General features: G+C 68.8%; 45 protein-coding genes and 6 pseudogenes (1 of these 51 running past the window's edge). 24 read left to right on the top strand and 27 right to left on the bottom strand.

Annotated features, from left to right (window positions below; genetic code table 11):
- The 9 genes from amcB to ABZY11_RS11575 form a co-directional block, all read right to left on the bottom strand.
- Window positions 1-398, bottom strand: partial view of a cyclophane-forming radical SAM peptide maturase AmcB gene (gene amcB / locus ABZY11_RS11615; RefSeq protein WP_356478947.1) — the 5' portion only. Its footprint begins 790 nt before the window's first position; the window shows 398 of its 1188 coding nt (coding positions 1-398); it begins with the start codon at window positions 396-398; the stop codon falls past the left edge of the window.
- 205 nt (window positions 399-603) lie between these two features.
- Entirely contained in the window at window positions 604-1005 is a 402-nt protein-coding gene (locus tag ABZY11_RS11610; RefSeq protein WP_356478946.1) for a hypothetical protein, read from the bottom strand.
- A 209-nt stretch (window positions 1006-1214) separates the two neighbouring features.
- A complete protein-coding gene (locus ABZY11_RS11605) occupies window positions 1215-1763 on the bottom strand; it encodes a GNAT family N-acetyltransferase (protein WP_356478945.1) in 549 nt (182 codons plus the stop codon).
- A gap of 452 nt (window positions 1764-2215) precedes the next feature.
- Window positions 2216-2776: an isochorismatase family cysteine hydrolase gene (locus tag ABZY11_RS11600; RefSeq protein WP_356478944.1), complete on the bottom strand. Its 561-nt coding sequence runs from the start codon at window positions 2774-2776 to the stop codon at window positions 2216-2218.
- A complete protein-coding gene (locus ABZY11_RS11595) occupies window positions 2773-3219 on the bottom strand; it encodes a hypothetical protein (protein WP_356478943.1) in 447 nt (148 codons plus the stop codon). The genes ABZY11_RS11600 and ABZY11_RS11595 overlap by 4 nt, the downstream gene beginning before the upstream one ends.
- 208 nt (window positions 3220-3427) lie before the next feature.
- Complete coding sequence (locus ABZY11_RS11590; RefSeq protein ID WP_356478942.1) at window positions 3428-4777, bottom strand: amino acid permease; 1350 nt, start codon at window positions 4775-4777, stop codon at window positions 3428-3430.
- 146 nt (window positions 4778-4923) lie between these two features.
- Window positions 4924-6177, bottom strand: a complete 1254-nt coding sequence (alr, locus tag ABZY11_RS11585; protein WP_356478941.1) for an alanine racemase — start codon at window positions 6175-6177, stop codon at window positions 4924-4926.
- Window positions 6178-6306: 129 nt separating this feature from the next.
- Window positions 6307-7923 (bottom strand): helix-turn-helix domain-containing protein, encoded by a 1617-nt coding sequence (locus ABZY11_RS11580; protein ID WP_356478940.1) that lies wholly within the window; start codon window positions 7921-7923, stop codon window positions 6307-6309.
- Window positions 7924-8242: 319 nt separating this feature from the next.
- Window positions 8243-9403, bottom strand: coding sequence for an alanine racemase (locus ABZY11_RS11575; RefSeq protein WP_356478939.1), 1161 nt, complete (start codon window positions 9401-9403; stop codon window positions 8243-8245).
- A gap of 175 nt (window positions 9404-9578) precedes the next feature.
- Between ABZY11_RS11575 and ABZY11_RS11570 the strand changes: the two genes are divergently transcribed.
- A complete protein-coding gene (locus ABZY11_RS11570) occupies window positions 9579-10205 on the top strand; it encodes a cupin domain-containing protein (protein WP_356478938.1) in 627 nt (208 codons plus the stop codon).
- 201 nt (window positions 10206-10406) lie between these two features.
- Here the strand turns inward: ABZY11_RS11570 and ABZY11_RS11565 are convergent, their stop codons facing one another.
- Window positions 10407-11120 (bottom strand): GntR family transcriptional regulator, encoded by a 714-nt coding sequence (locus ABZY11_RS11565; protein ID WP_356478937.1) that lies wholly within the window; start codon window positions 11118-11120, stop codon window positions 10407-10409.
- 317 nt (window positions 11121-11437) lie between these two features.
- Between ABZY11_RS11565 and ABZY11_RS11560 the strand changes: the two genes are divergently transcribed.
- The 7 genes and pseudogenes from ABZY11_RS11560 (at window position 11438) to ABZY11_RS11530 (ending at window position 18197) form a co-directional block, all read left to right on the top strand.
- Window positions 11438-12532 (top strand): extracellular solute-binding protein, encoded by a 1095-nt coding sequence (locus tag ABZY11_RS11560; RefSeq protein ID WP_356478954.1) that lies wholly within the window; start codon window positions 11438-11440, stop codon window positions 12530-12532.
- 85 nt (window positions 12533-12617) lie between these two features.
- Window positions 12618-13466 carry an ABC transporter permease subunit gene (locus tag ABZY11_RS11555; protein ID WP_356478936.1) on the top strand — a complete coding sequence of 283 codons (849 nt, stop codon included), beginning with the start codon at window positions 12618-12620 and terminating at the stop codon, window positions 13464-13466.
- A pseudogene (locus ABZY11_RS11550) lies at window positions 13454-14280 on the top strand (ABC transporter permease subunit). The gene ABZY11_RS11555 and the pseudogene ABZY11_RS11550 overlap by 13 nt, the downstream one beginning before the upstream one ends.
- Window positions 14277-15413 carry an ABC transporter ATP-binding protein gene (locus tag ABZY11_RS11545; RefSeq protein ID WP_356478935.1) on the top strand — a complete coding sequence of 379 codons (1137 nt, stop codon included), beginning with the start codon at window positions 14277-14279 and terminating at the stop codon, window positions 15411-15413. The pseudogene ABZY11_RS11550 and the gene ABZY11_RS11545 overlap by 4 nt, the downstream one beginning before the upstream one ends.
- Before the next feature lie 159 nt (window positions 15414-15572).
- Entirely contained in the window at window positions 15573-16262 is a 690-nt protein-coding gene (locus ABZY11_RS11540) for an HAD family phosphatase (RefSeq protein WP_356478934.1), read from the top strand.
- A 4-nt stretch (window positions 16263-16266) separates the two neighbouring features.
- A pseudogene (locus ABZY11_RS11535) lies at window positions 16267-17634 on the top strand (phosphocholine-specific phospholipase C); the annotation flags it as partial.
- Window positions 17592-18197, top strand: coding sequence for a phospholipase domain-containing protein (locus tag ABZY11_RS11530; RefSeq protein WP_356478933.1), 606 nt, complete (start codon window positions 17592-17594; stop codon window positions 18195-18197). The pseudogene ABZY11_RS11535 and the gene ABZY11_RS11530, both read left to right, overlap by 43 nt.
- Before the next feature lie 59 nt (window positions 18198-18256).
- On the opposite strand, the pseudogene ABZY11_RS11525 reads toward ABZY11_RS11530, so the two are convergent.
- Window positions 18257-19126, bottom strand: a pseudogene (locus ABZY11_RS11525) (carboxylesterase family protein); the annotation flags it as partial.
- Between the two features lie 879 nt (window positions 19127-20005).
- On the opposite strand from ABZY11_RS11525, the gene ABZY11_RS11520 reads away from it, so the two are divergent.
- The 5 genes from ABZY11_RS11520 to ABZY11_RS11500 all read left to right on the top strand — a co-directional run bounded on the left by ABZY11_RS11520 (window position 20006) and on the right by ABZY11_RS11500 (window position 31965).
- Window positions 20006-20167 carry a hypothetical protein gene (locus ABZY11_RS11520; RefSeq protein ID WP_356478932.1) on the top strand — a complete coding sequence of 54 codons (162 nt, stop codon included), beginning with the start codon at window positions 20006-20008 and terminating at the stop codon, window positions 20165-20167.
- Between the two features lie 706 nt (window positions 20168-20873).
- Entirely contained in the window at window positions 20874-21368 is a 495-nt protein-coding gene (locus ABZY11_RS11515; RefSeq protein ID WP_356478931.1) for an ATP-binding protein, read from the top strand.
- A 2428-nt stretch (window positions 21369-23796) separates the two neighbouring features.
- Window positions 23797-24006, top strand: a complete 210-nt coding sequence (locus ABZY11_RS11510) for a DUF5988 family protein (protein WP_356478930.1) — start codon at window positions 23797-23799, stop codon at window positions 24004-24006.
- Between the two features lie 127 nt (window positions 24007-24133).
- Entirely contained in the window at window positions 24134-25468 is a 1335-nt protein-coding gene (locus ABZY11_RS11505; protein WP_356478929.1) for a beta-ketoacyl synthase N-terminal-like domain-containing protein, read from the top strand.
- Between the two features lie 137 nt (window positions 25469-25605).
- Entirely contained in the window at window positions 25606-31965 is a 6360-nt protein-coding gene (locus tag ABZY11_RS11500; protein ID WP_356478928.1) for a type I polyketide synthase, read from the top strand.
- 491 nt (window positions 31966-32456) lie between these two features.
- Here the strand turns inward: ABZY11_RS11500 and ABZY11_RS11495 are convergent.
- Both ABZY11_RS11495 and ABZY11_RS11490 read right to left on the bottom strand, forming a co-directional pair.
- A pseudogene (locus ABZY11_RS11495) lies at window positions 32457-32603 on the bottom strand (Ku protein); the annotation flags it as partial.
- A 239-nt stretch (window positions 32604-32842) separates the two neighbouring features.
- Window positions 32843-33115: a hypothetical protein gene (locus ABZY11_RS11490; protein ID WP_356478927.1), complete on the bottom strand. Its 273-nt coding sequence runs from the start codon at window positions 33113-33115 to the stop codon at window positions 32843-32845.
- Between the two features lie 707 nt (window positions 33116-33822).
- On the opposite strand from ABZY11_RS11490, the gene ABZY11_RS11485 reads away from it, so the two are divergent.
- Window positions 33823-34878 carry an AI-2E family transporter gene (locus ABZY11_RS11485; protein WP_356478953.1) on the top strand — a complete coding sequence of 352 codons (1056 nt, stop codon included), beginning with the start codon at window positions 33823-33825 and terminating at the stop codon, window positions 34876-34878.
- A 204-nt stretch (window positions 34879-35082) separates the two neighbouring features.
- Here ABZY11_RS11485 and ABZY11_RS11480 read toward each other — a convergent pair whose 3' ends face one another.
- The gene (locus tag ABZY11_RS11480) at window positions 35083-35325 is read right to left on the bottom strand and encodes a hypothetical protein (protein WP_356478926.1); all 243 of its coding nucleotides are present in this window, start codon (window positions 35323-35325) and stop codon (window positions 35083-35085) included.
- Between the two features lie 1229 nt (window positions 35326-36554).
- On the opposite strand from ABZY11_RS11480, the gene ltrA reads away from it, so the two are divergent.
- The gene (ltrA, locus tag ABZY11_RS11475; protein WP_356478925.1) at window positions 36555-37568 is read left to right on the top strand and encodes a group II intron reverse transcriptase/maturase; all 1014 of its coding nucleotides are present in this window, start codon (window positions 36555-36557) and stop codon (window positions 37566-37568) included.
- Between the two features lie 108 nt (window positions 37569-37676).
- Here the strand turns inward: ltrA and ABZY11_RS11470 are convergent, their stop codons facing one another.
- Entirely contained in the window at window positions 37677-38642 is a 966-nt protein-coding gene (locus ABZY11_RS11470) for an ATP-binding protein (protein WP_356478924.1), read from the bottom strand.
- 122 nt (window positions 38643-38764) lie between these two features.
- Between ABZY11_RS11470 and ABZY11_RS11465 the strand changes: the two genes are divergently transcribed.
- From ABZY11_RS11465 to ABZY11_RS11445, 5 genes and pseudogenes are all read left to right on the top strand, one after another.
- Window positions 38765-39484: an IS6 family transposase gene (locus ABZY11_RS11465; protein WP_356478923.1), complete on the top strand. Its 720-nt coding sequence runs from the start codon at window positions 38765-38767 to the stop codon at window positions 39482-39484.
- A 220-nt stretch (window positions 39485-39704) separates the two neighbouring features.
- Window positions 39705-40445, top strand: coding sequence for an FCD domain-containing protein (locus ABZY11_RS11460; protein ID WP_356478922.1), 741 nt, complete (start codon window positions 39705-39707; stop codon window positions 40443-40445).
- Window positions 40445-41671 (top strand): MFS transporter, encoded by a 1227-nt coding sequence (locus ABZY11_RS11455; RefSeq protein WP_356478921.1) that lies wholly within the window; start codon window positions 40445-40447, stop codon window positions 41669-41671. Before ABZY11_RS11460 ends, ABZY11_RS11455 begins: the two co-directional genes overlap by 1 nt.
- A gap of 5 nt (window positions 41672-41676) precedes the next feature.
- On the top strand, window positions 41677-42786 hold the full coding sequence (locus ABZY11_RS11450) for a hypothetical protein (RefSeq protein ID WP_329834436.1): 1110 nt from the start codon (window positions 41677-41679) through the stop codon (window positions 42784-42786).
- A 59-nt stretch (window positions 42787-42845) separates the two neighbouring features.
- Window positions 42846-43022, top strand: a pseudogene (locus ABZY11_RS11445) (recombinase family protein); the annotation flags it as partial.
- A gap of 119 nt (window positions 43023-43141) precedes the next feature.
- Here ABZY11_RS11445 and ABZY11_RS11440 read toward each other — a convergent pair.
- A complete protein-coding gene (locus ABZY11_RS11440) occupies window positions 43142-43684 on the bottom strand; it encodes a hypothetical protein (protein ID WP_356478955.1) in 543 nt (180 codons plus the stop codon).
- Window positions 43685-43731: 47 nt separating this feature from the next.
- Entirely contained in the window at window positions 43732-44184 is a 453-nt protein-coding gene (locus ABZY11_RS11435; protein WP_356478920.1) for a hypothetical protein, read from the bottom strand.
- Between ABZY11_RS11435 and ABZY11_RS11430 the strand changes: the two genes are divergently transcribed.
- Window positions 44168-44368, top strand: a complete 201-nt coding sequence (locus ABZY11_RS11430; RefSeq protein ID WP_356478919.1) for a hypothetical protein — start codon at window positions 44168-44170, stop codon at window positions 44366-44368. The genes ABZY11_RS11435 and ABZY11_RS11430 overlap by 17 nt on opposite strands.
- Window positions 44369-44616: 248 nt before the next feature.
- Here ABZY11_RS11430 and ABZY11_RS11425 read toward each other — a convergent pair whose 3' ends face one another.
- On the bottom strand, window positions 44617-45960 hold the full coding sequence (locus ABZY11_RS11425) for an endonuclease domain-containing protein (protein WP_356478918.1): 1344 nt from the start codon (window positions 45958-45960) through the stop codon (window positions 44617-44619).
- Between the two features lie 280 nt (window positions 45961-46240).
- A complete protein-coding gene (locus ABZY11_RS11420; protein WP_356478917.1) occupies window positions 46241-47845 on the bottom strand; it encodes a protein kinase in 1605 nt (534 codons plus the stop codon).
- Between ABZY11_RS11420 and ABZY11_RS11415 the strand changes: the two genes are divergently transcribed.
- Together ABZY11_RS11415 and ABZY11_RS11410 are read left to right on the top strand one after the other, a co-directional pair.
- Window positions 47840-48154: a hypothetical protein gene (locus ABZY11_RS11415; RefSeq protein WP_356478916.1), complete on the top strand. Its 315-nt coding sequence runs from the start codon at window positions 47840-47842 to the stop codon at window positions 48152-48154. The genes ABZY11_RS11420 and ABZY11_RS11415 overlap by 6 nt on opposite strands.
- A 42-nt stretch (window positions 48155-48196) precedes the next feature.
- On the top strand, window positions 48197-48598 hold the full coding sequence (locus ABZY11_RS11410; protein WP_356478915.1) for a hypothetical protein: 402 nt from the start codon (window positions 48197-48199) through the stop codon (window positions 48596-48598).
- A 12-nt stretch (window positions 48599-48610) separates the two neighbouring features.
- Here the strand turns inward: ABZY11_RS11410 and ABZY11_RS11405 are convergent, their stop codons facing one another.
- The 4 genes from ABZY11_RS11405 to ABZY11_RS11390 form a co-directional block, all read right to left on the bottom strand.
- Window positions 48611-48907, bottom strand: a complete 297-nt coding sequence (locus ABZY11_RS11405; protein WP_356478914.1) for a hypothetical protein — start codon at window positions 48905-48907, stop codon at window positions 48611-48613.
- Window positions 48908-49028: 121 nt separating this feature from the next.
- On the bottom strand, window positions 49029-49349 hold the full coding sequence (locus tag ABZY11_RS11400; RefSeq protein WP_356478952.1) for a DUF6355 family natural product biosynthesis protein: 321 nt from the start codon (window positions 49347-49349) through the stop codon (window positions 49029-49031).
- A gap of 462 nt (window positions 49350-49811) precedes the next feature.
- Window positions 49812-51046 (bottom strand): IS3 family transposase gene (locus ABZY11_RS11395; protein WP_356478913.1). Its coding sequence is split into 2 segments (ribosomal slippage): window positions 49812-50767 and window positions 50767-51046, totalling 1236 coding nucleotides; the frame shifts between segments, so codons are not numbered across the junction.
- 60 nt (window positions 51047-51106) lie between these two features.
- The gene (locus tag ABZY11_RS11390; protein WP_356478912.1) at window positions 51107-52156 is read right to left on the bottom strand and encodes an IS110 family transposase; all 1050 of its coding nucleotides are present in this window, start codon (window positions 52154-52156) and stop codon (window positions 51107-51109) included.
- Window positions 52157-52497: 341 nt separating this feature from the next.
- On the opposite strand from ABZY11_RS11390, the gene ABZY11_RS11385 reads away from it, so the two are divergent.
- Window positions 52498-53340: an IS5 family transposase gene (locus ABZY11_RS11385; RefSeq protein WP_356478911.1), complete on the top strand. Its 843-nt coding sequence runs from the start codon at window positions 52498-52500 to the stop codon at window positions 53338-53340.
- A 46-nt stretch (window positions 53341-53386) separates the two neighbouring features.
- On the opposite strand, the gene ABZY11_RS11380 is transcribed toward ABZY11_RS11385, so the two are convergent.
- The 4 genes and pseudogenes from ABZY11_RS11380 to ABZY11_RS11365 form a co-directional block, all read right to left on the bottom strand.
- Window positions 53387-54598 carry a WD40 repeat domain-containing protein gene (locus tag ABZY11_RS11380; RefSeq protein ID WP_356478910.1) on the bottom strand — a complete coding sequence of 404 codons (1212 nt, stop codon included), beginning with the start codon at window positions 54596-54598 and terminating at the stop codon, window positions 53387-53389.
- Between the two features lie 67 nt (window positions 54599-54665).
- Window positions 54666-56126 carry an NF041680 family putative transposase gene (locus ABZY11_RS11375; RefSeq protein WP_356478909.1) on the bottom strand — a complete coding sequence of 487 codons (1461 nt, stop codon included), beginning with the start codon at window positions 56124-56126 and terminating at the stop codon, window positions 54666-54668.
- A gap of 102 nt (window positions 56127-56228) precedes the next feature.
- Entirely contained in the window at window positions 56229-57164 is a 936-nt protein-coding gene (locus ABZY11_RS11370; protein ID WP_356478908.1) for a WD40 repeat domain-containing protein, read from the bottom strand.
- 216 nt (window positions 57165-57380) lie between these two features.
- Window positions 57381-57671 (bottom strand): annotated as a pseudogene (locus tag ABZY11_RS11365) (transposase); the annotation flags it as partial.

Below are 57671 nucleotides of genomic sequence, written 5' to 3'. Positions count from 1 at the left end.
CACGCGTCGTTGATGCGGGTGGCGTTCGTCGTCACCTTATGAACCACCGAGGGACTCTGCCCCGGACCGAAGGGCGCCAGCAGGGAACGGAAGTGGGCCGGGTCCACCGCCAGCGGCTCTCCGCCGTGCCACGCCACGGTCACCGGATGCTGCCTGGACCACTCCCGGGCGCCGGTTGCCACGGCCTCGGCGACCTCCACACTCATACGCCGCGCTACCTTCCGGTCGGGCAGGTAGCAGTAGGAGCAATCGAGATTGCACAGAGTGGTCGGCTGCATCAGCACGGTCGATGCCGACCTCGCCAGCCGTACCCGGCCCGTTGCCCGACCCGTTTGCATGGCCCCCGCGTCACCTGGATCCACCCGACGATCCGTCATGCGCGAAAGAGTCATGGCCATGCCTCCACCGTTTCGGTATGCATCACGTTTTCCGCGCTTCGTCCCTCCTGCGCGGCACTCGGGGCGATTCACGCCTGCCTAACGCCGAGTCCCCGAATCGGGTCACGGGTGGTGGTCAGGACGACGCGGGGCCGGGCGTACCCCCGCAGACGCATGCGGAAGCCGCCGCTGCACGCGTAGGTGTTCCACACGTGGAACCGGGTTCTCACGTCAGCCGGTCAGGGGCTGCCATCGGTGTTCCGTTACGGGGTCGAGACTGCTGCCTCACACCAGTGCCCCTCTGACCAGGCCGGGCCTGTCCCACGTGGCCAGGGCCGGGGCTTCGAGCAGGTCGGCGGGCGTCTGCGGTGGGCTCGGCGGAGGCGAGCAGGCTCACGTACCGGATCTCGATCCGGTCGGGCTCGCGGATGCGTCCGATGTCAAGGACGGGGCAGTCCTCGAACAGGTCGCCGTCGACCGTCACGGTGAGGATGCCGGGCAGGCCCGAGGACCGACCCATGTCCGGGTCGTCGGCCAACCGGCCGGCCAGGACCTTCAGGGCGCAGGGGACGCCGGCCCCGAGCCGGATGGCAGTGTCACGTATATGCGGGAAGATCTCGACGTTCACGGCCTGGTACTCCGTGCCGGTCGGATGGAGGGCAGTGCCCGCATACGGTAGGAAGACGCGCTCACCGCAGGACCAGGCAAGAGGCTCGCGGGACGGTGGCAGCGCCGGAGGTGTTTCGTTCCCCTTCGACGTGCTCCACGAGGTCAAGCGGCGCGCCGAGGCCGACGACCGATCGGTGGCATCGTGGATCCGCGCTGTCGAGCGCGGGCTCAACCGGATGGCGTGACCGAGGACCACACGCCGAACCACTGCTCGGCGCCGTACTCCTCGAACCGCTCCACCTCGGTGAACCCCAGCTTCGCCGCGAGGCGCATTGCGCGGTCGTTGGCGGTCTGGGTACAGAGCACCACCGGCTCGCCGGGAAGCGCGTCGGCGAACCAGTCGAGTGCCGCTGCGCACGCTTCGGCGGCGTACCCGCATCCCCACGCCTCCGGCAGGAACATGTAGCCGAGCTCGGCCTCCCCGGCATCCGGACGGACGTGACCCGGACGCTTCGCGTCGCGCCGATCGAGCGTGATCATGCCGATCATCGCGCCGTCGAGATCGATCACGAAAAGGCCAGGGCGCCGCCCGGGCACCTCAGGCATCACGTGCTCGAGCTCATCTCGCGGTCGAGGGCCACCGATGTAGGTGCCCACCTCCGGCGAGGCGAACAGCTCGATGAACGCCGCACGGTCCCGGGCCTCGGGCTCGCGGAGCACGAGCCGTTCGGTCCTGATCGGGGCAGGTGGCCAGGCGACGGGTCCGAGCTCAGTCATGGCGGGCAACCTATCGCACGCCCGCCGGGCACGAGTCTCGGACGACCGACAGCCCGAGCGGGGCCAACGCCCTGTCCCAGATGCTCGGCACCTGCGACACCTGACCCCGCCAGGCGGCATCAACCGGACACTTCGCCCGGTGAACCGCCACCGGGCAGCGGTGTCGGTCTGGCCGACGAACACCGACGGGGCCGCGACGTCCGGGCGCGCGGCTCAGCCCGGCGGACAAGCTCGTCCTGGGGCAGAGACAGCGGGGCACCAGCCAGCCGGCTCGCACGCTGCGAAGAGCGCCCTTCCGGCCGACGCGGCTGCCCCGCCCGGCTCGTTGAAGGCGGCATCGCTGCCCACGTGGATTCTCGCATGCCGTGACGGAGCGTCATGGCACGGTCATGCGCGAAGCAGCAGCGATGTGCCGACGCGCGCCACCACACCAGCCTCTCCCTGGTCTGCTGCTAACGGGGTGTGGCGGCATTGAGCCAGTCGTCGACGGTGAGGACGTCCGCCCACTGCGGGAACAGCTTCTCGGTGAGGAACCGGTGAACCTCGGCGTCGGTGTCCAGGCAGGCGTCGGCGAGGACGGTGAGATCGAAGTCCAGGTCGTTGGCCTGGCACAAGGTGTGCAGCACCACGGCGCTGGTGGCGATGCCGGTGAGGACGAGGCTGTCGATGCCGTGCGCCCTGAGCACCACGTCGAGGTCGCTGCCCGAGAACGCGCTCGCGCGTCTTTTGGTGACCACTATCTCGCCCGGCCGGGGCGCGACATCGGGGTGGATTTCGGTGCCGGGGTCGCCTTCGACATGGAGCCCGGCTCGCGCGACGGCGGTGAGTGCCCTGTTGTGCGGGCCGACTTCCGGAAAGCCCGGGCGTAATGCGATGACCACGTAGATGACAGGAATGTCTGCCGCCCGGGCACCATCGATCGCCCTGCGCAGGCGCGGCAGGTATCCGGAGCCGTCGTCGGCAATGTCCACGATGGCTCGCTGGACGTCCATCACGAGAAGTGCGCTGTTCATAAGGTCTCCAGGAACGACGTCGGTTCGGCGCCGAAGCGGGCCGGGCTCTCCATGCTCGGGTGGTGCGCGGCCGCCGGCACCGTGGCAGTGTGCCCGCCGGGGACGAGCTTCGCCAGGCGGCCGGCCATGGCGAGGTGGTCCGGTGCGTTCAGGGCGCCGTTTATCGCGCACACGGGGACGGCGACTCCGGGCGCGCGCTCCCAGGTGGTGGTGGCTGGTACTTGATGGTCCGCTTCGCCGGGCGCGTGGTTGTCGAGTGTGCCGAGTGCCATCTCCCGTACTCGTCGCATCAGGCCGGCTTCCATATCAGCCAGTTTGCGGTGCGGGCCGGCGGTGAACCGCTGGAACGCGTCGACCCAGCCGACCTCGTCGCCCGCCGCGCCGACGCCGTACTGCCGGGCGCCTCGGTGGCCGAGGTGAGGGCCGAGGGCGCGAGCACTCACCCCGGCATGCTGGGTCGGTTCGCCGGCCTCGCGGCCGGACTGCCGACCGAAGGCTGACGACGCACACCGCTCCGACGAACAACAGCGGCGATGTGGAACGAACCGGTAGGGCCCGCCCCCGCAGGAGGGATGGAGCGATGGCCGTGGTCCTGAACCACGCGCCATCGCTCCCCACGGGCGGTCTCGGGCCTTGTCCCGAGGCGCGCGGTCAGGAGTCGCGCAGCGAGCGGCCGGGCTGGGGGGAGCGCGTATCCGCCGGTCGGCCACGGCGGGCGATGCGGTAGCCGACTGTGAGGACGGCCGCCCAGCACGGGGCCACGTACCACGCGATCCTCTGATCGGCGTCAAAGGCGAGCAGGACGGCCACGAAGGCGAGAAAGATGAGGACGAAGTAGTTCGAGGCGGGCGCCAGCGGCATGCGGAAGGCGACCGGTCGCAGTCGCCCGGCGCGTACGGCCGCCCGGAACCGCAGGTGGGCGCAGACGATGACGCCCCAGGTGAAGAGGGCGGCGATGGTGGCCACGCTGGTGATGTACGCGAAGGCCTTGTCCGGAACAACGTAGTTGGCGGCAACGCCGATGAGCATGACGGCCATCGAAGCGAGGATTCCGGGAGCGGGCACTCCTTGGCGGCTGACCTTCACGAACACGGTCGGTGCGTGCCGGTCGCCGGCCAGGGTGAACAGCATCCGGCCGGTGGAGAAGATCCCGCTGTTGCAGGAGGACAGGGCTGCCGTCAGGACGACCACATTGACGACACCGGCCGCCGCAGGGATGCCGATCTTGGCGAAGACAAGTACGAACGGGCTTGTGTGGGGGTCGAGTTGGTTCCATGGGACCAAGGCCATGATGGCGATGAGCGCGCCCAGGTAGAACAGGGCGATCCGCCAGATCACCCGCCGTACGGCCGAGGGAAGAGTCTTTTGGGGGTCCTGGCTCTCGCCGGCGGTGACACCGAGAAGCTCGACACCGACGAAGGCGAAGACGACGACCTGGAGGGCCAGCAGCGGCCCTGCCGTACCGTGCGGGAAGAAGCCACCGTGCGTCCAGATGTTGCTGAGTGACGCGGTGTCGCCGAGGGGGCCGAATCCAAAGATCAGGATGGCGGCTGCTATCACCAGCAGCGCCAGAATGGTCAGGACTTTGATCAGGGCGAACCAGAACTCGAATTCGCCGAACATGCGCACCGCGGCGAGGTTGACCAGGCCCAGAACGGCCAGGGCGACGAGCCCCGGCAGCCACTGGGGCACATCGGGCCACCAGTAGCGGACGTAGATGCCCGCGGCGGTCAGCTCGGCGGTACCGGTGACGACCCACATCAACCAGTAGCTCCAGCCGGTGGCGAAGCCGGCCCAGTCGCCGAGGAACTCCTCCGCGTATGTCGCGAATGAACCGGACACGGGCCGGTACACCAGCAGTTCGCCCAGGGCGCGCATCACGAAGAAGACGGCCAGACCCGCGGTGGCGTAGGTGACCAGCAGGCCTGGCCCGGCCTCGTGGATCGCTCGGGCCGAGCCGAGGAACAGCCCGACGCCGATCGTTCCGCCGATGGCGATCATCTGGATATGGCGGGGCCGCAGGCCGCGATGCAGGTCTCCCGGCGGCGAGGAAGCGGATGCCTCTCGCACGGGGGATTGGGGGGAATGCGGTACGGGTCGGTGAGACATGCAGGTGCTTTCTGATGGGGAACGGTGACGTGGTGACGTCAGCGTTCGGTCTGGCTCGAACCGTCGGTGTACGTGCGCGGCACCCGGGCGCCGATGCGGGTGACGATCTCGTACGAGAGGGTCCCGGCGGCACGTGCCCAGTCCTCGGCGCCGGGCTCTCCGCGGTCGCCGGGACCGAAGAGGACGACCTCGTCGCCGACCGCCGCGGTGTCGTCGCAGAGGTCAAGGACGAATTGGTCCATACAGACCGTTCCTGCCACCGTGCGCCATCGGCCGGCGGCGAGCACCGGTCCGGTACCGGAGGCATGCCTGGGTATGCCGTCGCCGTAGCCGAGAGGAACCAGGCCGAGTGTCGTCTCGCGGGATGTGCGATAGCGGTGACCGTAGGAGACTCCGTGCCCGGCGGGGACGCGCTTGACGGAGGCGAGCCGTGCCGTGAGCGTCATCGCCGGCCGCAGCCCCAGGGCCGTAGGACCGGCCGACCCGGGTATCGGGCTGAGCCCGAAAACCGCGAGCCCGGGGCGCACAAGGTCGAAGTGGGTCTGCGGAAGGGTCAGCGTGGCGGCCGAGTTGGCCAGGTGCACCACCTCAGGGCGCAGCCCGGCCTTCCGCGCCAGCGCGACTGCCTCGCGGAAGGTCTCCAGTTGCTTGTCGGACTCGGGGTGGCCGGGGGAGTCGGCATCGGTGAGGTGGGACCAGACACCGACGACCCGGACGTGCCCGGATGCCTCCGCGCGGGCCGCGGCGTCCAGCACCTCGGGCCAGTGGGCGCAGGAGGCGCCTCCGCGCCCGAGACCCGTGTCGATCTTCAGGTGCAGCAGGGCGGGGCGGCCTGCGGTATCAGCCGCACGGGCCGCCGCCTCCACGGCCCACGTGGCGCCGGCCGACAGGTCGATCCCCGAGGCTATGGCTGAGATCCAGTCGTCACCGGGGGACAGCAGCCAGGCCAGGATCCGGCTGTCGATGCCCGCCGCGCGCAGTGCCAACGCCTCGTGCAGGCGCGCGACGCCGATCCACGTGGCGCCGCCGGCCAGTGCGGCCCGGGCGCAGGGCACCATGCCGTGCCCGTAACCGTCGGCCTTGACCACGGCCATCACTTCGGCGGCGCCTGCCGCATCGTGCAGCCTGGCCGTGTTGGCGCGGATAGCCGCGAGATCGATCCGCGCTTGTGCGAGCGGCGTGTGCTGCTGCTCCGGGTCCGCGCGGTCGCCGACCTCGTGGGGAATGCCGATCTTCACGCCGTTGTCCTCCCATGGAATTTCACCGATGCCCGGCTTTGCGGGTGGAGCCATGGTGGCGACGAGGGGAACACGCCGTCATCGTGTGGACGGCACCGTCCTGCGACGACGGGGAGTGCTGCTGGAACAACGGGGGCGGAGCGCTGACTCGCCCGAATGGAGGTGGGGCCCTGACGGGCTGCGTCAAGCGCCGTACCGCGCCTCGGGACGCGGGACACCGTCCGGTCCATACCGGCGGGCGGTGAGCTGCAGCAGCAGTGCGGAACGGACCTCGGGGCAGTCGAGCCGCAGATCCACGGTGTCCTGCAGACGGCGCATCCGGTGGCGGAGTGTGTTCGGGTGGATGTGCAGCCGGGCGGCGGTGGCCCTTGGGTCGCCCATCTCCTCCAGCCACGTCTCCAGCGTCGGCACATAGCTCGTGCCGCACTGGTGATCGTGGTCGACCAGTTGTCGCAGTGGTCCGGTGCCCATGGCCCGGGCAGCCGAGGCGGCCATCGCCACTCGCCGGAGGACCGCCTTGGCCCACACATCGTCGTGGACGGCCTCGGTGCCCGTGACCAGGCCCGCCGCGAGCAGCCCGAGGGTGTCATCGGCCTGCTCCCGGGAGGCGGCCAGTCCGTGAACCGTGGCGGCGAGCCCGCCCACGGCGACCAGTGGCATCGCCCGGCCGGCCGTGTCGCCGAGTGCGCGCAGCCACTCACAACGGCTTCCGGAGGCGGAACTCACCACCTTGGCGTGGACGATGCCGTAGACGACATCGCCGATCACGGCGGCGGGCGAACGCAGACGCGATCCAGGGAACCGGGAGAGCCGTTCGCGTACCGTCAGGCGCTTCCTCTCGGCCTCGTCGGTGTCCTCGCACTGCACGCCCACGGCGATCACGCGCCATGGGCCGGACGTCAGGCCGAGGAGGCGGGCCGCGTCAGCGGCTCCGTCCTTCCCGTGCAGGACACGTGCCACCATGTCCGTCAGGGCGAGGCGCTCCCGGTCGGCCTCCGCGCGCCGACGCAGCAGGTGCAGCGCCACGGCGTCGGCGGCGTCCGCGAATGCCGCTGCCCGGTCGTCCGGGACCGGACCCGACACGATCGCCCAGATCGAGCCGAGGACGTCCCCTCCGGCGTGGACCGGCAGCACGAGCCGGGGCTTGGTCCCCTCCACGACGGCGGGAACGTAGATCGGTCTGGTGTCCTGGGCGATCCTGCGGAAGACTCCCTGCCGCCGGAAGTGCGCGTTCACCTCCTCCGGGACGTGCCGGCCCATGATGGTTGCCACCCGTGCCTCGTCGCCGCGCTCCTGGCGGGTCGAGTAGGCCAGTACGTGGGAGTTGTGGTCCTCGATGGTGACGGGGGCGTCGATGATGCCGGAGATCGCGTCGGCCACACCGAACAGGTCTCCGGCCTCGGTCGCTCCCAGGCTCGCGGCGGACTCGGCGAGCCCCTTGCTGTCGAGCGCTGCGCGCAGCAGCGACACCACCTGCGTCCAGCCTGCCTGCTGCGAGACCTGCACCAGTGCGACGCCCGCGGCGCTTGCCGCCGCGATCACCTCCGCGTCGGCCGCCGCCGGGGTTTTGAGGAGCACTGCGCCCGCGGACCGCCGGGCACACCGCGACACCAGCCGCAGGACTGCCTTTCGGTCGATCACGTTCACGCCCAGAACGAGATCGCCCGCGCGCAACTCCAGTTCACCGTCCGGTTCCGCGATCACCACGTCGCCCACGGGAACCGATGTGCCCACGGGAACGCACACTGCTGACAGCACGGCCGACCCGACGGTGTCGAGAATGCGCTGCAGACCGATCATGAGCCACCACCTGTACACCGAACAGTCCACCAATCGTGCACCGCGCCAACGAGCCGTGGCCGTCGGGGGACTGCTCGGCTCGGCCTGCTGGAACTGGATTCCTCGCACTGAACCCCGCGAGTTTGCGGATCCCGGCGTGCCGGCCCGCATCGAGCACGGCAACCAACAGGAGCAGTCACTGGGAGACCGCGCAGGAAGCCGGCGTCACGCAAGCTCAGCCTGCTGTGTTGTCCGACCATGCAGATCATCGCCCGCATCCTGCTCATTCCACGCTCCTCGGCCACGGAGCCGACTGCCGCGGCGGCGGTCGGGCCATCACTCAGCGGAATCGGGGGTGCCATACGTCTTGTACGTGGCCTTCGCCATCGACCACGTTGATGTCGGGCCACCGGTCGAAGGCAGAGCAGGGGTGCGAGATTCCGAGGTCGACCTGGTCGCCTACGTTCAGGCCGTGGGCGTCTGAGAGGACCAGGTGGTGGTCGTAGATGTCCGCCGCAGTGGCCCGCGCGCCCGGCCGAGGCGCTCCTTGTGCGTCGCGGGAGCCGATGAGGACCGGCAGTCCGGCGTCGTAGGGCAGTTCGCGTTTCCCGGCGCCGACGACGACCTGTCCCGGTTCCGGCGCAGAGAGCACGACCGCCCGGACGGTCAGTGCTGGGCGCAGTTCCGGCAGCGGCGATACGTGGGCGTACGTGCCGTGGTCGTGTGTGACGTAGCAGCCCGATCGCAGGACGGGCACCATCGGCGGGAAACCGGACGGCCCCGCGAGATCCGAAAGCGCATCGACAACCCGGTCGGGGAAGGCGGAGCCGCCCATACTGACGATGGGCAGCACGATTTCGAACAGAGGTGCAAGACTGCGGAAGAGCGAGACTGCATTCCGGCAGTGTGCGTCGACGTCTGCGATCGTGAGTGCGTCCCGGCGATTCGGCCGAATACCTTCGTAGCCCGCGACACCTGCCAAGAGGATTCCCGGTGATGCCTGGCATGCCGTGGCGAGATCGTACGCTGCGGCGGACTCCCGCGTCCCGGTCCGCCCTCCTTGCGTGCCGACGTCTATGAGGACGCGCAGGGGGTTACGGGTCCCCTCCATGACCTGTCGTGCCAGGCCCACCCCGACCATCGAGTCCACGAAGCAGTACAGCTCGAGCCCAGGTGTTTCATCGAGCCACCGCCGCAGGAGGACGAGGTCGGAATGGTGGATCACCTCGTTGGCGATGATGACGCGCCGCACCCCCCAGCCGAGCGCTATGCCGCACTGCCTTGCCGTGGCGACGGTGACACCCCACGCCCCGGCTGCCATCTGCCGCTCGACGATGGGGCGTGTCATTGTGGTCTTGATGTGCGGGCACAGCTCCACGGCCCGATCACGGCACCAGTCCGCCATGAGGCGCACATTGTGTTCCAGTGCCCGTACGTCGATCCGAAGCTGGGGCAGCTCCGGCACTCCGCATACGGTGGGTGCCGTGTCGTCGTGGTCCATCAGTCCTCCGGGTTTCCATTCGCGGGCGAGCACTCCTCTGCAAAGTCCGCCGAACGCATGCCCTGCAGAGCCTCCCGTCACCGCATGGTGAAGCCAGGAGCAAGCAGGCGAAGTGTGTTCTTTCGGATGAGATCGGCGTGTGCCCTGACGCTCGGCTGCACAATATAATGGATCCGTGTCCTGTTTACTGGATGAAGGGATCTGTACCGTGCCTGCTGACGATCGCCGGCCGAGTCCGCCACAGTCTTCGCCCGATGACGGCATCGGCCAACACCTGCGCCGGGAACGCCTGCAGCGAGGCCTCACGCTGGAGCAGCTCGCAGAGGAGACGGGCTTGTCCCGCAGCTACCTCAGCAACGTGGAGCGAGAGGTGAACAGCCCCACGATCAACACCTTGCGGACGATTGTCGACGCCCTCGGCACGACCCTCAGCCAGCTCTTCCACGCGGTCGACCGTGAACGACGTGTGCTCACGCGTCCTCACGAACGCGTCGAACTCACCCGCGCGGGTGTGCAGGGCATCACCTATACGCTCTTGAACCCCAGCCCCGTGGGGCGACTTGAGATGATGATGCTGGAGGTGGCTCCGGGAGCAGCCTCCGGCGACAACCCGCACACCCATGCCGGCGAAGAAGTCGGTCTCCTTCTGGAGGGAGAGCTGGACTACTGGATCGACGGCGTGCACTACCGGTTGCAGCCCGGTGACTGTGTCAGCTTCGACTCCTCCACCCCGCACCGGTACCACAACCCGGGCACAGCCCCGGCGGTCTGCGTCTGGTCGGAGACACCGCCGAGATTCTGAGAAGTGCCGAACCGGCCGCACGACCGCAGCGGCGCCTCGGCCGGCGGCACCGGAACTCGGCTCAGGCCCGGCTGGAGTGCTGGGCCCAGTTCCGGGCGGCGACAGCGGGCGTGTGCCGACCGCCGTTGCGCGGCAGAGGGCGGCAGGTATGGCCGGTCCGCTCGGTCGCGGCCGACACGCCGATCATTCCGGAACGATCAGTCAGCCGCGTCGGCGCGACAGTGCCGTCGTCGCCACTGAATTGTGCACCGTGAAGGCAACCGTGCCCGGCAGAAAGCGGTCGTCCGACCACATCAACGGTCTGCCCGCCTGATCCGTGGCTCGTCGCCGCTCCCGCATCAGCGGTCCATCCGGGGCACAGCCGAGCAGGCGCGCATCGTCGGCATCGGCGTAGACGAGGTCAATGGTGTGCTCCGTGTCCGCGAACACCGCTCCTTCCTCCGCCAGCGGATCGGTGTGCGAGATCGCGTGGGGATCCAGGCGTTCGATCAGGAGGCCAATGCGCTCGGGGTAGATCGTCCGCTCGATCATGACCGGAACGCGCGACAACGTCCGCAGCCGGAGCACTCGGTAGATCAATTCCCCAGGCCCGAGGCTGAGTTGCTCGCACTCCAACGGCTCTGCGGGACGGCGTTCGATGTCGATCGTGCGGCCGCCCGGTTCTTCTCCGAGCGAGCGTGCCCAGCGGGTGAAGCTCAGCAGTTCGTAGAAACTCTGCGTCCGTGCCGTGCCGAGAACGACGCGACGCGTGCCTCGCCGGGAGGTCACCAGACCGTTGGCGCGCAGCACGGCCAGCGCCTGACGGACGGTGCCACGTGACACACCGTACTGCTGGGCGAGCCGCTCCTCGCTGGGCAGCCGACCGTCCGACCCGTAGGTGCCGTCAGCTATGGCCTCGCGCAGGTCGGCCGCCAACCGTCGGTACCGGGCTCCGGTGGAACCGCCCCCCGCGACTGCCATCCCGCTCTCCCTTCCTCGGTCGCCCATCGACGCTCCGGCATGACCCTATCCGTTCCCCGAGCCTGCCTCACCGGCCAGGTCCTCCCGTCGAACGGTCCGCGATCTCTTCCCGAGAGGCTCCTTGGCGCGTTCGTCTGCGTTCATCTTCCGTACACCGCCCCCCGGGGTAATGAGTCGAGTTGTACAGCCAACTTACTCACCTAGGAGACTTCAGTGAGACTGCACCACATTCGCTCCCTGAGCCTTGCCTGCGCCCTTGAAGTGCGGCCGCGCTGGGACTCGGTGCATGCGGCCTGACCAGTGCAGATGGGGCGGGAGGCAGCGGAAGCAAGGCCGCGACCGCCACCTCGGCAAAGGACTTCGGCGGCATGGATGCCCTCGTCGCAGCCGCGAAGAAGGAGGGCAAGTCGAACGCCATCGCCCTTCCTCGTGACTGGGCGAACTACGGCCAGATCATCGAAACCTTCGAGAAGAAGTACGGCATCAAGGTCGAGGTCGAGAACCCTGACGCCTCCAGCCAGGACGAGATCAACGCGGCCGCCTCCCGCAAGGGCCAGGACCGCTCCCCGGACGTCATCGACGTGGGCAGGGCCTTCGCCATCAGCGCGGCAGGGCAGAACCTGCTGGCGCCGTACCGATTCTCCGCCTTCGATCAGATTCCGAAGGCCCAGAAAGACGCTCAGGCCCGCTGGTACAACGACTTCGGCGGATACGTCTCGATCGGGTGTGATGCGACCCGTGTCAAGAAGTGCCCGAAGACCTTCGCCGACCTGCTCGATCCGCAGTACAAGGGCAAGGTCGCGCTGACCGGCAACCCGACGAAGTCCGGATCCGCCTTCGGCGCCGTGTACGCGGCGGCGCTCGCCAACCACGGCTCCTTCGACGACATCGGACCTGGCCTGGACTTCTTCACCCGACTGAACAAGGCCGGCAACTTCAACCCCGTCGAGTCGACCCCTGCGACCATCCAGAAGGGAGAGACTCCCATCAGCATCGACTGGGACTACCTCAACGCCGGTTACGCCGACAAGTTCCGCGCCAAGGGCGTCGACTGGAAGGTGAGGGTTCCGACCGTCGGCGTGTACGCCGAGTACTACTCCCAGGCCATTGTGAAGTGGGCACCGCACCCCGCCGCCCGCCTGTGGCAGGAGTTCCTCTACAGCCCCGAAGGCCAGAACCTGTGGCTCAAGGGCCACGCCCGCCCCGTGCTCATGCCCGCGATGCAGAAGGCCGGCACGCTCGACACCACCATCGCTGCCAAGCTCCCGCAGGCACCCGGCGGCACTACGGCGTTCCCGACGGAGAATCAGCTCAGCACGGCCAAGCAGGCCGTCGTCCAGGGCTGGGGCCGGGTCGTCAGCGGATGAGTGACCTCCAGACGGTCGCCGCAGACGCCAACCCCACTCGCCCTCCGGCCGCAGCACCCCTACCGGTATCGGTTCCGCCCGACGGTTGCGCCTTCCGCGCTCGGCAGGCCGGCTGGGCGCCGGTCCGCTGCTCGTCTTCGCCGCGGTGGCGTTCGGACTGCCCGCCGGGACAATGGTGTTCGGCGCCTTCACCACGCCCGATACCGTGCCCGGCGGGGCCCACTTCACCGGCGCCAACATGAGCGCCTCGCTGCAGGGCTCCTACTTGACCGCACTCATCGGAAGCATCAAGCTCTCAGCCGTCTCCGCGCTGATCGCCGCGGTCGTCGGTCTGCCGATCGCCCACGCGGTCGTCACCTCACGATTCCGCGCGCTGCGCGAGGCGATCCTTGCCGACGCGGGCGTACTGGCGAATTTCGGCGGTGTGCCTCTCGCTTTCGCCTTCGTGGCGACACTCGGCAACGCCGGGGTGCTGACCACCCGCTTCCATCTCCTCGGGCTCGGCTGGAATTTGTACGGTTTCTGGGGTCTGACCCTCGTCTACCTCTACTTCCTGATTCCGCTCATGGTGCTCACACTGGCCCCCGCTCTGGAGGGGCTGCGACGGCACTGGCGGGAGGCTGCCCACAATAACGGCGCCGGTACCTTCAGGTACTGGACGCACGTCGCCCTGCCGATTCTCATGCCATCGCTGCTCGGTGGCTATGTCTTGCTGTTCGGCACCGCGTTCAGTGCCTACGCGACTGCCGCCGCGATGGTCGGCAGCTCGGTACCGCTGGTCACCATGCAGATCGCGGACGCGCTCTCCGGCAACGTTCTGGTCGGCGAGGGCAACGCCGCCTTGGCGCTCGGCGTCGACATGGTGCTGGTCGCAGGGCTCGTCATGGCCGTTCAGGTGCCCTTGCAGCGTAGGAGCACGCGATGGCTCGCTTGAACAGGACCGGATACGGGCGGGGCGCCGTGCTGCTGCTCACCGGTGTGTACTTCCTCGTCCCGATCGCATGTGCCATCAGCTTCAGCGTCGGAATCGGCGGCTCCCGCCAGACTGTCGGCTTCGATGCCTACACCGGCATCTTCAACGCCGACGGCTTCACAGCCAGTCTCGCCCTGACCCTGAAACTGGCCACAGCCACCATCGCGCTCGTTCTCGGGCTGCTCGTACCGGCCTTGGTCACGGTGCGGCTGGCCGCTCCTCGTCTGCGCGTGCTCGTTGAGACCGTGTGCATGCTGCCGTTGGTCGTGCCGGCCGTCGCCCTGGTCGCGGGATCGGCACGGTGCTGCGCTGGGGACCCGACCATTTCGCCGGCACACCCCTTTTCCACCTCATGGTCGCGCTCCAGGCCCCGGAATTCCCTCTCGTCCTGGTGTTCGCCTATTCGTTGATGGCGCTGCCGCTGGCATACCGCACGCTCGACACAGGGCTGTCGGCCGTTGACCTGCGCGTACTCGTCGAGGCCGCACGGTCCTGCGGGGCCTCATGGCCCCGCACCCTCGCCCACGTGGTGCTGCCCAACATTCGCGGGGCACTGCTCAACACAGCGTTCTTGACCCTGGCACTCGTGCTCGGCGAGTACACCGTCGCAGCGGTTCTCGGCTACCAGCCGTTCGCCGTATGGATCGTTGCCATCAGCGGCGCGCAGGCGCAGATGTCGGTGGCCGTGTCGATGGTCGGCCTCCTCGGCACCTGGGTTCTGCTGCTGGTGATCAGTGCCACCGGACGCACGCGCCGCCCCAAGGAGACCTCATGACCGACCTTCTCACCGATCCGACCACCGTCGGCCCGACGCGAGCCGGCTCCACCGTGGAGTTCCGGGGGCTGCGCCGCGCCTTCGGCACCACGACGGCACTGGACGGACTGGACCTGGACGTCCGCCCCGGCGAACTCCTGGCACTGCTCGGCCCGTCCGGCTGCGGCAAGACCACCGCACTGCGCATGGTCGCCGGCTTCGAACGACCCGACGCGGGCAAGGTACTGGTGGACGGCGAAGACATCACGCGCGTTCCCGCACATCGCCGTGACGCGGGCATGGTGTTCCAGTCGTACAGCCTCTTTCCGCACATGAACGCCCTCGACAACGTCGCCTTCGGGCTGCGGATGAGCGGGACGGGCAAAGCCGCGCGGCGGACTCGCGCCGCAGAACTCCTGGAACTGGTGGGGCTGGCGCAACACGCTGCCCGCTATCCGCGCCAGCTCTCCGGTGGCCAGCAGCAGCGCATCGCGCTGGCCCGGGCTCTGGCCCTGCGGCCACGCGTCCTGCTGCTCGACGAGCCGCTCTCGGCGCTCGACGCACAGGTACGGCAGTCATTGCGCGAGGAGATCCGCCGTCTCCAGCAGCAACTGGGCATCACCACACTGTTCGTGACACACGATCAGGAAGAGGCCCTGTCCATGGCCGACCGGGTCGCGGTGATGCGCGCCGGGAGACTGGAGCAGTGCGCACCGCCCGCAGAGCTGTACGAACGCCCCGCGACCACGTTCGTCGCCGAGTTCGTGGGAGTGATGAGCCGCATACCGGCCAGGCCGGGGGCGGACGGCGGGACTGTATGCGCGTTCGGCCGCACGCTGCCGGTTCGCGGGAGGCTACCGGGCTTCGCCGGGGCCGACGGCGGAGGCGGCGAACTGGACGTACTGGTGCGGCCGGAAGCAGTCGGGGTCACGGCGGACGACGACGGCACTTCCCGGATCGTGGGCGCAGCCTTCCTGGGCGCGACGACCCGGCTGACCGTACGCCTGGCCGAAGGCACCGAGGTGTTGGCGGATGTGCCGACTCACTCGACGGCCAAACTCCACGTCGGTGCGACGGCGACGCTGACGCTTCCCGACCGGCCGGTGTTGGTGGATCGCCACCGCCAGCCAGACGGCCGCGGCGATGGAAGCTGACGCCTCCAGCACGGCCGCGGCGATGGAAGCTGACGCCTCCGGCCACCTCCGCCACCCGACGACGACACCTTGGTCTCAGACCCGTCCCGCCGACCTTGCAGGCATTCGATGCGAAGAGCCTCCGCTTCCACCCGATCGCCACGCACTGGAGAAACACCCATGAACCATCGCAACCCCACCCCCGGCCGTCCCGCTGCCGTGCTGTTCGACATGGACGGCACGCTCGTCGACACGGAGCGGCTGTGGTGGGCCGCAGTGCAACAGATCGCGGACGCGATCGGGCGGCCCCTGACCGATGCCGACACGCCTCACGTGCTCGGCCGTCCGGCGGCGCACACTGCGGCTCACCTCCACCGCACCGGCGGCCCTGCGGCCCCCGACCCCGGCGTGCTCGCCACCGACCTGGACATGGCGTTCGCCGCTCTGGTCGCCCAGGACGTCGTCCCGCGCCCGGGCGCACTGCGCCTGCTGGACGAACTGGCCGCAGCCGAGGTCCCCACGGCGATCGTCTCCGCGTCACCGCGCCACGTCGTCGACCTCGTCCGCAAGGCCCTGGGCGAAGACCGGTTCACCTTGACCTTCGCCGTCGAGGACACCGCCCGCACCAAGCCGGCACCTGATCCCTACCTTGCGGCGGCCGCCGCCCTCAGCGTTGATCCGCGCGTCTGCGTGGTCGTCGAGGACACGCCCACTGGTGTTGCCGCAGCCGAGGCCGCCGGGTGCGTCGTGCTGGCCGTTCCCTCCACCGTACCGATCCCCTTCGCGGCGGGGCGGCTGGTCATCGACTCTTTGGAGAGGGCAGATCTGAGTCTGCTCGCGTCCCTGCTCACTTCCACGAAAGGGAATTGACACCATGGACGACATCCGCCACGTCGTGGTCCTGATGCAGGAGAACCGCAGTTTCGACCACTACTTCGGCACGCTGAACGGCGTGCGCGGGTTCGATGACCGTCAAGCACTGACGTTCCCGAACGGCGACAGTGTCTTTCGTCAACCCGCCCTGTCCCGCACCGACGGCGGCGTCCTGCTGCCCTACCGGATGGACTCCACGAAGTTCAACGCGCAGAACGCCGACGGCCTGCCCCACGACTGGGAGTCCGGACACGACGCCATCAACAACGGCGCGATGAACCGCTGGACCTCCGCCAAGGGTGAGCGGAGCATGGGCTATCTGACCCGTGAGGACATCCCCTACCAGTACGCGCTCGCCGACGCGTTCACACTCTGCGACGGGTACTTCTGCTCCCTGGCCGGACCCACCAGCCCCAACCGCCTCTACCTGTGGACCGGCACGGTCGGCCCGGGCCGCGACGGCACCACCGGGCCGTGGATCGACAACACCCCGCTGCCCGAGAGTCCGGTGTGCGACTGGACAACGTACGCGGAGCGCCTGTCGGCAGCCGACGTCTCCTGGCGCGTCTACCACACACCCGGACTCGACGAGCGTGACGGCAACTATGAGGACAACGCTCTTGAGTACTTCAGCCAGTTCCATGCTTTCGACAAGGACGATCCGCGCTACATCAACGCGATGACGAAGTGGGACCTCGCGGCCTTCGAGGCGCAGTGCAAGGACGGTACGTTGCCGACGGTGTCCTGGCTGGTCTCCCCGTACCTGTTCTGCGAGCACCCGACCGCCGGCCCGGCCTACGGCGCGCGCTGGGTCAACACCGCCCTACAGTCGGTGTTCGCCAACCCCGAGGTGTGGCGGCACACCGTCTTCCTCGTGATGTACGACGCGAACGACGGCTACTTCGACCACGTCGTGCCGCCCTTCCCGCCCGCGGGCACCCCCGAGGAGTTTGTGGACGGGCAGCCGATCGGGCTGGGCAACCGTGTGCCCCTATGGGTGATATCCCCGTGGTCGCACGGCGGCTGGGTCAACTCCCAGGTCTTCGACCACACCTCCGTGCTGCGCTTTCTGGAGCTCGTCACAGGCGTGCGAGAACCCAACATCTCGCAGTGGCGCCGCGCCGTTTGCGGAGACCTCACCAGCTGCTTCGATTTCACCCGGCCCGACTACTCGATCCCCGCGCTCCCCGACACCCGCGCGCTGATGGAGCAGGCCGACGCAGCGCAGGAACTGCCGCCCGTGCAGCTTCCGGCCCCAGGCGCACAGGCCATGCCGACGCAGGAACCCGGCGGTCCTCGCCCACAGCGGCCGCTTCCCTACCGCCCATGGGCCGACGTCGCGCTGGACCGCGCCACCGGCGAGGTCACCTGCACCCTCACCAACGAGGGAAGCGCGGCCTTCCACTTCACGGTGTTCCCCAACATCGTCAGGCCGTTCGCCGGAACACCGCTCACCGTTGCGCCGCGGAGCACCGCCACTATGAATGGGACGCCGTACGCACCGGTGGTCGCTACGACTTCACCGTCCACGGCGCAGACGGATTCGTCTGCCGCTTCGCAAGGACCGTTACCGCGCCCGATCGGAACGACGCTGCCGCGCCTCAGGTGACAGCGGTCCTGCGGGGCAGCAAGCCGGAGAACGCGTCCGTCGCGTTGCTGCTGGCCAACGAGGGTGGGACGGCAGTGCGCTTCACCGTCACCCCGAACGACCCCGGCCGCGTGAAACTCACTCGGCTGGTGGGCCCACGCGAGAAGGTCTCCTTGACCTGGCCCACGGACGGCGGGCGGTATGACATGACTGTCACGGCTGATGGTGACACCGGCTTCGTCCGGCGATATGCCGGGACAGTGCACGCGATCCCGGACGTGACGCCGGATTCTTGGATTTCCGAGGTCATCGGTCCCGGACCGGCTCTCATGAAAGATCCCTGATCAGTGCGCGCCGGCGTTGCCAGGACCCGGCGCCGGACAGGACAGGGCCCGCCCCCGGTTCACGGACAAAGGACTGGAAAGTCGGCCCTGGCCCAAAGAGCACGGACAGCGGCGGGCTTGTCGTCGGTGGGGTTGTCATCGGTGCTCCATATTTTGGCCTGGGCCGTGGAGTTGTTGACCGATGGCCAGCCCGGGTTTCCGGTGGAAGCGAAATCGGACCACGCACGCACCATGCGACGTGCCAGTCCATGGTCTGCGGAGGTGGGTGCGCCGCCGATGAGGAATGCCAGGCAGTCGCTGTCCAGGTTGCCGAAGGCGAAGGGGATGTCCGCACAGTGCCAGGCCCGCACGACTCCGTGCGGGCCGGTGCGCCGACGATCGAAACGCGACAGGAACGCCCGGCCGCCGGCTTGGGCATGAAGCTCGGCGAGTCGGTTGCTGTACTCGCCGAACAGGAGATCACCGAAGACGGCGAGGTAGACGTCGAGCACCGGGGCATGGGGCATCGCAGCGCGATAGCCGGCCACCAGGCCGTCAGGAAGGCCGAAATCCTCAGCGAAGAGAGCAAGCTGTTCAGCGGTGGTGATCTTGGCACTGCTGCCGACGGCGTCGAGCAACCAGTACTCCTCCGTGGTGTGGCAGACCAGCAGGTCCACTCCCAGGGTCGCGCCGGCGGCCATCCCCGTGAGGGGGTCGGTGGGCAGGACATCGCCGTCAAGGACTGGGGCGTAGAGCGAGGGGTCGTAGTGGCGGGATCCGGAGGTGGGTTCATGCCGGTAGTCGTCGATCACCTGGTCGGAGGCGGTGATCAGGGCCTGCGGAGTCGCCGATGTCAGGCCCTCGGGTGTGGCAGGGCAGCCCGCCGCCGCAGCGACCTCGCGGGTGGTTGCCGCAGCGATTTCGAGCGTGTAGCAAGGGCTGGCGGCGCTACGTACTCGCTTTCAGCGACTGAAGCGACTCGCATTGCGGGTTGGTGGTGTGTGGGCAGGGCTGAATGCGTGGGGGCTGCGGGAGTCCCGCCGGGCTCTTGTTGTCCCTGCTCGGCCGGTTGTGCGGGGTGGTAATCAATCGAGGGTCTGTCCGGTTGAATCGATGTGGTGGTGGAAAGGATCCGTCTCGTGTTTCATCTGTGAGATCGAGGCTCGGCCGACTTGTGTGTGGGAGGAATTCTGCTTTTCGTATGGATGTGGGTTCTCCGGGAGGGTCCGAGTGGTGCAGAGCGGAAACGTCCGGTGGTTATGCAGTTGTGGCTGCTGAGCTTTGCACGGCTCGATCGCCTGACCTGAAGGCTTCGTTGGGAGCGTGTTGGTCGGGCGTCTTTTTCATGGTTGAGTCCCTCGTCGGCGTGCGACTTCATGGGCTGCAGAAATGAGGCTGCATATTTCGCGACCCGGCGTCAAACGATCATTGCAGTGCTGCGGTACGAGTGGATGGCTCACTGTGCAGATCGCATCAAAGTGCCTGCTCGTGACGGTCGGCAGGGCTGTTTCGTGCCGTGTGCGGACCGGGTGATTTGTGGTGCCGGGGGGTGGTCTGGCCTGTGACGGTGCGGCTTCGGCGGAGTCGTTGGTGTCGGCCGCAGTGGCGCAGTGCGCACTGGGCGCAGAGCGGGGGGTGTGATGTTGCGACGTCTTGTGGCTCTGCAGGACGTTACCGGCTGTCGAATTCTCTCACGGGATCAGGCCGGACGGATCATGCCAAGAACTGGCAGGGCCGGCGGTCGTCAACGGGATCAGGCCGGACGGATCATGCCATGAACTGGCAGGGCCGGCGGTCGTCAAGGGAAGTCAGAAGAAGCGATTCGCCAAGTGGATCCGTTGCGTCGTGCGGTACCGGTTCCGCGGTATCGCGGGCTGCCCGCGCGCATGAAGCACTTCATCCAGATGATTGACGGCGGCCTGCCCGGTGGGTCTTGGAGCGGTCCGGAGGAGAAGGGCGAGGATATTGTCATGGGTACGCCGTTCGGGTGACATCCTGTCGACTTTGTTGCTGTCATGTGCGCCCGAGAGGATAACTGTCACTATCCAAACCGGTGGGCCGCCCACCCTCTCCGGGGGAGCGGCTGCTCATTTCTCTCGTAGCTGTCCAGGTGAGGTGAAAGCCTGGGGATCTGCCGGGTGGGACTGCCGCAATGGGCACTCCCGTGGGAGGGGTTTGGATCCGCCAGTCGGTGCCGGTGGTGCCGGCTGGCGCGGCGGCCCAAGTGACCTCTGTGGGGACACCGTGCGAGCTTCCTTGGCGGCCATTCCGGCGTGCAGTGCCCGGTTTCGGACTCCTGAGTTCTGCGGTGGGACCGCTCGGGCCGGTGCGGTGCGACACCGGCCGGCAGGGGTACCCGTCGCTCTCGCGCTGTGCTCGGCCGGCCCGCTCACCCTTGCGCACGGCGCAGGGGCTTTGCCGGAGCAGGGAGTCTGGCGCCTTTTCACGGCACTGAATCATCTCCAGGGCCGGTGGCCGGCATCGTCCGGACACCGCCCGGCAGGTCGGCGTCGGGCGGGTGCGCGCTGCTTCCCGTCACTGAACCGCCCGCTCGGCTCTCGGCACGGTTGTCCCTGCCCGGCGAGCGCATCGGTACAGCAGGAATCCGCGGCCGGCGGTTTGTGCCGCGTTGTGTCCGAAGGTGCAAACCTGCCGCCCCGTCACCTGGGCAAGGCCCGGGGCGAGAGAGGAAGAACCATGCTGCCGACTGCTTGGCCGGGGGCGCAGATCGCACTGTCCCCCCAAGAGATTGAACAGTGGCCGGATACGGCGTCGGCCCGGGCCCTGGCCGGCGGCCGCTCCGGCGGGCGACCGGTCTCGTTCCGCGTGCCGGCATTGGAGCGGGCGGTGCCGGTCTGCCGTCAACTGGCCCGGCTGTGGATGGACTCCGAGGGTATATCGGACGAAAGTGCCCGGTGTGCGGCCTTGCTCGTGATCTCTGAGCTGATGACCAACGCCATCGTCCATACCAACAGCCTCTCGGTCACGGGCCGTCTGCAAAAGGACGGTGACTGGCTTCTCGTGGAAGTCCAGGATGAGGGGGGTACCCCGTTGGTCCCGCACCGTGCCGGCAACGCCAGCGAGTACGGCCGGGGTCTGGCGGTGGTTGCGCAGTCCGCGCAGGCACTGGGAACGCGGCAGGAGACCGGCGGGGGCCGCACGTTCTGGGCACGGATCGCACTGGCCGGGTGAAATCCGTCGCCAACTCACGTCCCCGGCCCGGTGAACAGCGCCTGCGGCGCCGGTTCACCGGGCCGGCCGGGCGCTCGACGGCGAGCCCGGTCCTCCGGTGACCTCAGTCTCGTGCCGTATTCCGGGAACACGAAGCATCCGAGAGCGAGGTTGTCCTCGTGCCGCTGGAGGAGCCTTGCACGGCCCGGTTGAAGACATCGGTTGCGGGGCCGCTTCAGGTCCCGCGCCGGCCGGCTGGACCAAGGCCGTGGCCGGTCCGGAGCTCTGCGTCCCGTGCGGTCTGTGCCGTCCGCCGGTTTTGCCGAGGCGCACAGAGGTCATCTCGGCAGGCGGGTGCATCGCCCAAGCGCCCTGCCGGCAAAGGCGCGGGGTGCAGGCGCGACGATGCGGACATGCCTGGGCCGAGGCAGCTGATGGGCGCCGGGGAACCGGCCCGGCCGGAACTCAGGAAGACACCCGGTGCCGGGCCGGTGTCCGTTGAGGTGCTTTCGCCTGAAGGTCCGGGGTGGGGCGTGGCTTCTCCGGCCGCAGGTGACGGCCAGGCCGTACGTGGGCGCGGGCGTGCTGCACCGCGGCGGTCTTCCGGGCGACGGATGGCTGCGGGTCTTCGGCCCTCCGTGGACGGGGCGGCGCACGAGGGGGCCTGGCCCGGGCCGATTCAGTTCCCTGGAGCATCCGGCTGCGCCGGGCGAGCGGGAAGGAGCCCGGTGGTGGCACACGACGTGCCGGCCGGCGCCTTCTCTCAAACGGCAAAGCTCCTGTCGGCGCCGGCTGTCCCGGTGCCTGGGAGAAATGGTCTCCTTCGCCCCGGATTCCTTTCGCTGGGAGGCTCCGGGCGCCGGCCGTCCGGTGTGGAATGGTCCGGCTGGTCTCCGGGGCGCTCGGTGAGTGCCGCGCGGATCTGCGCCGGCCCGGCCGGCAGGACGAGGTCCGGGCACTGACCGGCGGCCAGTGCCTGTCAGCGTTTTCCCCGTTGTGGTCTGCCCGGGCACGCCGAGTTCTCTTCGCGAGCAGTCGTCGCGCTGTGCCCATGACGCAGCTGCCCGGCCTCGCCCGGGACTCGTGCCGGCAGTCCGGCGGAGTTGATCCGGGCGTTCTGGGCGCCGTGTGAACCGGTTGTCCCGTCCGGCCGGCGGTAGCAGATCAGGTCCCGCACGGCTGCCTGCCGAGCCGTGCCCGCCTTCTCCCGGACCGCGGGACCGGTTGGGCGGCTCTCGCCGTCGCCGGGGTCCCGGGCCCGTCCCGCGAGGGGGGCAGGAGGGGCGTTTTGCGAGGGGCAGGAGGGGCGTTTTGCGAGATTCCGGCCCGGGCCGCGTCCTGGTGGACTGCCGGGAGGTGCGGGGGAGAGGCCGGGCCGAAAGAGGCCCGGAAATACCGAATCGGTGGTGAGTGGTTGCAGGCGGCTTGCGTCTGCGGGGTGGGGTCGGCGCGGGGGTGTGGCGCCGGCGGCGGATCGTGTCCCTGCCGGCTCCCGGGCGGCGCGGCCTGATCGGGCGCAGTCCGCGTCGCAATGTTTCCTCTGCCGCTGCGTCCTCGGGTCACCCGATCGGCCCAGTCCGAAATCTGCTCCGGGAGCGGTGGCCGGCTGCCGGCCACTGCCGCCGTGACGGCGGCAGCCACCCCGAGATCATTTCACCGCAACCAGCCACTGCCGGATAATTGCCGGAGCGCGGACCATTTCCATTCGCGCGACACCCCGGTGGCGGACCGTCACGAATGCGAATTCGTGGCCGGTGGGGCAGGATTTGCGGAGCCCGCCGGGAAGACGGAGTCCACCGTTCACTGCATTACGCCATACGGGTGAATTGCAAGCGGCCTCGTTGCGGGATTATTCAGCCCTGTGGGATAACCGTTTTGAATCCAACCGGTGGGCTGCCCTCCTCTCCGGGGAGTGCGGCAACCGACGATCCGCCGCACAACTGGCCGGCCAGTTGTGCGCAGCATCGGGATCGTTCGTCGCAATGAGCGCCCCCGGGCAAGGAAGAGGCGGCTCGCATCACCTCGTCAAAGGGGCGCCATGCGAGTTCCCAGTGCTGTCCCATCCGCCATCAGGGCCTGTCTCCCGCGATCGGGGCCCGTCGTGATCCCGACAGCCGTCCACGCCCGGACCCCCGCTCCGCGCCCCGAAACCGCGCTGGTCAATGCGGTCACGATGGCGCACGCTGCCGGCTTTGACCCCGTGGCGGCCACGTCCCTCCGTACGCGAGGCCGGTCACCGATACCGTCCGCGCCGCCTCTGGACCGGCTCCGGCGCGACGGAAAGTGACGCGCCGCACAGGGGATTCCTGGACCAGTTGCGCGGCATGGTGACACTCACCGTTCTGTGGTGGAAGCATTTCCAGCTGCACTCGGGGCGGCGTAGCGGAAAACAATCGAGCCAACGTCTTTGCTGATCACTCAGCGCTGATTCTCCCGACTGGAGAGCGCTATGCCTCAATCGATTCGCGTCATGCTCAGCGGAGGACCGGAGGGCTCTCCGCCGGCCTGGGAAGTGAAATCACTGGAAACTGAAACAAGAGTGACGGTTCCCCACCGGAACGGTTATGAGCATTTTGAGTTCGCGGATCACCATGCCGAACTCGACGGTGAAATGCTGCCGGTCTACCGGTGGATCTACCGCACATACATTGCCGAATAGATACCTGCTCGAATCCGGCCGCTGCGGAATCTCTTCCCCAGCACCACACAGCCGGTTACGTGCGGGTGCTGCCAACTGATCCGGAGGGGATCACAATGACGACTTCTCTGTTGCACGCAGGTGTGTCGTGAGCGGGGCGGCCCCCCTCCCGGGAGGCGGCCGGCACGCGCGGGATGCCGTGGTCACCGGGATCGGGTTCTGCCTTCCCGGTGACGGACACCCCGTCTTCACCGCGGACGACCTGTGGAACATCGCCTCCCGAGGGGCCTCCTGCCTCACGCAGAGCAACGCCTACTACGGCTCCGTAGACCTCTCGGACGCAATGTTCGACGAACACCTCCCCGACATCGTCCCCTTCTTCTCACGCCACTACACCGCAGCGCACCGGTTCGGCCTGGTGTCCATGGCGCAGGCCTGCTCGGACGCCGAACTGGACCCCTACTCGGGCGACCTGGCCGACGCGGCGATCCTCGCCGGACGCGGCGGCATCGACGCGAACATCGACAGCTACCTCGCCGTGCTGCGAGCCGACCCCGACACCATCCGCGTGACGGAGGCGATGGAACTGTTCGTCGCGGCAGAACAGGCCGTCACTCCCTCCGACGTCGCCCTGGTCCAAGGCGCACTGTCCCGGTCGAAAGGCCCCAACTTCACGGTCTCGTGCGGCTGCGCGTCATCCGCGGTGCAGATCGGCAACGCCCGACGCCTGATCGCCGGCGGCGAGGTCGACCTCGCCGTCGTGACCGGCGTCGACATCTTCAGCGTCAAACTGATCCGTAACATCCAGCGCCTGCTGCAGGGCGCCCAGAAAACGTACGAGATCATCCGGTCCGACGACATGCCCGCGCTCCTGCCGTCCTTCGACTCCCTCATGCGCCCCTACGACCGGCGTGCCGACTGCATCAACCACGGCGAGGGATCGGTGACCGTCATCATGGAAAGCCGCGAACACGCCACCCGGCGCGGGGCCCACCTCTACGGTCAGGTGCTCGCCCAGGCCACAACCCGCGACGGGCTGACCAACCCCCTGGCTTCCGACGAGACAGGCCGCGAGCTGGTGTCCGCCGTCCGCCGATGCCTCGCAGACCGCTGGGAGATCGGCCAGGTGCCCTACGTCCACGGTGGCAGCGACGGCAACGTGGTGGTCACCGCCTTCGAGGCCAACGCGATCAAGGAACTGTACGGCTCCGCCGCCCAGGACCTGCTGATGACATCCCAGGAAGGCTGCTTCGGCCACAACGGCGCGCCCGCGGGCTGTCTCGGCGTCGCCCTTACCCTGCTCATGATGGAGCGCGGCCAGGTATGTCCCACCGCGAACTGCGAGCAGCCGGCGGACAACCTCACCTTCGACCCCGTTCCCGGCGTACGCACCCGGCCCCTCGACTTCGACTACGCGCTGAGCTTCAACTACCAGGTCGGCGGGGTGAAGAGCGCGATCCTCCTGGCAAGCCCCGACGTCTGAGGCCCGCCCCGGCAACCCTCAGCCCTCCACGGCACCCGGCCCGGCCCCTGCCCGTGCGCGTCGCGAGCCCGGATGAGCCGTCAGCAGAGCGGGAGCCCAGCGCTTCCACGCGCAGCCAACCGACAAGGAGAACCCCCGTGGGCCGACACAGGCACCCCCCGAACAAGGCAACGGACCCCATCGCTGTGATCGGCATGGGCTGCAGGCTTCCTGGCGACATCGACTCTCCCGCAGCCCTGTGGCAGCTGCTCGCCGAGAGACAGGAGACGGTCGGGAACCCGCCGCCGGGACGCGAGACGCTCTGGGCACAACACGGCGCCGAGCCAACCCCCGGCAGGCCCACACCTCCTCAGCAGGGCGGCTACCTCAATGACGTGTCCGGTTTCGACGCGGACTTCTTCGGCGTCTCCGGCCGCGAGGCGGACGTACTCGATCCCCAACACCGGCTGCTGCTGGAGGTGGCCTGGGAGGCATTGGAGCACGCCGGACTGCCACCGGACCGATTGACCGGCTCGCCGACAGGGGTCTTCACCGGTCTCAGCTACAACGACTACATGGATCAGCTCGCCGGACAGCCCCAAGAACTCGAGGGCTCCATTCTGACGAACGGGCACTGCGTCGCCGCAGGCCGTATCTCCTACCTCCTGGGCCTGCACGGCCCCTGCGTCGCCCTCGACACGGCCTGCTCGTCCTCACTCGTCGCCTTCCACCTGGCCTGCCGGGCACTGCTTCACAACGAATGCGATCTCGCCCTCGCCGCCGGCGTCACACTCATGCTCCGCCCCAGGACAACCCTGTCCTTCGCCCGGATGGGAATGCTGTCGCCCACAGGGCGCTGCCACACCTTCGACGCAGCCGCGGACGGCTTCGTCCGAGGCGAAGGCTGCGGCGCGGTCGTACTCAAACGCCTGGCCGATGCCGAACGGGACGGCGACCGCGTCCTCGCCGTCGTCCGCGGGTCCGCCGTGAACCAGGACGGCAGGTCCGACGGCCTGGCCGCCCCCTCTCCCACCGCCCAGCAGGCCCTGTACCAGCAGGCACTCACAAACGCCGGGACCGACCCGCAGGACGTGGGAATGATCGAGACCCACGGAACGGGAACCCCGCTCGGCGACCCGATCGAGTTCGCCAGCCTGGCACAGGTATACGGCACCGGCCACGGCCGCTGCGCACTGGGCTCCGTCAAAACCAACCTCGGCCACCTGGAGCCCGCCGCCGGAGTCACCGGACTGATCAAGACCGTCCTGTGCCTCCAGCACGGGCTCATCCCCCCCAACGTGAACTTCACCCGCTGGAATCCCGCCATCGCCGCGGACAAGACACGCTTCTTCGTACCCACCGAACTGACTCTGTGGCCCGTACAGGCGCCCACAAGGCTGGCCGCGGTCTCCTCCTTCGGATTCTCCGGCACCAACGCCCACGTCATCCTGGAACAACCACCACAGAACAGCCGAACGGCCCCGCCACACCGACGACAACCCCCTCCTGCCGCACCCGAAGTCGTCCTGGTACCGGCCGGATCCCCCGCCGTACTACCGGCCGCGGCACTGCGTCTGGCCGACTGGCTGGAGAACGACGGCGCGAACGTACCACTGGGCGACATCGCGCACACCCTCGCCCTGCGACGCAGCGCAGGGCGAGGACGTCTCGCAGTCGTGGCCCGCTCGACACGCGACACGGTCGGCGCACTGAGGTCGTTCGCAGCGGGCCGGGCCCACCCGGCCGTGGTGACGGGGCCGACAAGCATCACCGCCTCCCGGCAGCCCGTATGGGTATTCTCCGGACAGGGCTCGCAGTGGCCGGGCATGGGACGGGGACTGCTGCAGCAGGAACCGGCCTTCGCAGCGGCCCTGACCGAAGCCGACGCCCACATCTTCGCCGAGGCCGCATTCTCCGTACTGGACCTCGTACACGCCGGTGAACCGGTGACGCAATGTTCCAAAGTACAGCCCCTACTGTTCGCCCTGCAGATCGCGCTGGCCGCCACCTGGCGCGCCCATGGAGTCGAGCCGGCCGGCGTCATCGGCCACTCCATGGGAGAAGTCGCGGCCGCAGTCGTGGCCGGCGCCCTGTCGCTGCAGGACGGCGCCAGGGTGATCTGCCGGCGCTCCGCACTGCTCACCCGGATCGCCGGAGCCGGCGCCATGGCAACCGTAGGACTGGACCGGGCCACGGTGGAGACCGAACTCGCCGCGAACAATGCCCAGTCGGTCTCCGTGGCCGTCCTTGCCGCACCGAACTCCACCGTCGTGGCCGGCGACCCCACCCAGATCGCAAAGCTCGTCGCCGGCTGGAAGGACCGCGGCATCCCGGCACTGACCGTCGCGGTGGACGTCGCCTCCCACAGCCCGCAAGTGGACCCACTGCTCACAGAACTTCTCACCGGCCTCGGCGACCTGACCCCTCAGCACCCCAGGATCCCCTTCTACTCCACCGTGCTGAAGGACCCGCACGAGGTGCCGGCCTTCGACGCCGCCTACTGGTGCGCCAACCTGCGCAACCCGGTGCGCTTCTGCCCGGCGGTGGCCACGGCCGCCGCGGACCGCAACCTGGTGTATCTCGAGATCTCCCCGCACCCAGTGGTCACACACGCCCTCGCCCAGAGCCTGCAAAACCTGACCGGCGAACCCATCGTGCTGCCCACGCTACGCCGCGCAGAGGACGAACCCACCACGTTCCGCACCCAGCTCGCGGCCCTGCACTGCGCGGGTGTGAACGTCGACTGGTCGCCGCTGTACGCGCGAGGCGACCTCACCGACGTCCCCACCATTACCTTCGACCGCAAGCACCACTGGGTGCAAGCCGCCCATCCGGCCACCCCCGCCGAGCAGCGCGCCGCACGCCCGGCCGTCGCCCTGCCGGGCAGCCACACCGAGGTACCCGGCGAGCAGGTGCGCCACTGCTGGCAGGGAGACGCCGGAACCACGAAGCTGCCCTGGCTGACCGACCACCAAGTGCACGGAACCCCGGTACTGCCCGGCGCCGCCCACTACGCCATCGCACTGACCACCGCCTGCGAGGTGTTCGACGCCGCCCCCGCCGACGTAGAGATCACCGACGTCTCATTCCGGGAACTACTGCGTCTGACCGAACACACCGACCTCAGCACGACCGTCACCATGACCGCCCCGGACCACGCCACCTGCGAAATCTTCGGACGCGGTGACAACGGCCAGTGGGCGACGTACGCCTCAGCCGTGCTGCGCCGTCTCTCCCGGCCCACGCGCACCCACACCGCGTCCGTCGCCACCTTGGCACGCAGGCACTCGGTCACCGACGATCCCGCAGCTCTCTACACAAGACTCCGCTCCCGGGGACTGGAACACGGCCCGGCATTCACCGGCATCACAGATCTGCACGCCTCCCGCAACCGAGACAGTTTCTGGGCCCGCGTCGTTGTCCCGGAGCCCGCGCGGACCGGAGACCTCTCCTTGCGGGTTCACCCTGTCCTCGTCGACCTCTGCCTGCAACTCCTGGTCGCAGGGCCCGTCGAGGACGCCGGCCAGGGGCTGATCCTCCCCGTCCGGATGGGGGCAGTACGGATCCTGGGAGATCCCGCGACCGCCGTGTACTGCCACGCCCGGATCGTTGAGACCACAGCCGACAGCGCCATGGGGCATGCCCGCCTGCTCAGCGAAACAGGCAAACCGGTCATGGCCATCGACGGAGTGAAGTTTGCACGCCGAAGCACACGCAAGACCGACCAGGTCGACCGGTGGTTCCTGGAGACCGGCTGGCATCCGGTCCCGCGTCCACCGGCCACCTCACAGCCGGCGCCCGGAAAATGGCTCGTCATCGGGGAGGGCCAAGGCGACGCCGAGGCACTGGCCACCATCCTGCGCGAGACCGGGGCCCAGGCCGAGGCGTGGGAAACCCCGCTGCGAGACGAGCAGCTCGGACCGTTCGCCGAATCCGTCAGCACACACCTGGAGGCCATTGCGTCCCCCGCCCGCGCCGTCGTCATGCTGTGCAGCACATCACCCACCACCACGGACGATCCCACCGTGGGAGCCCAGCGGCGCGCCCGGCGAATCCTCGCTACGGCCCAGGCAGCCGCCCGCACTTCCACCCCTCCCCGCCTGTACGCCGTCACCCGGGCCGCCCGCGCGGTAGCAACCGACGAGACCGTGGATCTCGAGCAAAGTGCCCTGCGCGGCGTGATCCGCGTCCTGGCGTTCGAACACCCGCACATGCGCGCCACCCTGGTGGACACGGACCACGGCGAACCGGGCCTGCAAAGCCTGGCCGAGGAACTGCTCGCCGATGGCCACGAAGACGAAATCGCCCTACGAGGCACCACCCGGTACATCGCCCGTCTCGATCACGCCCCCCTCGCCGCCTCCGAACAAATCACGGCCGCCACCCGCACCGTGCGCTACGGGGTGGACGGATTCCGCCTCCGGGCAGGGCGGCTCGGGGACCTCGGCAGTCTGGAACTCGCCGCGACCGGGCGGCGGACTCCAGGACCGGGCGAAGTGGAACTGCGCGTCCAGGCAGCGGGCCTCAACTTCCGCGACGTACTCACGACTATGGGCCTCCTGCCCGGCGAACAGGACATCCGGTACCGGATCGGCTTCGAGTGCGCAGGTGTGGTGACCGAAACCGGGCCAGGCGTCGAGCACCTACGCGTCGGCGACCCGGTGCTCGCCGTTCACCTCGAAGGCGGCGCCTTCGCCTCGTTCGTCACTGTCCCCGCGACCGTGGTCGCCCCGATTCCGGCCATGCTCGACCCTGTCACCGCAGCAGGAGTGCCCACGGCCTTCCTCACCGCCTGGTACGCGTTGCGCCACGTCGCCCGGCTGCGCGCGGGAGAACGCGTCCTGATCCATTCGGCCAGCGGGGGCACCGGCCTGGCGGCGGTCGCCGTCGCCAAGCTGCTCGGCGCCCAGGTACTGGCCACAGCCGGCAACGAAGAGAAGCGACGATACCTACGCGGCAGCGGAATCAGCCGGGTGATGGACTCCCGGTCCCTGGACTTCGCCGAGCAGACCCGCAACGCCACCCACGGCCAGGGCGTCGATGTCGTCCTCAACTCCCTCTCCGGTGCGGCAGTGCGCGCAGGACTGGAGACGCTCCGGCCCTTCGGCCGCTTCATCGAACTGGGAGTGCGCGACATCCTGGCCAACGCCCCTGTCGGACTGGCCCCGTTCCGGCACAACATCACCCTGAGCACCGTTGATCTCATCGAACTCCAGCAAACCCGCCCCGACCTGTTCGCGACCGTGCTGCGCGAGGTCGTCACCGAGTTCACCGAAGGCCGCCTCAAGCCGCTGCTCTGCACCCCGTATCCGCTCGCCGAAGCCACCGACGCCTTCCGGCTGATGGCCGGCGCCCGCCACATCGGCAAGCTGGTCCTGACCATCCCGAACCGGGGGAAGACCACTGCGGTCCTTCCCGAGGGACCGCCTGTCGTTCACACCGACGGCGCCTACATCGTGACCGGCGGCCTGCGCGGCCTCGGCCTGGCAACCGCGCACTGGCTGGCCGAGCAGGGCGCAAGCCACATCGTCCTCAACGGCCGCACACCTCCCTCTCCTGGTGCCGCGCGCGCGATCACGGAGCTGTCCGCCGGCGGCACCCGGATCACTGTCGTACTGAGCGACATCGCCAAACCCGGTACCGCACAACGCCTGGTGGCCACCGCCACCGAAGACCGGACACCCCTGCGCGGTGTCATCCACTGTGCCATGGTCCTCGAGGACGCCGCGATCACCAACATCCGAGACCCCCAGCTCAAGCGCGTATGGAACCCCAAGGTCACCGGCGCGTGGAACCTGCACAACGCCACCGCAGCGCACACACTGGACTGGTTTGCCGTCTTCTCCTCCATGGCCTCCCTGCTGGGCAACCCCGGGCAGGGCGTGTACGCAGCCGCCAACTCCTGGCTCGACGCCTTCGCCGCATGGCGCAGCCGCGCAGGCATGCCCACGCTCGCCGTCAACTGGGGGCCATGGGGCGAGACCGGTGTCGCAACCGACTTCAGCAGCCGGGGCTACGACACGATCCCGACCGACAAGGGACTGCTGGCGCTCCACTCGCTCCTGGCACACGGACGCGTCCAGACCGGGGTGATTCCCGGGAAGCCGAGCACCTGGATTCCCCTCACCGGACGGCAGTCCTCGTTCTTCAGCCTCCTCGCCCCGGACAACGAACACCCGGTGGACGCGCCGGAGGACTCCCGCGACATCCGGGGCCGTCTCGAGGGCCTCGCGCCAGGAATCGCCCGGCGCGAGGCCCTGGAGACCTACATGGCCGAGCACATTCGCGGAGTTCTCCGGCTGGGCAGCACCACTCTTGACCCGCAGACCCCTCTGAAGGCGCTGGGTTTCGACTCGCTGCTGTCCATGGAATTACGGGTCCGTCTGGAATCCGACCTCGGAGTCCAGCTCGCCAACAACTTTGTCTGGCAGCACCCGACGCTGTCGGCACTGGCCACAGGCCTCGCCGAGTGCATGGGCCTGGAACTGCAGAGCATCGATCCTCACCCCAACGCGTGACGCAGCAGAAGCCGGGCGATACCGCGGCTGCGACCACGGGGTCCCGCGACAAATACCCGTCGCCCGCGGCCACCGCCGCGAACGAACCGCAGCCGGACAGCCCGACGACCGCAACCGCGACAGGTCCCGGCCCCCTGTACTGCACGGTCCAGACCCTCCTGCGCGGGCTCCTGCCTTCACACTCCAGGAAATCCCCAGAAGGGCAGGTCATGACTTCACCCACGACAACACTGCGCATCGCGCCGGCGGCTGCCGCTCCGGCCGGCGCAACGCTGCTGGCCACCGCGACTTTGGCCAATGCCGCACTGTGTCCATCCTCGGCCCCGCCGAAGACCGATGGGCCAAAAGCACGCCGGGAACCCCCCGCAAGCAGCAACCCCTGCCCTGCGACTCCGCCTCGATCAGCTCCTCCAGGGCGTCGCGGTACTCATCCCGGAACCCCGAGATGTCCTCAAGCGCCATGGTGCCGGTGAGCTGGACGGCACGCTCGAGCAGACCTTGCGGGTACGGACCCGGCCCATGTCCTCCAGATGGACCCGGTGGAAATGAACCGAGCGGTCCTCGGCCGCGCTGACGACCTTGATCGGGATGCTGACCAGGCCACAACTGACTGCTCCGTTCCACAAGGGCCGCGGCATACATACCTCCAGGCCCCCTGACAGGTACGGGCCGGGAAGCGGACCGGAGCGCCCGGAAGGGTCCTGTCCCCGCGCACGAGCAGGGGCACAGCCGGGGAGAATGTGGCTCCTGCCATTCGCCCAGAGGCCCTCTTACCTCCCATCGCGCACAGGACCTGGGCCGGAAACCCCGTCGGCGCGCCCGCCCACCGCCGCCTCGCCGCCCGCGCCGAGCGGCCCGGTTACCGCGATGCCCCGCCTCACTCCAGGCGCCGCATCATCCAACAGGAGCGGAGCGCGACCAGAGGCGGCAGCCAAGGACGCGCGAACCGCACGCCGCGCACCCACTGCTGGACGCAGACCGCGGCGGAACGGCATTCGACGCCGCGTACCAGACGCTCCGCAACCTCCGGCGCCGGATAGGCCTGCGAGGCCAGCCACGGCAGCGCCGACCGCAGAGTACGCAGGGCAGTGGACGTGTCGCCGGCCCGGATCATCTCCGTGTCCGCCCAGCTCAGGTAGGCCACGCCCACTGGTGCGCCACTTTGGCCCGCAGCACCCGCGCGAAGGACTCAGCGCCCGATTTGGAGGCGCAGTAGGCGCTCATGAGCGGCGCCCGCGCGAGTGCCGCGAGGGAGGAGACCTGAAGGCAGGTGCCCCCGCAGGGCGATGCAGATCCGGGACGGGGCCACCGGCGAGGAACCGTCCAGCTGAACCGGCCCACGGGTCGGAGGCCGGCGCGGCGGTCGCGCCGGACAGCACCCGGCTCGCCACCGCGTGCGGATCTGGGACCCAGCCGCCCGGCGAGCAGACCGCCTGCCTGACCGGAGACACCGGCTGTGTACAGGAGGTGGCGACTGCGCCCGACGGCACCCGGCTCGCCACCGTCGGCAGCGACAGGACTGTCCGGATCCGGGCCTCCCACGGAATCTCCGCCACGTCCTGCTCCGCTTCCGCCTTCCGCCGGGCATGCCGCAGAGCCTCCGAGGGCCGGTGACTCCGCCCGTGGGGTGACATCCTGTACATGTCGGCCCGGGAGCCCGGAAGACGCGGCCCTTTCTGGTAACAGCAGGGAATGCCCAGGCCCTCGCATCCCCAGCCCGACAACACGGACCCCGGCGTACCGTCCGAAGGACGACGGCACCGGATCCGCGCCGCGTCACGCCGGGCACGGCGCGGCACGACCGGCCCCGCGGCCGGGAACCCGGGCGTGCGACAGGCGCTGCCCGGCCCGCAGTACATGCCACGCGTGAACCCCACGCTCCAGACGGCCGCCGCCTACGCCTGGCGGAGCCTCGCCGTGGGAGCCGTCGTGTACGCGGCCTTCGCTGCGCTGGGGCGATTCCACGAGGTAGCGGCAGCCGTCTTCCTCGGCCTGGTCGTGACCGCGGTGCTGCGCCCGATCGCGGACGTTCTGGCCCGCCTGATGCCGCGGTCGTTCGCCGTCGCCGTGGCCCTGTTCGGCAGTATCGTCCTCGTCCTCGGTGTCCTGACGCTCGTCGGCGAGGCGGCCGCCGGAGAGCGTGCCGGGCTGGAACGGGAATTCGGCGACGGACTGGACAGGATCGAACACTGGCTGGAGGGGCCGCCGTTCCGGCTGAATCCGAGGACGCTCGACGACCTCCAGTCCCGGATCGGGCAGTACCTGTCGAGCCATCGCTCCGCCCTCATCAGCACGGCCGTCAGCGGTGTGGGCCGACTGGTCGAGGTGGTGACGGTATTCGTCCTGGCGTTGTTCTGCTCGGTCTTCTTCATGCACTCGGGCGACCGGCAGTGGGACTGGTTCTGCGATCAACTCCCGCAGAAGGCCCGGGCCCGGGTGGCGATCGCGGGCCGAGCCGCCTGGCGTACGTTCACCGGATACACCCGCGGCATCATCCTGGTGGCAGGGACCAACGCCGTATTCGTAGGACTGGCCCTGTTCGCACTCCGAGTGCCACTGGCTCTGCCACTGGCGCTGCTGGAGTTCTTCGCCGCCTTCATTCCGTTGATCGGCTCACCGATCGCCCTCGCGGTCGCGGCCGTGGTGGCTCTGGCGGCCAAGGGCCCGATCGTGGCGGCCGTCGTCCTCGTCCTGATCGTGGTCATCGGCCAGATCGAAGGCCATGTGCTGCACCCGCTCGTGATGAGCTGGGCCGTTCGCCTGCACCCGGTCGTGGTCGCGCTCTCGGTGATCGGCGGCGCCATCGCGGCGGGAGTGCTCGGAGCGGTGGTGGCAGTACCGCTCGTGTCAGTCCTCTGGTCGGTCCGTCAGGCGCTGGTCCACCCCGGCGAGTCCGCGCCCACGAAGGGGTGAGAGCGTGCACGTAAGGGTGCGCCGAGGCGGAAGCGGGACCGGCCTCGCTGGCCGGCCTGGCCCCGCGCGGGCCAGCCGGACCGCTTGTGCCCCGGCCGTGGGCGACCTCCTCGAAGCGCTGTCCACCGGCCGACCGGCCAGGCAGCAGCACCGCACGCAGAGCAGGGTGTTCCGCAGTGTGGTCCGGCGACCGGGCCGAGGGGTTCAGGCGTGATCCACGAGCTGGGACCGGGACAAACCTTTCTCACGCGCGCAGTGTGCGCAGCAGAAGAACTGTCCGTCGGCTTGCATGCCGTGGCCGAGGATGCGGCACTGGCAGTTGACACAGGTCGGGGCGATCTTCTGGGCAGCGCACTCGATGCTGTCGAAAACATGGACCGCCCCTCCCGCAGCACGCACCTCGAACGCCAGCTCGTAGTCGTTGTGGCAGACCTCGCACACGGCCATGGTGATCATTCCTTGCTGCCGGAATCGATGAGCTGGGGCACCTTCACGTTCGCTCGCCCGCGAAGACGCGGTGTCCTGGACATTAGCGAAAGAGCGCACCGATGCTCCGACAGCGCGTGCACTGCGACCCGGCCGTTCCGCCGGAATCACTCACACAGCGTCCTCGCGCCCACGCGGCGATTCCCAACAACCCGACCTGGTCGAACGCCGCCCAGCCGAAGCCCACCGGAAGGAGCAGCCGCAATCCCGGCCGGCGCGAGGAGGCCGGCCGGTATTGAGCCCTGGTGTGAGTTGGGGTGTGAGTGCGGGGCTGGGCTGGGGTGCTGAAGGTTGGGTGAGAACCGTCCGGGGTGTTTTCAGAAGCTGTATCTCAACCGAACGTGATCCCTTGATTTCTGCTGGTCGTGTGTCACGAACGCTGAAGGAGGCGTCGATGTAGGAGCTTCTGGAAGCGGTGCTGTGTGAGAGATGGAGGTAGGTCCTCCGGAGTCGCCCTGCAGGGGGAGGCTCCAAACCACCGCAGGCTGCGTCGGTCAAGTGCCGTTCGTGGTGAGCGCTGCGGGAAAAGGCGCGGCGGTGATCGCGTCAGGTGTGGGTCAGGAAGGCGAGCGAGAGCGAACCGCTGATGACGTGTCGTAATAGATTCCAGTGGCGTCGAAACCAGGGCGAGACCAGGGCTCCGGGACAAGTCCGGGGGGAGCCTGCTGACTGCCCGGATGGCGTCCGGCATGTAGGCGGCGCGAGCCTGACCTGGGCTCTTGCACGGAACGTGAGAACCTGTCGCCCCGATACTGCTGCCGGTCCGCGAGGCCGGCGGCGGGAGGGAGACCTCCAAGCGGCCAACACCGAAAGGGGCCGAGTACCGATGCGGGGCACGGGGGCAGACCGTCTCGTAGTAGTGAGGAAGCCCGGTAATGCGGGTGGAGCGAAGGGGACGGACCATCCAGGTCCGCTTGGCGGTCAACCGGAGTTCCCGGGAGGAGCCGGATGAGCGGGCCAAAGCCGTTCGAGATTTCGAAGCATGTGGTCTGGGAGGCGTATCTCAGGGTCAAGGCGAACGGGGGAGCGGCCGGGGTCGACGGCGAATCGATCGAGCAGTTCGAGGCTGACCTGCAAGGCAACTTCTACAAACTGTGGAATCGAATGGCGTCGGGCAGCTACTTCCCGCCGCCGGTGCGGATGGTGGAGATCCCCAAGCCCGGGGAGCAGGCAAGGTCAGGGTTCTCGGAGTGCCGACAGTCGCGGACAGAATCGCGCAGACAGCGGCGGCCATGGTCCTGGAACCGGAGGTGGAACCGATGTTCCACCCCGATTCTTACGGATACCGGCCCCGCAGAAGCGCGCTGGACGCGGTCGCGGCCTGCCGGGAACGGTGCTGGAGGACCGACTGGACGGTCGACATCGACATCCAGAGGTTCTTCGACAACCTCGATCATGGCCTGGTCCTCAAGGCGGTGGCCCACCACACCGACCAGCGGTGGATTCTGCTGTATGTGGAACGCTGGCTGAAGGCTCCGCTGCAGCACAGGAGTGGCGAACTGGTCGCGCGGGATCGCGGGAGTCCTCAGGGCTCGGCGATCTCGCCTCTGTTGGCGAACCTGTTCATGCACTACGCGTTCGACACCTGGATGGACCGGGCCTTCCCGGGTGTCCGGTTCGAGCGTTATTGCGATGACATGGTGGTCCACTGCCGCACCGAGGCCGAGGCGCACCAGGTGCGTCGGGCGATCGGTCGGCGGCTGGCCGAGTGCGGGGGCTTGCGGCTGCATCCCGACAAGACCCGCATCGTGTACTGCAAGGACGGCAAGAGGCGTGGTTCGTACGAGCACGTCTCGTTCACCTTCCTCGGATACACGTTCCGGTCGCGGAAAGTCCGGTCGAGGGCGGGGAGTTATTTCTTCGGCTTCAACCCGGCGATCAGCGACGAGGCGGCCAAGCGCATTCGTGCGCAGGTCCGCCGATGGCGGCTGCACCGGCGCAGTGGATCGTCCCTGGCAGACCTTGCACGGGAGATCAATCCCATCGTGCGGGGATGGATCAACTACTACGGCCGGTTCTACCCGTCCGCGTTGGTCCCGAGCCTGAAGGGCATCGATCACTATCTGATGCGATGGGCCACGCAGAAGTACAAGCGGCTCCGGCGTCGCCGGAGCCGGGCGTGGCAGGGCTTGGAGAAGACCGCCAAGCTCTACCCGGGGCTTTTCGCCCACTGGAGAATCCTCCGACCTCGAACGACCGGGTGATGGGAGCCGTGTGAATCGAGAGGTTCACGCACGGTTCTGAGAGAGCCGGGAGGTGAGATCCCTCCCGGCTACTCGCTAGGGGCGTTCTGCCTGGTCAGAGGGGTTGGGTTAGCGGCCTCGGGTGGTGTCGTTGGTTTCGGCGAGGTGGTCCAGACGGATGGTTTCCAGAGATGTTTTGGTGATGCGTTCAGTGCCGTCGAGAATGCTGGTGATCGCGGCTCGGCGGATCAGCCGGGTGAGGCTCCCGATCCGGCCTGCGGTCCGCTGGTGGAGGTATGAGGCGTGGCGGGCAAGTGTCCCTGCCCGGTGCGCACGCAGATCGAGTGCTGCCTCGACCCCCGCGATCAGTTCACGGAACGGTTCGTGTTTCCCGAGCCGTGCCGGGAACGCCCCGCATTCCACGAGGGAGGCCCGCCCGGCGAGTTGTGCCCCGAGTACCCCGCTGAACAAGGCGGTCGTGGTCACGTCGATGCCCGCGTACACGAACGTCGCCCTGATGCGTTCGGTGAGGTCTTTCAACAGGTCAGCGGTCTCCGCGCCGGTCGTGGTGCGGGGGTTGAGCCGGTCGATCTCGTCGATGAGGACCAGGCGCACGCCTGCACGGTTGTAGGTGTGGCAGACGGCGTCGGTGATCCGGGCCTGCGTCATGCGGGTGGTGACAGGGACGCCCAGGTAGCGGGCGAACTCCGTCGCGAGGGCTTTCGGGCTCGCCGCAGGCGGGACCAGGACGTAGGCGACCGGCACCGGTGCATGCGTGGTCCCGGCCGGTGCCGGCTGGCTGTGGGTGTGGGCGAGGTGACAGGCGCGCCCCACGTGGAGCAGCGCGGTGGTCTTCCCGGCCGCCGCCGGCCCGGTGACGATCAGCGAGGGCCGTGCGGTGGTCTGCTGATGGCGTCCCAGGATCATCAGCGTGCGTACCCCTGTGGTCAGGGTGTCGATTACCGGGGTCCGCACGGTGACGAACGCGGAGTGGTGAGCAAGGCGTTCCTCGTTGCTGCGTGCTGGTTCCCCGGGTGCGGGCGGCTGTGGGGGAGGGGTGGTGGCGAAGTGCCGCCAACCCTGCCAGGTCGTCACCGGCCACGCTGCGCCACCCGTCCCGTCGACATCCGCTGCGCCCGTGTCGTGTTCTGACGGCGCTGTCACGTTGGCTGGCCCGTGGGATGATCTTCGGGTTGATCACGTTGGGGGAGCCGTCCGTGGAGGGTGCACCGTCGTCGTACAAGGGGCACCGACACCCGGTCGAGGTCATCTCGCACTGCGTGTGGCTGTACTTTCGGTTCCCGCTCAGTTTCCGTGAGGTGGAGGAGCTGATGTTCCAGCGCGGCGTGACCGTCTCCCACGAGACCGTGCGCCGCTGGTGTCTGAAGTTCGGCCAGGCGTACGCCGGCGCGCTGCGTCGCCGGCGGCCCCGCCCCGGGGACAAGTGGCATCTGGACGAGGTCTTCATCAAGATCAACAGTGAGCAGAAGTACCTGTGGCGGGCGGTCGACCAGGACGGCAATGTCCTGGACATTCTTGTTCAGAACCGGCGGGACGAGGCCGCAGCCAGGCGATTCTTCCGCAGGTTGATGACGAGGACGGGCAGGGTGCCGCGGGTGGTCGTCACCGACAAGCTGCGTTCCTACGGCGCCGCTCACCGCGAGGTCATGCCCTCGGTGGAGCATCGCTCGCACAAGGGCCTGAACAACCGGGCCGAGAACAGCCACCGGCCGACGAGGCAACGCGAACGGGCGATGAAGGGCTTCCGCAGCGTGGGCGGGGCCCAGCGGTTCCTGTCCGCGTTCAGCGGTATCTCACCCCACTTCCGGCCCCGACGCCACCTGATGACCGCATCCGAACACCGAGCCGAGATGACCATCCGCTTCACCATCCGGGAGCAGATCACCGGCGTCACCGGCCGACCTACCGCGGCCTGATCCCAGGTCGGCACCCGGCCCCACCACACCTCGACGCACCGTCAGACACCCACGCACCCAACAACGTGACAACGCCGAACCGACCGCTGCGCCCCACTCCCGCCAGCTCGGCCACCCGAAGTGAAACAGGGAGGCCGGGCCGCGCAAGTCGGCGCTAGCCGATTCGACTGTCCGTGTGTTCTTATGCAGATGTTCAGATGTCCAACATTTGGAGGTCTCCATGGATGCTTTGCGGCAGCCGCGCCGAGCGTCGACTCTCGCCGCGCAGGTCGCCGACCAGCTGCGGGAGCAGCTGGCCACGGGGAAATGGCCGGTAGGCACCCGGATCCCGGGAGAGTTGGAGCTTGCCGGCCTGCTCCAGGTCAGTCGGAATACAGTCCGTGAGGCGCTGCGGGCTCTGGTGCATCTGGGTCTGCTGGAGTCGCGGGTCGGTGACGGCACCTATGTCCGGGTGGCCAACGAGTTGGAAGCCGTCCTGCTGCGACGGACGGCCACGACGCGGCCGGTGGATGTTCTGGAGTTGCGGGCGGTGCTGGAGGAGCATGCCGCCGGGCTGGCTGCCGAACGGCGCTCCCAGGCAGACATTGCGCGGCTGCGCGAGGTGCTTGCGGCGGTGCAGGAGAGTAACCGCTCGGGGTCCATGACGCAGGTCGCTGCCGCCGACGGCGCTTTCCATCGGGCAGTGGTACAGGCCGGTGGCAACGAACTGCTCGGGGAGTTGTACGACTACCTGGGCAGTGCTTTGTCGTCCTTGCTGACGGCGCTGCCCTGGGACGACGACGTCGCTGTCGAGCACGACCATTGGCACGGTGCGCTCGTCGACGCAGTCGCCGCTGGCGACGCGGTTGCCGCCCGCCACGCGGCATCCATGCTGGTCCGGGTGACCAGCCGGCTGGCCGACGAAGCGGGCCAGGACGCGGTCGCCGAACACGACGATGCGGTAGACCGGGGCCGGTCCTGATGCGCGAGGTGCCCGGTGCCGTACGTGGCGGCCAGTTGTCTGCCTTGCTGCTGGTGGGCGTGTTGCTGGTGGCCGCGAACCTTCGCGCCGCGCTGACCGGGGTCGGTCCGCTGCTTCCGGACATCGGCAGATCGACCGGCCTGTCCGGAACCTGGACCGGACTGCTCAGCACCCTGCCACTGCTCACGTTCGCCGCCACCTCCCCGCTGGTCGGCCGCACCACACACCGCTACGGCGCCCCGCGCACCCTGGGCCTCTCTCTGGCCGTCCTGGCGGTCGGGCTGCTGCTGCGGTCCCTTCCCGGCACGTTCTTCCTGTTCGCGGGCACTGTGGTGGTCGCCGCCGCGATCGCCTACGGCAACGTGCTGCTGCCGTCCGTGGTCAAGAGCACCGTGCCGGAGGACCGGATCAGCCAGGTGACCGGCCTGTACGTCACCGCCATGGGTTTCCTGGCCGCCGTGGCGTCAGGAGTGTCCGTGCCGCTGGCCGACCATCTGCCCGGGGGCTGGCGCGCCGCGCTGGGCTGCTGGGCCGTCCTCGCGGTGCTGGCCTACGCAGTGTGGGCTCCGCAGTACCGCCGCACCGGCCCCGCGACGCCCACGTATGCGGGACGGCAGCGCATTCCCTGGCGTTCCCCCCTGGCTTGGCAGGTCAGCCTGTTCATGGGGCTGCAGTCCCTCGGCTTCTACAGCACCATCGCCTGGCTGCCCAGCATCGTGCACGATCAGGGAGTGGGCGAGGCCGCCGCCGGGTGGCAGCTGTTTCTCTTCCAGATCGTCGGCCTCGTCTCCAGCAGCACATTGCCTGTCCTGACCCGCCGATGGAAAGACCAGCGGATCCTGGCCGCGGCCGCCTCGGCGATCGGCGCTGTGGGTTTCGCACTGCTGGCGGTGGCCCCCCAGCTGGCGGTCGTCTCCAGTGTGCTCATCGGCTTCGGCGGCGGAGCGTGCCTGGTCCTGGCCCTGGCCTTCCAGGGCCAGCGGGCGGCCGATGCCTCGCAGGCGGCCGCGCTCGCCTCCATGGCCCAGAGCGTCGGCTACCTGGTGGCAGCTTTGGGGCCGTTGCTTCTGGGCGCGCTGCACGACCTCACCGGCGGCTGGGCGCTTCCGCTGACCGTGCTGGTCGCCCTCACCCTCACCCAGGCCGTCGTCGGAGCCGGCGCCGGCCGGGACCTCCTCCTGAAGACCACCTCATGCGGTTCTACACCCGTACGGATCGGAGACTGACGACCATGACCGTAACCGCCCCCTTCAGCTACCTGGACACGCCGACAGCGGCACCCTTGTCGATCACCGAGCTGATGCCCGGCGTCTACAACCTGCTGGAGTACGCCGCCGTCGCGGCAGGGGAACAGGTATTGATACTTGCCGAGCACAGTACCGACCCGGTGGTCATCCAGGCCATCGCGGCAGCGGCCGCCTACCGCAACGCCGACGTCCACGTGCTGTCCACCGCACCGTTCAGCGCAGGCGGATGGGACCGCGCGACGCCCTCCCCGCTCCTGCCCGCCGCCCATGGCGCTGCCGATGTCGTGATCTCACTGACCTGGTGGGGAGAGGTGCACACACCGCACCTGTTCTTCGATGAGATCGCCAAGCGCCGAGCCCGGTTCGTCTCGCTGCACCAAACGGCGACCGCCGCGGCCCTGTCCACCGGTGCCCGGCTCCCACTCGATCTGTACTTTGCGCTGGAGGCCAGGGCAACGGCCCAGCTCGCCGCTGCAGAAGAAATCCGGGTGACCACCGCACTCAACACCGATGTGACCTTCCGCAACTTCACCACCGCCGGACACCACGCCCCCCTAACCCCCGGCATGTGGCGCCCCTTCCCCTACGGCGGTGTCAACTTCTACCCCGACCAGACCGACGGCGTCGTCGTCATCGAGGAATCCACCGTCACCGGCGTCCCCGCCGAACGGACCACAATTGAGCTGGCCAACAACCGCGTCACCGCCATCGAGGGCGGCGCAGCCGCCGCACTGCGGCGCTACGCACCGAACGGCTACTACATGCGCCACGCGCTCATCGGGCTCAACCCCAAGGTGCGGTCCGCAGGAGGAACCCAGTTCGAGCGTGAGAAGCACGCCGGCGCCTTCTACTTCGGCCTCGACGGCCTCACCCCGGAGGGAACGGCCGACCGCAAAGGCCCCGGGCATGCCCACTGCGACTGCCAGTTCGACAGGCCGACCATCACCCTCGACGGCAAGCCCTTCATCGAGGACGGCTACCTGCTGCTCCTCGACGACCCTGAAATCCAAGAGCTGGCTAGAAAGTTCGGCCCTGCCGACATCCTTCTGGACCCCAACGACCGCCTTGTGCTGCCACCCCGCTACAGCCGCTGACCGCAGCGGCCGGTAGGTCTCAAGACCGTGCCCGGCACACCCGGACCGCTTGGCCAGGTGTGCCGGACCGGCAAGCCGATCTCGCCTACGCCCGCGTCAGTACGACCGCTCAGGACCTCGACCGGCAGATCGACGCGCTCCGCGAAGCCGGTATCGCCGAGGAACACATCTACATCGACAAGCACACCGGCGCGAACATGGACCGCGAGGACCTGACCGCACTACTCGCCTTCGCGCGGCCAGGCGACCGTATGGGCCTGCTCGATCCGTTCGTACACGGCCTCGGGTTCCGTGCTCGGGTCGGGAGCCCAGAGCACAGGATCCGGTCGTCCCGCCGTGTGCCGGACGCCGCCCATCAGTGGCACCGGTGTCGAGAGCGCTGCCTGCGCGTCGTGGACGGGGACGGCTGCGTTGTGGACAGGTTCGCCCGTTCTTCCTGTGCCGCCCTTCCCAGGTTGTGCCATGCGCGGGATGCCAGCAGGTCACCTTCGACGAGCTCCAGGTAGTCGTTGCATTTGAGCCGTAACCGGTTGGCGGCCTCCACGACGGGAGGCGGCCCTTCCAGCTCGAGGACCACCAGCGTTGTCCTCATGGCGCGGCGCAGCGCGGGCAGGTCCTCGTCGGTCCCGTTGAGAGCTGAGTGGCCGGAGCTGATGGTGTCTTCGACGGCGAGGAGGAATGCGGCCCAGGTGTCTCGGCGGATGCCGCGGCGCCATTGCTCGTGGGTGGCTGTCGTCTGGGCGGCGGCCTGGTCGAGCGCTGCGCGGTAGGTTGCCTCCGCCTGTGAGATCCCGGCCTGGCTGGTGGCCTCCGCGCTGCGCAGGGCTGCGCGCATCTGCCATCTGCCGACCAGGACGGTCGCGGGAATTCCTACGGCGGCGACGAGCATGGCTCCCATCGCGCCGATTCCTTGAAGGTCCATCGGTATTCGTGTTTTCCGGCCGGTCAGCCTGCTGCGTTCGGGTTGTTGCGGTGGGCGGTGGCCAGGGTCCGCCACCGCTGCCGGGTGGCCTGCTGTGTGTCCAGCCAGTGCGTCGGCGAGGGGCTGGTGGCGGGGAGGCCGGTGACGAAGTGGGCGATGTCGGTGTAGTACGTGCAGTCGCCGCCGCGGGTGAGTTCTTCCAGCCGGGCGATGTCGCCCTGGGCTGCGGTGTCGTCGCCGCGCACGGTGTGGTGCAGGACGAGCGCGAGTTCGAGCAGCAGCGCGGCGGCGGTGATTCCGGCGGTGGTGATCTCTGTCCGCAGCAGCGCGGCGCGGTCCTCGATGTCCGGGCCGGGTGTGCCGGCGTCGCGGGCGAGGGCGGCGATCTCGGTGGTCAGGGTGGTGGCGCGCCATCTGCCGGGCGGGGACACCGAGCAGGCCGAAACCACGGTGCAGCGGGTGATCGCCTGGTACAACGCCCGCCTGGTAGACGCCCGCAGGAACCCCGGCCGCCACACCCCGGACGTGGTGGCCGAGTGGCGCACGGCCCGGGACCAGGCCGTGGACGACCTGAACCGGCTGGAGACCACCGACCCGGACGAGACCGTGCAGATCGCCCTGACCTACGCGGCCCGGCTCAAGGAACTGCAGGCGACCTGAACCAACCTGCGGGCACCGGCAGCCGCCCCGGGACGGGACGGTGCTCCACCGGGCGCGGCTGCCAGTAGGCAGGCATCAGCGGCCGCGCCTGGGCCGTCAGACCGGCCACTTCCTCTTGCATCCGGGGCAGCGCCTGGTGCAGGGCCCGCTGAACAGAGTGGAAGCGTGCGGCTTCCTGATCGGGGTGACCGTGTCGGGGGCCAGCAGCTGCGAGGTGACGGTGGGGTGTCAGGTCTCCCGGTGCCCGCTCAAAACAGTTCTAGGTCCTCGCCGCTGGTGTCCGCGATGACTGGCCGGAACTGGGCAGGGAGGCCGTCCAGGCGGTCAGGACCGGCCGCGGCGGCCACGGCAGGGGCCGTCTCGGCCAACCAGGCACGAAACCGCTCGGCAGCTTCGCGGTAGGGGACTCGCGCCAGGACACGGTGCTCGCCGGAGGGGCAGAAGTCGACGGCGACAGTGAACATGCAGGAACGGGGCGCGTTCTGACTGCCCGTCCAGGACACGCGCAGGACACCGCAGGGCTTACGCCCGCGGGGGGCGCGGTGGGTCGGGCGCAGCGATCGGCAGGCTACGTGGGCGGTCCATGCGGCGAGGTGCGGCAGGGGCAGGGTGGTGCGTGCGCGGCAGCCGGGGCAACGGTGCCAGTGGCGGAGCCAGTCGTCGGTGTCGGTGTGGAAGAGGCGTGTGTAGCGGTTCGCCACGCGGATGTCGTTGCTGTACAGATGGTCGGGGCGTTCCTGTGTATTACAGGACTGGCAGACGGGGGCGCGGACGTAGCCGTGTTCGTGGCAGTGGTCGAGCACGGTGGCGGGCGCAGTGCGGCAGACGGCGCACGCCCACCCAGCCACCCTGCGGGAGGTACCGGGCTTCCTGCTGAGCACCGAGTACAGCTGGCCTTCCAGCTCTTTGTTGTACGGGCGCAGCGAGGCGGTGGGGCCCTCGGGGCTCGTCGTCTGCCGACCGCCGGCGTCTCGGGCCTGCCGGGGGCGGGAGGGCGGCTCGGTGACGGCTGAGCTTGCCTGGCGGGTCCGCGCGGCTTGCACCCACTGCGTTTCGGCGTGCTCGGCCGCGTCCAGCAGCCTGACCACAGCGCGCGGCAGCCACCACGTGCGCTGCGTCCCGTCGCGGGTCTGCTCCACGAGTATCTGTCGCCAGTCGATCCCCGCCAGATGGTACGGCCGGCCGACTTCACGTCGTGCTGCCCGCTCGGGGCCGCCCAGCTCCTGCAGTTCCCCCTTGATGCGCTGGCGCCAACGCAGCGGCGTTTCCTCGTTGCACTCCTGCCTCGGCGCCCCACGGAACGGACCGATGCGGACCAGGTCCTGACGGTCCATCCCAACCGCGTTCAGTTCCGCGGCCGCCCGGCGCACCTCAACCTCCGGAACACCCCACTGACCGCCGCTCGGCCACACCGTGGCCACCACATGGCCGCCGAGCAGGACGTACCCCACCCGGGCACGGGCAGGAGAGCAGGTGAATGCCCCGGAAGCCGTCGGCACAGCACTGTCGGCCGTCAAATCGACCCACAGAGCGTCCGCGGCACCCAGGGTGATCAGGCCGTTCGTGCGACCGGGCATGACACGCTCTGACATACCGACAGGCTAACGGCCTGCAACGCGGCAACGGATCCCAAGCGCCTCGGTCAGCCGGGCCGCCGCCCGCAACTCCATATTCCTGAGCATCTGGTTCGTCAGCACCTCCCGTGCCCGTAGCCTCACCACCAGAACGTCAAGAACCGGGCAAGTCGCCCTCGCGCATCAGCGGTCCCCGAGCCCAGACGAATTGAGCAACAGAGTCGGTGCCCCCGGCGCGACCACGTCCACTGGACGTTCATAGGCGGGAACCTGGTGCTGACTGCTCGTCATCGCAGGGTCAGCGGGCGCCGAGTGCTTCGGCCAGGATCCGGGCTTGTGCTGTGGTGAGGTGGGTGGCGATCTGGATGGTGCGGCCTGCCAAGCGCTGCATGATGACGGGGTTGGCGAGCATCCGGTTGCCCATGACGATGGCGATCTCGTTGCGTGGCTGCGGCTGGCCTGCGACCTGCCCGGTCAGATCGGAGAACTGGGCGGCGTCCTGGCTGTTGAAGGTGACCTCGACGATCCAGTCCCGACCTCCTTGGGCGTCCTCGAAGGTGCGGACGCCGTCCAGCTGCCTCACCTGCAGGCCACCCGGCGTAGTGACGGTGACGCACGCGCTGCGGTCGTCCGCGGTGTAGGACCGTGCCGGTTCGGTGCCGGGAGCGCGCACGGGTTGGGCTTGGGGATCGGTGGAGCACACGCCGTCGGCCTTGCTGTCCACGGCGTAGAAGCCCACCGGCTCGTCCGGCGCCACGAGGGCCGGCCCGCCGCCCTGCCAGGGCTGCCAGAGCAGCAGCGCCCCCACCACGACGACCACTGCCGCCCCCGAACCGAGGGCCCATAGGCGTTGCCGCTGTCCCCGCCTGCCCCGCCGGCCGGGCGGCGCGTCCTCGTGCTGGGGCGAGGGTGGCAGCACTGTGGTGCGCTGGGGTGCTCCTACCGGCCCAGTCACCGCGTCCGGGTCCACCCGTTGCCGCGCGTCTTCCACCTCCCGCGACCGACGCTCGCCATACCGTTCGATCTCGCTGGTCCAGGCCGGGTCCAGCCAATGCCTGCCGCCCCGGCCGGCCGACTGGCGCCGCAACTGCCCTGCACAGTCCTCCAGGATCTGGGCTGGCATCGGGCGGTGAGCGGGGTCGAGTGCCAAACACGGCAGGACCAGGGCGTGGAGTTCGGGCGTCAGCCCGGACACGTCGAGGTCACCGGTCGCTGCCCGCACCAGTTGTTCCATCGCCGGGCCCGAGCCGCCGTCCCGGTACGGGGCCCGGCCGACCGCCAGATGGAATAGCGTGGCGCCCAGCGAGAAGACATCCGAGGCGGGTGTGGTGGCCTGCCCCTGGGCCTGCTCGGGCGCGGCGAACGCGACCGTGCCCAGCACGGCCTGCGTCCTCGTCATGTCGATGGCATGGGAGATCCCGAAGTCGATGACCCGGGGGCCGTCGATGGGAAGCAGAACGTTCGACGGCTTCACATCACGGTGCACCAGCCCCGCGGCATGGATACTCACCAGTGCCTCCGCGATACCCGCGGCGACCCAGTACAAGGCCTGCGGTTGTAGGGTTCCGCAGCTCGCCACCAGGTCTCGCAGGGAAGGGGCCGCAATGTACTCGGTGGCCATCCACGGCATCGGCGCCTGCGCGTCCGCAGCGACCACACTCGCGGTGTAGACCCCCTGCACACGCTGCGCGAGCGCCACCTCGCGGGCGAAGCGGCGCCGGTCCGCCTGGGCGACGACACCGCTCGCGTCGTCGGCCAGCAACGTTTTCACCGCGACCGTTCGCCCGCCTGCGGACGCCGCCAGATACACCCTCCCCATCCCGCCACTGGCCAATTCCCCGAGCACCGTGAACGGTCCAAAATGGCGCTCCGGCTGCGATTGCTTCACCCTGTCGCTGTGCATGTCTGCCCGCCCTGGTCCGCCCCACCTCGCACGCCAACGGCCGTCACTCTAATTGAGCTGACGGGGCGCCATACCACGCAGGGCATCAAAGCCGACTGGCGTTCCCCGAAACAGCTGCTGGACTTCGGCTTCTACGGCATTGGCGTCGTCCTGCAGCACCCCGACGGCGACCTGGAAACGCTGGTGGAACCGCGACCCTGGCATCCGAAGCGGCACACCCCGGACGCCTGGTGGTTCGAGGAGCGGGCCTACGAACAGTTCCTCAAGCAGTCACCCAGCCAGGCCCCCGAGTTCTCGCCCGCCTCCTGACCCGGCAGAAGGGATCTGTCGGCAGTCGTCCTGGGCGTCAGCGTGCTGCAGCGCGTCGCGGAGGCGAAGCCGCCCTTGACGGCCATGACGGTGGGGGAGCTGTGCCAGGAGCCGACGTTGGGCCGGCTACACGAGGCGCTGTCGGTGCCGGTGGCCGACCTTTTGCCGGAGCGTGAACACGACCTCGCCGACGAGCGCACGCGCACAGCACAGCAGTGGACCCGGGCGCGCGACGGCGTGGACGGTGCGATCGAGTGCGTACCGGAGATCGCCGCAGACGAGGACGCGGCCCACCCCCGCACCAAGGACGAAGCCGCCGGCTGTCTGCTGACCGAGCACTGCCCGCCCGACACCGACCCGGTGTACCAAGGCGTCCTGGAGCCGCTGTTCCGGCTGGCGGAGGAAGTCCCGTTCGGCATCAGCCGGATCATCGCGAAGGGCTGAGCCCGCCGCGGCTCAGGCCTGCGGCGGCGTCAAGCCGGGCAGCTGCCCGGCGAAGCCCCACCACTGCTGGATGGTCCACACGGCGACGCTGAAACGGTCGGTGGACATCCGCAGCCACACCTCTTCGCCGCCGGGCATGAGGGCCACCTCCAGGTGCGGCTGCTCCCACGTCCCCACTGGGTACATCCACTCGATGCCGTCGGGCCAGGTCCGCATCGCCACCGTGCGCACGCTCAGCGCCGCGGCGAAGGCGTCCAGGGCGGCCTGGGGTATCCGCACCTCCGCCGACTCACGTTCGATCCCCGCCATCCATCTGGGCCCCCTCCTGCAGCGAGACGCGACGGCCCCCCGCGCGCGCCACAGCCTGCCAGACCGGGCGGCTGCCGCAGGAATGGACCTGGACCGTTTGCCACCGACGTTGGACCAAGGCTCAGTGGGGTGTGTGCCCGGTGCGATCTCCGCTCCGGCAGCCGGCGCCGCCGATGTAGTACGCGTTGAGATAGTTCGGACCTGCGCCCGGTAGCTGCGTGCGGCCGGGGCTGACGCAGAGGTGGTAGTCATTCGTGCTACCGCCCCCTCTGACGTCGACGTGTACCCGCACCGTCGTCGAGCCGCAGTGGTTGTATGCGGCGAACTGGGACTCGCGGACGCTGTACCGGAAGAAGCCGCACGGGGCGAGGGAGCTCGCACCCGCCTGACGCACTTCCGGACCGCGCTCAAGCTCGGCGTGAGCCGGACCCGGGAACGCCATCATGACCAGCGCGACACCTGACGCTGCCGCCAAGACGGCTCGAACAGGGGAGAGCTTCACGAACACTCCTTGGGGGTGAGTCATGACGATTGACGACCAGACGAATCATAACGCCACGCGCGCAATCCGTGACTCTATGTCACTAGATTGAGTGGGTGGATGTTCAGCGTCAGAGGACAGCAGGTGTCACGCGCAGCCCCCGCCCTGTGAGGCCTATGAGGTTCACAGGGCGTTTCCCCTGGTAGATGCATTACGCAAGAGGCGGCGGAGCTCGCGCCCGTGCTCCCTGCCCTCTGACAGATGATCTCGACCGCTTGTCGGGTGATCTTGACCGGCGTGGCCGATCGTCTGTTGGCATCGCCCGGTAGCAGCCCGGCTCGACGCGGTCCGGCACGGCCGCGACCAGTGCGACCGGTAGCCTGCCCGGCGGAGTGTCAAGCCCCGGGTTTCGTGGAGAGTGAGTTAGCTGGTTTTCTGGAGTGATGCTGGGGGTTGGGCCGCGTAGTGGGCGGCTTCGTGCTCGGCGGGGGTGACGTGACCGAGTTCGCCGTGCAGGCGCCTCTGGTTGAACCAGTCGATGTACTCGGCGACGGCGATCTCGACGTCGTTGATGGACGTCCAGGGGCCCTTGTTGCGGATCAGTTCGGCCTTGAAGAGGCTGTTGAACGCCTCGGCGAGGGCGTTGTCATACGAGTTGCCCTTGGAACCGACCGAGGCCACGGCCGCCTCGTCGGCGAGGTGTTCGGTGTAGCGAATGGCACGGTATTGAACGCCGCGGTCGGAGTGGTGCGTGAGGCCGGTGGGGTCGGCGCCGGTGTGCCGACGGCGCCAGATCTCCATCTCCAGAGCGTGAAGGTCGAGGTCGGTGTAGAGGCTGGTGGCGACCTGCCAGCCGACGACCATGCGGGGGAAGACGTCGATGACGAAGGCCGCGTAGACCCAGCTGGAGAACGTTCTGATGTAGGTGATGTCGGCAACCCACAACTGGTTCGGGGTAGTTGCGGTGAACTGCCGCTCGACCAGATCGGCCGGACGGTCGGTCTCCGGAGCGGGGCGGGTGGTGCGCGGGCCCTTGGCCCGGATCACGCCGCGAAGCCCCGCCTGACGCATGAGGCGTTCGACCGTGCAGCGGGCCACCTCGACTCCCTCGCGGACCAGGGCGGCGTGGACCTTGCGGACGCCGTAGACACCGTAGTTGTCGGCGTGGATCCGGCGTATCTCCTGGGTGAGTTGCTCGTCGCGCCGGCTGCGGGCCGACGGCAGGCGGTGGTGGGCGGCGTAGTAGGTGCTCGGTGCGATCGGCGCGTCCGTCTCGGCGAGGACGTCGCAGATCGGCTGGACGCCGAACGTCTCCTTGTACTGGTCGATGCAGGCGACCTTCATCGCAGTGGACGGTCCAGCTCCGCGGCGAAGAAAGCCGAGGCGGACTTCAATATCGCGTTCGCCCGCCGCAGTTCCTTCACCTCCCGCTCCAGCTCGGCGATCCGGGCAGCCTCCGAACTGGTAGTCCCGGGCACGACTCCCTCGTCGATCTCGGCCCGTTTCACCCAGCCCCGCAGGGCCTCGGGGTGCACGTCCAGCTGGTCGGCGATCCGCTTGATCGCTCCGGCCCGGCCGGCCGGGTCCTTGCGGGCCTCGATGGCCAGACGCGTCGCGCGTTCTCGCAGTTCGTCGGGGTACTTACGGGGAGCAGCCATGATCGGCATCCTTCCGGGTCTTGATGATCTCCATCAAACCCGGGGTGCCTCTGTGTCTTGTCAAGCCGTCTGGCTAGGAAGGGACTTGGCTCTTCGTTCGTCGGCGATCATGACGCGCCACACGTGGTCGGCCAGGCGGCGTTTCAGGCAGCGCTTCGCTTCCTTCGGCGTCTTGCCCTCGGAGAGTTTGCGCTGGTAGTAGGCGTGTCCGGGTGATTTCGGCATCCGTATCTGCACGACCGCGATGGTGTGGAGGACAGAGTTGAGCTGGCGGTCTCCGGAGCGGGAGAGCCGGTGGCGGGCTTTGTCCGCGCTGGCGATCTCCACCGGGGCGGCACCGGCGTAGTTCGCGAACGCCGCCGAGGTGGAGAAGCGGTGAGCCCGTCCGGTGCGGCCGATCAGCCGAGCGGCCATGACCGGCCCGATGCCCGGGGTGTCCATCAGCGTGCTGCTCGATGCCTCTACCAGGCTCTGCATCCGGGCAGCGTTGTCCGTGAGCTGCTTGTCCAGTTTCCGGATCTCGGCGACCAGGTCCCAGGCGATGTCCTTGCGGACGGTCTCGATATCGCCGGCGGGGCGGACGGACCGCAGCAGTTTGGCGGCCAGGTCCGCGGACAGTTGGGTCGGGGCGCCGCCGGGCAGCAGGTCACGCAGCAGCGCGTGGAGCTGGTTGACCGTGCGGACTCGGGCCTGGGCCAGGTTCACACGCCGTTCGTCCAGGAGGGCCAGCGCCGTGGTGTGGTCCTCGGGCGCGAGATCCAGTCCGTCTCCCTGCAGATAGGCGACGGTGGCTGCGGCCGCGGCGTCGATCTGGTCGTTCTTGCGCCGTCCACCGCGGGAGAGTTCGCGCACCCGGCTGGTCGCCGCGGCAGGCACGTCGACGACGCTCTCGCCGCGGGCGATGAGCCACTGGGCGAGATGTCGGCCCAGGCCGTTGGCGTTCTCCACCGCCCACTTCCGCCGCGGCCACCGCTCGGCCCAGGCCAGGAGCCGCCGGTAGTCCGTCAGGCTTGCCTCGATCCGCATCGTCCCGACCTGCTGGTTTGATTCCGGCTCGACGGCGGTGGCGGTGTGGGTGGACTTGTGGGGGTCAACACCAAGCAGTACCACGGGACAGTGTTCCTCACGGTCGGACGACAGGGCATCCACGGCCGACACGCCGACTTCCGGAACCAACCGGCCGGGACACGCCTCTGTTGAGTCAGACCGCGGACGGACACCTGACCGGCGACATACGCCCGGGAGAGCCAAGCCCCGAAGAGCGGCAGACGGTTCACGAGTCACCCGGTCCGGCGTCCTACGGCACGCTACGAGCGGCCAACCCGACCGCGTCCCGCTTTCCCCATATAAGAAGTCACGCGGATAGGCGCGGTTGGGGACACTGGCAGTAGGAACGGGCACAGGCGCGGTGATCATGGAGTTGCGACGCTCTGTGATTACCGAGGAGACCTGTGCCCGTTCTGCCGTCGTGGCTCACTGAACCGCTCTGGGATCAGTTCGCGGCCCTGTTGCCTGTGCGGCCGGAGTATCACCCGGACCATCCACTCGGCTGCCACCGCAGGCGTATCAGCGACCGGGTCGTCTTCGACAAGGTGCTGCAACTGCTGCGTTTCGGCTGTTCTTACGAGGCGATAGCGGATACGACGTGCTCGGCCACCACGATCCGCAGCCGCCGCGATGAGTGGATACGACTGGGCGTTTTCGCCGAGCTCAAGCGGATCGCGCTGGAGTCCTACGACCGGATCGTCGGCCTCGTCCTGGACCGGATCGCTGTCGACGGCGCTATCACCAAGGCTCCCGGAGGCGGCGAAGCAGCCGGGCGTTCTCCGGTCGACCGCAGCAAACAGGGCCTGAAACGTTCCGGCATGACGGACGGTTACGGCATTCCACTGGGCCGCGTCCTGGCCGGAGCCAATCGCCACGACTCCCCGCTGCTCGCCCCGACACTGGACCTGCTGGACGGCCTCGGACCCCTGCCCGACGACATCACCGTGCACCTGGATGCCGGCTACGACTCCGACAAGACCCGCGCCCTGCTTGCCGAACGCGGCCTGCACGGCCGAATCGCTCACAAAGGCGAGAAGGCGCCGATCCAGGCAGGTCAGAGGTGGCACGTGGAGCGTACTCACGTCTGGCAGAACGCCTTCCAGCGCCTCGCCCGCTGCTACGAGCGCCGGACCACCGTGATCAACGCGTTCTTCGACCTCGCCGACACCATCATCACCGTCCGCAGCCTGATCCGCCGGGCATGGACAACCCACCGCTGGGACGAACGCCCGCACCGCCGCTCATGAGAACACTGTGTGGGACACACCCCGGGGTGCACCGCGCGGGACCTGGTCAGCAGCGGGCCAGCACCGCCACCTCAAGGCCGAACCCCACCACCAGCCGGCCATCCGAAGTGACAGCCACCGCGAACACCTCCGCGGGGAACACCAACTCCGGTCCGACCGGCCGGCCGGTGGCCAGATCCCACACCCGCACCGTCCCGTCCCCGCTGCCGGTGACGGCGACCGGACGGCCCTCCACCACCCCCGTCGCCACCCCATACACCCAGCCGGTGTGACCGGTCAGGGGCCCGCCGACCGGCTTGCCGGTGGTCAGGTCCCACACCCGCACCCTCCTGTCCTGGCCGCTGGAGACGGCGACCGGGCGGCCGTCCATCACCCCCGTCGCCACCGCATCCACCGTGCTGCGGACGTGGTCTTGCAGGGGTTCGCAGAACTGCTGGCGGGTGGTCAAGTCCCACACCTGCACCGATCCGTCACGGCTGCCAATAACGGCGACCGGGCAGCCGTCCACCACCCCCATCGCTACTCCAGACACCATGTGGGTGTCACCGATGAGGGGCCGGCCAACCTGCCGGCCGGTGGCCAGATCCCACACCCGCACCGTCTCATCGTCGCCGCTGACCGCGACGGGGCAGCCGTCCACCACCCCCATCGCTACTCCAGACACCATGTGGGTGTCACCGATGAGGGGCCGGCCAACCTGCCGACCGGCGGCCAGATCCCACACCCGCACCGTCCCGTCCCCGCTGCTGGTGACGGCGACCGGACGGCCGTCCACCACCCCCGTCGCTACTCCAACCACCGAGCTGGTGTGACCGGCGAGGGTCTGCCAGAGGCTGCGATCGACCATGCTGCCAGTCGCCCACTCCGCCCCCCACGGCGCGGCGGGTTCGCCCTCCACCGGTACGGCGGTTATCCGCGCCGCCAGTCCCCGATCCCCGTACCGGGCGGCATCCAACGCCAGCAACTGCCTCCGTACCCCCGCGCCAGCATCACGGTGCAGGTGCGCCGACGCCCGGTACACCGCCCCCGCCAGCCGCCCAGCAGGCCCCGAAGCCGCATCCACCAGCCCCAGCACCTCCTCCGGGTCGGCATTCACCAGAAACCCCGGATCCGCCAACCGCCCAACCGCGCCCGCAAGCACGGCCTCAACCCCGTCAACGTTTAGATCACCGGACATGCCCGCATCCAACCAGCCCACCACGCGATTGCGTAGCCAATTACGCAACGTTACTGACGAACCCTCCAGCAGCCTCAGCAAACAAGACCCGCCCCAGACCCGCAGTCCGCCACCGCCTCACCAATTCGCGTGGGTTCTAAGCTTGTCTTTAAAGGTGGGACTTTGGTGCACCCTGCGGAGTTGTGTCTGTTCTGTTGTGTTTTTTGCCGACGGGGTGGCGTGGTGCGGGGGTGGAGGTGCGGCCTTTGGGGCGGCCGGGTCCGGGGCGGGTGGCTTTCGGTGCGCTGGCGGGGGTGCCCACAGTCCGCCGGATGCGTGGATAGCCGCGGCGGACGCGTCCGGGGGTGAGCTGATGGTGTGTCAGGGGTTGTTCCCAGGGGCGGCGGAGGTCTTCGGTGAGGGTTCGGGCGAGGCGTAACTGTGTGTAGGCGGCGAGGATCAGCCATACCCACCGGTCGGCCTGTTCGGGGTGGCGCAGGCGGGGCCGGGTCAGTCCGAGGGTCTGCTTGAAGAACCGGAAGGTGTGTTCGAGGTCGAATCTTCTGAGGTAGGTGCGCCAGAGGCGGTCGATGTTGTGGGTGGTGGCGTCGGGGTCGCTGTGCCACAGCCACAGGGGCTTGGGGGTGCGGTTGCCGGGGAGGTGCTGGACGGTCAGGTGGATCAGGCTGCCCTCGACGGTGGGGAGCCGGCCGGGGTGGCCGGCCCAGGCGCCGCGGCGTTCGGGCCTTGGGTGCAGCCGGCTCCAGCTGCGGGCGATGACAGTGCCGTAGCGGGCGTGGAGGCTGGTGGTTTCCTGTGCGGGGGTGGTGTGGGTGGTGGGGTCGGCCAGGCGGAAGACGTCGCCGTGGCGGGGCGGGCGTCCGGGATGGTCCCCGCGGCGTCTGCCCGGAGGGTGGTAGAAGGTCCGGCCGGAGCGGATGCGTCCGAGCAGCCGTACGGGTTCGTCGCGAAGGAGCCAGGTCAGACGGATGATGTCGTAGCCGGAGTCCAGCACGAACAGCACCGGCGGGTCACCGCCCTGCCACTGGCCCGCCTGTTCCAGGCGGGCCATCAGGCCGCGGATCTGGGTGACGGTCACCGTGTTGAGGTCGTCTCCGGGGCCGAGGCGGACCGCGTCCAGGGGCCCGGTCCATGAGGAGCGTCCGCCACCGAGGGCGGCGGCGACCTGGTAGGGCCAGCCGGGGATGGTCTGGCGTCTGCCGTCGCAGCGGCACGGCCGGTGGCAGTGCAGGCGCCCCGGTGAGCACTCCGCGTCCGGGCGCGGCCACGGCGTGGCATCCAGCGCGATCGAGATCTGCCCGTCCGCACCGTGTGGCAACTCCAGCCCGGCCAGGGCCATCCGCAGCCGTGAGACATCGATACGGCCCTCGGCGAGCGCGTCGTACATCGCCCCGTGTCCCCGCCGGTGCACCCCCGCCAGCGACAGCTCCGGCAACGACACCACCGGTCCGGCAGTGCACAGCACCGCGTCCGCGACCTCGAACAACGCATCAGCCCGCCGGGTCAGACACTCATAGAACTCGCGGCGAAACCCGGACAACACACCCAATGCCTCGACGCGAGCGGCGTTCTCCAGCAAACTGTCCCTCACGGCCTTGGTGTCGATCATGGTGTCTCAGCAACACACATGATCAGTCCAAGGCCGCTCCGCTGTCCGGTAAACAGCAAAACCCAAGGTCAGCCCGTCTCCCTGACCCGACTGCTAAAGAACCTAGGACAACGTCGACAGTCGTGCGGAGCCGTCATTGCCCGCCGTGGCGATGGTCTGCCCGTCAGGGCTGAACGCCACACTGTGGATCTCGCCGACGTGCCCGGTAAGGATGATCGTCGGTTCACCGGTAGCCGGGTCCCAAAGCCGGGCCGTACCGTCCAGGCTCGCACTGGCGAGGGTCCGGCCGTCGGGACTGAACGTCAACTCGCTCACCGGTCCGCTGTGTCCGACGAGCAGCGCACCGGCTTGGAGTGCCGCGAGTGCTCCGGTTGCGTTCCTTGTCACCTCCCACAGGCGAATGCGGCCTCCCTGGCCGCCGGTGGCGAGCAGTTGCCCGTCCGGGCTGAATACCGCAGCGTGAACCTCGGCAGGGTCGTCCAGGTCGATGACAGTCGTTACCAGTTCACCCGAGTCCACGTTCCAGAGCCGAACCGCCGGCTCGTCGCCGCAACAGCCGCATCCATCGACTCCAGTTGCGAGCGTCCTCCCGTCGGGACTGAACGCAAGAGCCAGGATGCTACCGCCTGGGCGGGTGATGGTGGCTGCAGTCGGTTCGCGTTTGGCCACGTTCCATATCGGCACCTGGTTGTCGATACCGCCGGCGGCGAGAAGGCGCCCGTCGGGGCTGAAGGCAACCCGGCATATCTCGTCTGCCTCCGGAGTGAAAGTGCCGACCTGTTTGTGGGTGTCTGTTGCCCACAGACAGACCGTGTGATCCAGGCTACCCGTGGCCAGAAGCCGCCCGTCGGGGCTGAACGCAAGGCTGTAAACCTCGTCATCATGGCTGGCCAGAAGGACACCTGAGCCGCTGGCAAGATCCCACAGCCGCGCCGTGGCGTCGTCACTCGCAGTGGCCAGCGTCCGCCCGTCAGGGCTGAACGCCACGCTCCGGACGGCATCGGAGTGCCCGTTGAGGGTCACCTGTTTGATCGTCACCCGGACACGGTATCTCCGTCCCAGGCGCGTTGACCGTTCGGTGTCTGGAGTTGTAGTGCCGTGTTTTCTCAGCAGCACATGGTCATCCCAGGGTGCCCCGGTCTTCAGACAGACAACCAACCGAGGCGAAGGTTTAAATACAAGCTAAGCTTGTATTTAAAGGTTTGACTTTGGCGTGGCCTGCGGAGTCGTGTCCGTTCTGTTGTGTTTCTTGCCAACGGGGTGGCGGGGTGCGGGGGTTGAGGTGCGGCCTTTGGGGCGGCCGGGGCCAGGGCGGGTGGCTTTCGGTGCGCTGGCCGGGGTGCCTACGGTCCGCCGGATGCGGGGATAGCCTCGGCGGACCCGTCCGGGGGTGAGCTGATGGGGCGTCAGGTGTTGTTCCCAGGGGCGGCGTAGGTCGTCGGTGAGGGGCCGGGCGAGGTGTAACTGTGTGTAGGCAGCGAGGATGATCCACACCCACCGGTCGGCCTGTTCGGGGTGGCGCAGGCGGGGCTGGGTCAGCCCGAG

Origin of the sequence: Streptomyces sp. NPDC006510, from assembly GCF_040611955.1 — a bacterium.
Lineage (GTDB): Bacteria > Actinomycetota > Actinomycetes > Streptomycetales > Streptomycetaceae > Streptomyces.
The sequence above is the reverse complement of the archived record's forward strand: the minus strand, read 5'-3'. Positions and strand labels throughout refer to the sequence as shown.

What these genes read in the sequence shown, in the direction of transcription:
- ABZY11_RS11605 (WP_356478945.1), bottom strand. Translation starts at nt 1,763, where the DNA reads ATGACTGAGCTCGGACCCGTCGCCTGGCCACCTGCCCCGATCAGGACC.
- ABZY11_RS11600 (WP_356478944.1), bottom strand. Translation starts at nt 2,776, where the DNA reads ATGAACAGCGCACTTCTCGTGATGGACGTCCAGCGAGCCATCGTGGAC.
- ABZY11_RS11590 (WP_356478942.1), bottom strand. Translation starts at nt 4,777, where the DNA reads ATGATCGCCATCGGCGGAACGATCGGCGTCGGGCTGTTCCTCGGCTCG.
- alr (WP_356478941.1), bottom strand. Translation starts at nt 6,177, where the DNA reads ATGGCTCCACCCGCAAAGCCGGGCATCGGTGAAATTCCATGGGAGGAC.
- ABZY11_RS11580 (WP_356478940.1), bottom strand. Translation starts at nt 7,923, where the DNA reads ATGATCGGTCTGCAGCGCATTCTCGACACCGTCGGGTCGGCCGTGCTG.
- ABZY11_RS11575 (WP_356478939.1), bottom strand. Translation starts at nt 9,403, where the DNA reads ATGGACCACGACGACACGGCACCCACCGTATGCGGAGTGCCGGAGCTG.
- ABZY11_RS11545 (WP_356478935.1), top strand. Translation starts at nt 14,277, where the DNA reads ATGACCGACCTTCTCACCGATCCGACCACCGTCGGCCCGACGCGAGCC.
- ABZY11_RS11540 (WP_356478934.1), top strand. Translation starts at nt 15,573, where the DNA reads ATGAACCATCGCAACCCCACCCCCGGCCGTCCCGCTGCCGTGCTGTTC.
- ABZY11_RS11530 (WP_356478933.1), top strand. Translation starts at nt 17,592, where the DNA reads ATGGGCCGACGTCGCGCTGGACCGCGCCACCGGCGAGGTCACCTGCAC.
- ABZY11_RS11515 (WP_356478931.1), top strand. Translation starts at nt 20,874, where the DNA reads ATGCTGCCGACTGCTTGGCCGGGGGCGCAGATCGCACTGTCCCCCCAA.
- ABZY11_RS11510 (WP_356478930.1), top strand. Translation starts at nt 23,797, where the DNA reads ATGCCTCAATCGATTCGCGTCATGCTCAGCGGAGGACCGGAGGGCTCT.
- ABZY11_RS11485 (WP_356478953.1), top strand. Translation starts at nt 33,823, where the DNA reads ATGCCACGCGTGAACCCCACGCTCCAGACGGCCGCCGCCTACGCCTGG.
- ABZY11_RS11480 (WP_356478926.1), bottom strand. Translation starts at nt 35,325, where the DNA reads ATGGCCGTGTGCGAGGTCTGCCACAACGACTACGAGCTGGCGTTCGAG.
- ABZY11_RS11460 (WP_356478922.1), top strand. Translation starts at nt 39,705, where the DNA reads ATGGATGCTTTGCGGCAGCCGCGCCGAGCGTCGACTCTCGCCGCGCAG.
- ABZY11_RS11455 (WP_356478921.1), top strand. Translation starts at nt 40,445, where the DNA reads ATGCGCGAGGTGCCCGGTGCCGTACGTGGCGGCCAGTTGTCTGCCTTG.
- ABZY11_RS11450 (WP_329834436.1), top strand. Translation starts at nt 41,677, where the DNA reads ATGACCGTAACCGCCCCCTTCAGCTACCTGGACACGCCGACAGCGGCA.
- ABZY11_RS11440 (WP_356478955.1), bottom strand. Translation starts at nt 43,684, where the DNA reads ATGGGAGCCATGCTCGTCGCCGCCGTAGGAATTCCCGCGACCGTCCTG.
- ABZY11_RS11425 (WP_356478918.1), bottom strand. Translation starts at nt 45,960, where the DNA reads ATGTCAGAGCGTGTCATGCCCGGTCGCACGAACGGCCTGATCACCCTG.
- ABZY11_RS11420 (WP_356478917.1), bottom strand. Translation starts at nt 47,845, where the DNA reads ATGCACAGCGACAGGGTGAAGCAATCGCAGCCGGAGCGCCATTTTGGA.
- ABZY11_RS11405 (WP_356478914.1), bottom strand. Translation starts at nt 48,907, where the DNA reads ATGGCGGGGATCGAACGTGAGTCGGCGGAGGTGCGGATACCCCAGGCC.
- ABZY11_RS11400 (WP_356478952.1), bottom strand. Translation starts at nt 49,349, where the DNA reads ATGGCGTTCCCGGGTCCGGCTCACGCCGAGCTTGAGCGCGGTCCGGAA.
- ABZY11_RS11375 (WP_356478909.1), bottom strand. Translation starts at nt 56,126, where the DNA reads ATGATCGACACCAAGGCCGTGAGGGACAGTTTGCTGGAGAACGCCGCT.